Annotated in this window: 54 protein-coding genes (2 of these 54 only partly in view); 22 read left to right on the forward strand and 32 right to left on the reverse strand. The window is 63.5% G+C overall.

The window, feature by feature from the left end:
• The 4 genes in view from BraRD5C2_RS13130 to BraRD5C2_RS13145 are tightly spaced (at most 5 nt apart) and all read right to left on the reverse strand, a layout consistent with a single transcriptional unit that may run on beyond the window.
• On the reverse strand, positions 1-730 hold the 5' portion of the coding sequence (locus BraRD5C2_RS13130; RefSeq protein ID WP_050405241.1) for an ABC transporter permease. It extends 119 nt beyond the left edge of the window; only the first 730 of its 849 coding nucleotides appear in the window; the start codon lies at positions 728-730; its stop codon lies beyond the left edge, outside the window.
• Complete coding sequence (locus tag BraRD5C2_RS13135) at positions 727-1,542, reverse strand: ABC transporter ATP-binding protein (RefSeq protein ID WP_223968941.1); 816 nt, start codon at positions 1,540-1,542, stop codon at positions 727-729. Before BraRD5C2_RS13135 ends, BraRD5C2_RS13130 begins: the two co-directional genes overlap by 4 nt.
• Positions 1,539-2,516: a YVTN family beta-propeller repeat protein gene (locus BraRD5C2_RS13140; protein ID WP_223968943.1), complete on the reverse strand. Its 978-nt coding sequence runs from the start codon at positions 2,514-2,516 to the stop codon at positions 1,539-1,541. The genes BraRD5C2_RS13135 and BraRD5C2_RS13140 overlap by 4 nt, the downstream gene beginning before the upstream one ends.
• 5 nt (positions 2,517-2,521) lie before the next feature.
• On the reverse strand, positions 2,522-3,703 hold the full coding sequence (locus BraRD5C2_RS13145) for an ABC transporter substrate-binding protein (RefSeq protein WP_223968945.1): 1,182 nt from the start codon (positions 3,701-3,703) through the stop codon (positions 2,522-2,524).
• Positions 3,704-3,878: 175 nt separating this feature from the next.
• Here BraRD5C2_RS13145 and BraRD5C2_RS13150 point away from each other — a divergent pair, with 175 nt between their 5' ends.
• Positions 3,879-4,355: a DUF3280 domain-containing protein gene (locus BraRD5C2_RS13150; RefSeq protein ID WP_223969291.1), complete on the forward strand. Its 477-nt coding sequence runs from the start codon at positions 3,879-3,881 to the stop codon at positions 4,353-4,355.
• A gap of 151 nt (positions 4,356-4,506) precedes the next feature.
• On the opposite strand, the gene fghA is transcribed toward BraRD5C2_RS13150, so the two are convergent.
• Positions 4,507-5,352 carry an S-formylglutathione hydrolase gene (fghA, locus tag BraRD5C2_RS13155; RefSeq protein ID WP_223968947.1) on the reverse strand — a complete coding sequence of 282 codons (846 nt, stop codon included), beginning with the start codon at positions 5,350-5,352 and terminating at the stop codon, positions 4,507-4,509.
• Between the two features lie 24 nt (positions 5,353-5,376).
• Positions 5,377-5,997: a response regulator transcription factor gene (locus BraRD5C2_RS13160; protein ID WP_223968949.1), complete on the reverse strand. Its 621-nt coding sequence runs from the start codon at positions 5,995-5,997 to the stop codon at positions 5,377-5,379.
• A gap of 181 nt (positions 5,998-6,178) precedes the next feature.
• Between BraRD5C2_RS13160 and BraRD5C2_RS13165 the strand changes: the two genes are divergently transcribed.
• Entirely contained in the window at positions 6,179-7,543 is a 1,365-nt protein-coding gene (locus BraRD5C2_RS13165; protein ID WP_223968951.1) for a histidine kinase, read from the forward strand.
• Here the strand turns inward: BraRD5C2_RS13165 and BraRD5C2_RS13170 are convergent.
• Both BraRD5C2_RS13170 and BraRD5C2_RS13175 read right to left on the reverse strand, forming a co-directional pair.
• Complete coding sequence (locus BraRD5C2_RS13170) at positions 7,540-7,956, reverse strand: YkvA family protein (RefSeq protein ID WP_223968953.1); 417 nt, start codon at positions 7,954-7,956, stop codon at positions 7,540-7,542. The genes BraRD5C2_RS13165 and BraRD5C2_RS13170 overlap by 4 nt on opposite strands.
• 30 nt (positions 7,957-7,986) lie before the next feature.
• Positions 7,987-8,961 carry a helix-turn-helix domain-containing protein gene (locus tag BraRD5C2_RS13175; protein ID WP_223968955.1) on the reverse strand — a complete coding sequence of 325 codons (975 nt, stop codon included), beginning with the start codon at positions 8,959-8,961 and terminating at the stop codon, positions 7,987-7,989.
• 420 nt (positions 8,962-9,381) lie between these two features.
• On the opposite strand from BraRD5C2_RS13175, the gene xoxF5 reads away from it, so the two are divergent.
• From xoxF5 to BraRD5C2_RS13200, 5 genes are all read left to right on the forward strand, one after another.
• The gene (gene xoxF5, locus BraRD5C2_RS13180) at positions 9,382-11,187 is read left to right on the forward strand and encodes a lanthanide-dependent methanol dehydrogenase XoxF5 (RefSeq protein WP_223968957.1); all 1,806 of its coding nucleotides are present in this window, start codon (positions 9,382-9,384) and stop codon (positions 11,185-11,187) included.
• A gap of 123 nt (positions 11,188-11,310) precedes the next feature.
• Entirely contained in the window at positions 11,311-11,787 is a 477-nt protein-coding gene (locus BraRD5C2_RS13185) for a c-type cytochrome, methanol metabolism-related (protein WP_223969294.1), read from the forward strand.
• A 50-nt stretch (positions 11,788-11,837) separates the two neighbouring features.
• Positions 11,838-12,947: an S-(hydroxymethyl)glutathione dehydrogenase/class III alcohol dehydrogenase gene (locus tag BraRD5C2_RS13190; protein WP_223968959.1), complete on the forward strand. Its 1,110-nt coding sequence runs from the start codon at positions 11,838-11,840 to the stop codon at positions 12,945-12,947.
• A gap of 33 nt (positions 12,948-12,980) precedes the next feature.
• Positions 12,981-13,544, forward strand: a complete 564-nt coding sequence (gene gfa, locus BraRD5C2_RS13195) for an S-(hydroxymethyl)glutathione synthase (RefSeq protein WP_223968961.1) — start codon at positions 12,981-12,983, stop codon at positions 13,542-13,544.
• Between the two features lie 154 nt (positions 13,545-13,698).
• A complete protein-coding gene (locus BraRD5C2_RS13200) occupies positions 13,699-14,652 on the forward strand; it encodes a hypothetical protein (RefSeq protein ID WP_223968963.1) in 954 nt (317 codons plus the stop codon).
• Between the two features lie 9 nt (positions 14,653-14,661).
• Here BraRD5C2_RS13200 and BraRD5C2_RS13205 read toward each other — a convergent pair whose 3' ends face one another.
• Positions 14,662-15,093 (reverse strand): hypothetical protein, encoded by a 432-nt coding sequence (locus BraRD5C2_RS13205; RefSeq protein WP_223968965.1) that lies wholly within the window; start codon positions 15,091-15,093, stop codon positions 14,662-14,664.
• A 306-nt stretch (positions 15,094-15,399) separates the two neighbouring features.
• On the opposite strand from BraRD5C2_RS13205, the gene BraRD5C2_RS13210 reads away from it, so the two are divergent.
• Positions 15,400-16,542 carry an epoxide hydrolase family protein gene (locus BraRD5C2_RS13210; protein WP_223968967.1) on the forward strand — a complete coding sequence of 381 codons (1,143 nt, stop codon included), beginning with the start codon at positions 15,400-15,402 and terminating at the stop codon, positions 16,540-16,542.
• Positions 16,543-16,591: 49 nt separating this feature from the next.
• Positions 16,592-18,310 carry a metallophosphoesterase family protein gene (locus BraRD5C2_RS13215; protein WP_223968968.1) on the forward strand — a complete coding sequence of 573 codons (1,719 nt, stop codon included), beginning with the start codon at positions 16,592-16,594 and terminating at the stop codon, positions 18,308-18,310.
• Here BraRD5C2_RS13215 and BraRD5C2_RS13220 read toward each other — a convergent pair.
• From BraRD5C2_RS13220 to BraRD5C2_RS39390, 3 genes are all read right to left on the reverse strand, one after another.
• Positions 18,307-19,341 carry an AI-2E family transporter gene (locus tag BraRD5C2_RS13220; RefSeq protein ID WP_223968970.1) on the reverse strand — a complete coding sequence of 345 codons (1,035 nt, stop codon included), beginning with the start codon at positions 19,339-19,341 and terminating at the stop codon, positions 18,307-18,309. The two genes, BraRD5C2_RS13215 and BraRD5C2_RS13220, sit on opposite strands and share 4 nt — an antisense overlap.
• Positions 19,342-19,378: 37 nt before the next feature.
• Positions 19,379-19,843 (reverse strand): GNAT family N-acetyltransferase, encoded by a 465-nt coding sequence (locus BraRD5C2_RS13225; RefSeq protein WP_223968972.1) that lies wholly within the window; start codon positions 19,841-19,843, stop codon positions 19,379-19,381.
• Positions 19,844-20,095: 252 nt separating this feature from the next.
• On the reverse strand, positions 20,096-20,224 hold the full coding sequence (locus BraRD5C2_RS39390; RefSeq protein WP_263009975.1) for a hypothetical protein: 129 nt from the start codon (positions 20,222-20,224) through the stop codon (positions 20,096-20,098).
• A gap of 97 nt (positions 20,225-20,321) precedes the next feature.
• On the opposite strand from BraRD5C2_RS39390, the gene BraRD5C2_RS13230 reads away from it, so the two are divergent.
• Positions 20,322-20,954 (forward strand): invasion associated locus B family protein, encoded by a 633-nt coding sequence (locus tag BraRD5C2_RS13230; protein ID WP_223968974.1) that lies wholly within the window; start codon positions 20,322-20,324, stop codon positions 20,952-20,954.
• On the opposite strand, the gene BraRD5C2_RS13235 is transcribed toward BraRD5C2_RS13230, so the two are convergent.
• From BraRD5C2_RS13235 to BraRD5C2_RS13265, 7 genes are all read right to left on the reverse strand, one after another.
• The gene (locus BraRD5C2_RS13235; protein WP_223968976.1) at positions 20,939-21,952 is read right to left on the reverse strand and encodes an ABC transporter ATP-binding protein; all 1,014 of its coding nucleotides are present in this window, start codon (positions 21,950-21,952) and stop codon (positions 20,939-20,941) included. The genes BraRD5C2_RS13230 and BraRD5C2_RS13235 overlap by 16 nt on opposite strands.
• Positions 21,945-22,925, reverse strand: coding sequence for an ABC transporter ATP-binding protein (locus tag BraRD5C2_RS13240; protein WP_223968978.1), 981 nt, complete (start codon positions 22,923-22,925; stop codon positions 21,945-21,947). The genes BraRD5C2_RS13235 and BraRD5C2_RS13240 overlap by 8 nt, the downstream gene beginning before the upstream one ends.
• The gene (locus BraRD5C2_RS13245) at positions 22,922-23,743 is read right to left on the reverse strand and encodes an ABC transporter permease (protein WP_223968980.1); all 822 of its coding nucleotides are present in this window, start codon (positions 23,741-23,743) and stop codon (positions 22,922-22,924) included. The genes BraRD5C2_RS13240 and BraRD5C2_RS13245 overlap by 4 nt, the downstream gene beginning before the upstream one ends.
• Before the next feature lie 67 nt (positions 23,744-23,810).
• A complete protein-coding gene (locus BraRD5C2_RS13250; protein ID WP_223968982.1) occupies positions 23,811-24,746 on the reverse strand; it encodes an ABC transporter permease in 936 nt (311 codons plus the stop codon).
• Positions 24,747-24,806: 60 nt separating this feature from the next.
• Positions 24,807-26,396 (reverse strand): ABC transporter substrate-binding protein, encoded by a 1,590-nt coding sequence (locus BraRD5C2_RS13255; protein ID WP_223968984.1) that lies wholly within the window; start codon positions 26,394-26,396, stop codon positions 24,807-24,809.
• A 412-nt stretch (positions 26,397-26,808) separates the two neighbouring features.
• Complete coding sequence (locus BraRD5C2_RS13260) at positions 26,809-27,747, reverse strand: GAF domain-containing protein (RefSeq protein ID WP_223968985.1); 939 nt, start codon at positions 27,745-27,747, stop codon at positions 26,809-26,811.
• Positions 27,748-27,859: 112 nt separating this feature from the next.
• Complete coding sequence (locus BraRD5C2_RS13265) at positions 27,860-28,654, reverse strand: class II aldolase/adducin family protein (protein WP_223968987.1); 795 nt, start codon at positions 28,652-28,654, stop codon at positions 27,860-27,862.
• A gap of 170 nt (positions 28,655-28,824) precedes the next feature.
• Here BraRD5C2_RS13265 and BraRD5C2_RS13270 point away from each other — a divergent pair, with 170 nt between their 5' ends.
• A complete protein-coding gene (locus BraRD5C2_RS13270; protein WP_223968989.1) occupies positions 28,825-30,339 on the forward strand; it encodes a M81 family metallopeptidase in 1,515 nt (504 codons plus the stop codon).
• Positions 30,336-31,346 carry a glutathione S-transferase N-terminal domain-containing protein gene (locus tag BraRD5C2_RS13275; protein WP_223968991.1) on the forward strand — a complete coding sequence of 337 codons (1,011 nt, stop codon included), beginning with the start codon at positions 30,336-30,338 and terminating at the stop codon, positions 31,344-31,346. Before BraRD5C2_RS13270 ends, BraRD5C2_RS13275 begins: the two co-directional genes overlap by 4 nt.
• A gap of 39 nt (positions 31,347-31,385) precedes the next feature.
• Here BraRD5C2_RS13275 and BraRD5C2_RS13280 read toward each other — a convergent pair whose 3' ends face one another.
• From BraRD5C2_RS13280 to BraRD5C2_RS13300, 5 genes are all read right to left on the reverse strand, one after another.
• Entirely contained in the window at positions 31,386-32,015 is a 630-nt protein-coding gene (locus tag BraRD5C2_RS13280; RefSeq protein WP_223969296.1) for a 2-hydroxychromene-2-carboxylate isomerase, read from the reverse strand.
• Between the two features lie 502 nt (positions 32,016-32,517).
• Entirely contained in the window at positions 32,518-34,440 is a 1,923-nt protein-coding gene (locus BraRD5C2_RS13285) for a flavin-containing monooxygenase (RefSeq protein WP_223968992.1), read from the reverse strand.
• Between the two features lie 9 nt (positions 34,441-34,449).
• On the reverse strand, positions 34,450-35,223 hold the full coding sequence (locus BraRD5C2_RS13290) for an SDR family NAD(P)-dependent oxidoreductase (protein WP_223968994.1): 774 nt from the start codon (positions 35,221-35,223) through the stop codon (positions 34,450-34,452).
• Positions 35,220-35,864: a TetR/AcrR family transcriptional regulator gene (locus BraRD5C2_RS13295; protein ID WP_223968996.1), complete on the reverse strand. Its 645-nt coding sequence runs from the start codon at positions 35,862-35,864 to the stop codon at positions 35,220-35,222. Before BraRD5C2_RS13295 ends, BraRD5C2_RS13290 begins: the two co-directional genes overlap by 4 nt.
• Positions 35,861-37,357 carry an AMP-binding protein gene (locus BraRD5C2_RS13300; protein WP_223968997.1) on the reverse strand — a complete coding sequence of 499 codons (1,497 nt, stop codon included), beginning with the start codon at positions 37,355-37,357 and terminating at the stop codon, positions 35,861-35,863. Before BraRD5C2_RS13300 ends, BraRD5C2_RS13295 begins: the two co-directional genes overlap by 4 nt.
• 170 nt (positions 37,358-37,527) lie before the next feature.
• Here BraRD5C2_RS13300 and BraRD5C2_RS13305 point away from each other — a divergent pair, with 170 nt between their 5' ends.
• From BraRD5C2_RS13305 to BraRD5C2_RS13345, 9 genes are all read left to right on the forward strand, one after another.
• Positions 37,528-38,787 (forward strand): ABC transporter substrate-binding protein, encoded by a 1,260-nt coding sequence (locus tag BraRD5C2_RS13305; protein ID WP_223968999.1) that lies wholly within the window; start codon positions 37,528-37,530, stop codon positions 38,785-38,787.
• Positions 38,788-38,884: 97 nt separating this feature from the next.
• The gene (locus BraRD5C2_RS13310; protein ID WP_308444420.1) at positions 38,885-39,787 is read left to right on the forward strand and encodes a branched-chain amino acid ABC transporter permease; all 903 of its coding nucleotides are present in this window, start codon (positions 38,885-38,887) and stop codon (positions 39,785-39,787) included.
• Complete coding sequence (locus BraRD5C2_RS13315; RefSeq protein WP_223969002.1) at positions 39,784-40,803, forward strand: branched-chain amino acid ABC transporter permease; 1,020 nt, start codon at positions 39,784-39,786, stop codon at positions 40,801-40,803. Before BraRD5C2_RS13310 ends, BraRD5C2_RS13315 begins: the two co-directional genes overlap by 4 nt.
• A 2-nt stretch (positions 40,804-40,805) precedes the next feature.
• On the forward strand, positions 40,806-41,564 hold the full coding sequence (locus tag BraRD5C2_RS13320) for an ABC transporter ATP-binding protein (RefSeq protein WP_223969004.1): 759 nt from the start codon (positions 40,806-40,808) through the stop codon (positions 41,562-41,564).
• Positions 41,561-42,277 (forward strand): ABC transporter ATP-binding protein, encoded by a 717-nt coding sequence (locus BraRD5C2_RS13325; protein ID WP_223969005.1) that lies wholly within the window; start codon positions 41,561-41,563, stop codon positions 42,275-42,277. The genes BraRD5C2_RS13320 and BraRD5C2_RS13325 overlap by 4 nt, the downstream gene beginning before the upstream one ends.
• Positions 42,278-42,304: 27 nt before the next feature.
• Entirely contained in the window at positions 42,305-43,525 is a 1,221-nt protein-coding gene (locus tag BraRD5C2_RS13330) for a CaiB/BaiF CoA transferase family protein (RefSeq protein ID WP_223969007.1), read from the forward strand.
• Positions 43,522-44,298, forward strand: coding sequence for an enoyl-CoA hydratase/isomerase family protein (locus BraRD5C2_RS13335; protein WP_223969009.1), 777 nt, complete (start codon positions 43,522-43,524; stop codon positions 44,296-44,298). The genes BraRD5C2_RS13330 and BraRD5C2_RS13335 overlap by 4 nt, the downstream gene beginning before the upstream one ends.
• Complete coding sequence (locus BraRD5C2_RS13340; protein ID WP_018272840.1) at positions 44,299-44,754, forward strand: MaoC family dehydratase; 456 nt, start codon at positions 44,299-44,301, stop codon at positions 44,752-44,754.
• Positions 44,755-44,757: 3 nt separating this feature from the next.
• Positions 44,758-45,612 (forward strand): HpcH/HpaI aldolase/citrate lyase family protein, encoded by an 855-nt coding sequence (locus tag BraRD5C2_RS13345; protein ID WP_223969011.1) that lies wholly within the window; start codon positions 44,758-44,760, stop codon positions 45,610-45,612.
• On the opposite strand, the gene BraRD5C2_RS13350 is transcribed toward BraRD5C2_RS13345, so the two are convergent.
• The 8 genes from BraRD5C2_RS13350 to BraRD5C2_RS13385 form a co-directional block, all read right to left on the reverse strand.
• Positions 45,613-46,848 (reverse strand): CaiB/BaiF CoA transferase family protein, encoded by a 1,236-nt coding sequence (locus BraRD5C2_RS13350; RefSeq protein WP_223969013.1) that lies wholly within the window; start codon positions 46,846-46,848, stop codon positions 45,613-45,615.
• Positions 46,845-47,888 (reverse strand): TRAP transporter substrate-binding protein, encoded by a 1,044-nt coding sequence (locus BraRD5C2_RS13355; RefSeq protein ID WP_223969014.1) that lies wholly within the window; start codon positions 47,886-47,888, stop codon positions 46,845-46,847. Before BraRD5C2_RS13355 ends, BraRD5C2_RS13350 begins: the two co-directional genes overlap by 4 nt.
• Positions 47,889-47,928: 40 nt before the next feature.
• The gene (locus tag BraRD5C2_RS13360) at positions 47,929-49,218 is read right to left on the reverse strand and encodes a TRAP transporter large permease (RefSeq protein ID WP_223969016.1); all 1,290 of its coding nucleotides are present in this window, start codon (positions 49,216-49,218) and stop codon (positions 47,929-47,931) included.
• A complete protein-coding gene (locus BraRD5C2_RS13365; protein WP_223969018.1) occupies positions 49,215-49,775 on the reverse strand; it encodes a TRAP transporter small permease in 561 nt (186 codons plus the stop codon). The genes BraRD5C2_RS13360 and BraRD5C2_RS13365 overlap by 4 nt, the downstream gene beginning before the upstream one ends.
• Positions 49,776-49,792: 17 nt before the next feature.
• Positions 49,793-50,824: a TRAP transporter substrate-binding protein gene (locus tag BraRD5C2_RS13370; protein ID WP_223969019.1), complete on the reverse strand. Its 1,032-nt coding sequence runs from the start codon at positions 50,822-50,824 to the stop codon at positions 49,793-49,795.
• 394 nt (positions 50,825-51,218) lie between these two features.
• Positions 51,219-52,811, reverse strand: coding sequence for an ATP-binding protein (locus BraRD5C2_RS13375; RefSeq protein ID WP_223969021.1), 1,593 nt, complete (start codon positions 52,809-52,811; stop codon positions 51,219-51,221).
• The gene (locus tag BraRD5C2_RS13380; RefSeq protein ID WP_223969023.1) at positions 52,808-53,512 is read right to left on the reverse strand and encodes a response regulator transcription factor; all 705 of its coding nucleotides are present in this window, start codon (positions 53,510-53,512) and stop codon (positions 52,808-52,810) included. The genes BraRD5C2_RS13375 and BraRD5C2_RS13380 overlap by 4 nt, the downstream gene beginning before the upstream one ends.
• A 28-nt stretch (positions 53,513-53,540) precedes the next feature.
• A complete protein-coding gene (locus BraRD5C2_RS13385) occupies positions 53,541-54,974 on the reverse strand; it encodes a DUF4153 domain-containing protein (protein ID WP_308444421.1) in 1,434 nt (477 codons plus the stop codon).
• 296 nt (positions 54,975-55,270) lie between these two features.
• Here BraRD5C2_RS13385 and BraRD5C2_RS13390 point away from each other — a divergent pair, with 296 nt between their 5' ends.
• Positions 55,271-56,394: the 5' portion of a glycoside hydrolase family 3 N-terminal domain-containing protein gene (locus BraRD5C2_RS13390; RefSeq protein ID WP_223969298.1), read on the forward strand. The gene runs 181 nt beyond the window's last position; only the first 1,124 of its 1,305 coding nucleotides appear in the window; it begins with the start codon at positions 55,271-55,273; the stop codon falls past the right edge of the window.

A 56,394-nucleotide genomic window follows, 5' to 3' on the forward strand; every position in this document is an offset into this window, starting at 1 on the left:
TCATCTTGCCGTACAGCGCAAACCGAATCAGCTCCACTGCATGCGTGAACGGATTGCACTGGCAAACATAGTACAGCATCGGGCTGCCTTCCTGCACACGCCAGAGCGGGTAGAGGGCCGACGATGCAAAGAACATCGGGAAGATCACAAAGTTCATCACGCCGGCAAAATTCTCCAGCTGCTTGATGCTGGCCGAGATGAGCATGCCCAGTGCGCCGAGCATCAGGCCCGACAGCACCAGCGCCGGAAGCACCGTAAGGTAGCCGATGGTCGGCGGCGTGATGTCCCAGAACCATGCGATCAGCAGGAAGGCGTAAACCTGGAGCAGCGATACGGCCGTGCCGGCGAGCAGCTTGCAGAACAGGAGATAGCCGCGCGGCAGCGGGCTGACGAGTAGGGTGCGCATGTTGCCCATCTCGCGGTCATAGACCATCGACAGCGAGGATTGCATGCCGTTGAAGAGCTGGATCATCGCCATCAGGCCGGGCGCGATGTAGACCTCGTAGAGAATGTAGGTCTCATAGGGCGGGATGATCGAGATACCGAGCACCTGACGGAAGCCGGCCGCAAAGATGAACAGCCAGACCAGCGGCCGGACCAGCGCCGAGACGAAGCGCTCGCGCTGATGCAGGAAGCGCAGCGCCTCGCGCCACACGATGCCGTTCAGGCAGACGATGTATTCCGACACCGAGAAGCCGCTTCGCTCAGGCGTAACCGTCGTGCTGCTCATGTTGGCGGTTTTCCGGTGAGCGTTGCCGTTCCGGTCAGGCGCATGAACGCGGTGTTGACGTCCTGGGCGCCTGCGTCCGCGATCACGCGCGACATCGGCCCGTGCGCCAGCATCCGGCCCTGATGCAGCACGACGAGGTCGTCGCCCGGCATGATCTCGTCGAACAGATGCGTCGCCCAGAGCACGCCGATGCCCTGTTCGGTGACAAGCTGGCGGACATGGTCGAGAATGTCGGCGCGCGCCTTGACGTCGAGCCCGACGGTGGCCTCGTCGAGCAGCAAGAGCCGCGGACGGTGCAGCAGCGCGCGGGCGATCTCGAGCCGCCGCATCTGGCCGCCCGAGAGATCGCGCACCTTGCTCGTGGCGCGGTCGGCGAGCCCGATGCGGCCAAGCACCTCGGCGCTGCGCAGCCGCGCCTCGCGCCGCGAGATGCCGTGCAACGCGGCGTGATACAGCAGGTTCTGCGTCAGCGAGAGATCGAGATCGAGCGTGCGTGGCTGGAACACGACGCCCATCAGCCGCAGCGCTTCACCCGGCGTCCGGCTGATGTCGTGACCGAAGATCTTGATTTGGCCGTTCTGGATCCCGAACAGCCGCGTCACCAGCGAGAACAACGTGCTTTTGCCGGCGCCATTGAGGCCCAGCAATGCGGTGAAGCTCGCAGGCTGAACCGTGAAGTTGACGTCGATCAGCGCGCGCCGCGGGCCGTAGCTGTGGCTGACATTGCCGATCGACAGCGCCGGCTGCACGGCCGCTACAGGGCCTGCATCCGGCGAGGACTGGCTCGCGATATGGGCGTCGGTTGCGGTCATGGCTGCGCGATCGTGATCCCCCAAGGCAGTTCGCCGACCTGAATGGTCTTGATCACCTTCTGGGCCGCGACGTCGATCACCGAGACGTCGTTCGAGACCCCGTTGGTGACCATCAGATATTTTTCGTCCGGGGTGAAATCCATGTGCCAGACCCGCTGGCCGACCAGGAGATATTTGAGGACCTTGTGGGTCGCGCCGTCGACCACCGCGACGCGGTTGGCGGGGCCGAGTGCGACGAACGCGGTCTTGCCGTCCTTGGTCATACCGATGCCGACCGGCTGGATCGCCTCGTTGCGCAGGCCCGGAATTTCGAAGGTGATCTTGCCGGTCACCTCGCGCTTGACCGGATCGATGATCGACACCGTGCCGCCGATCTCGGAGGAAACCCATAATTCGGAGCCGTCGCGCTTGAACTGGGCGAAGCGCGGCCGCGAATCGACCAGCACATTGGCGACAATCTGGCGCGTCGTCGTGTCGATGAAATGCGCCATGTTGGTGGTTTCGGAGGTGTTGATCAGGATCTTGCCGTCCGGGCTGATCGTCATGCCCTCCGGCTCGACGCCGACCTGGATGTCGCCGAGCCGGGCGCGCTTCTCGAGATCGATCACGGTGACCGTGTTGTCGTTCTCGTTGGCGACATACATGGTCTTGCCGGCGGCATCCTGGGTGAACAATTCCGGGTCGGGGCCGGAGGGCAGGGTGTCGACGATCTCCTGGGTCTTGGTATCGATCACCTGGATCGTGTCGTCATCGCCGACCGCGACCATCACGAACTTGCCGTCGCGCGAGAACTCGATGCCGCGCGGCCGCTGGCCGACCTTGATGGTCTTTGTCACCGTCCAGCTGTCAGTGTCGATCACCGTAACCGTGTTGCCTTTCTCGTTGGAGACGTAGGCAACGAAGGCGGACGCCGGTGTTGCGGCAAGCCAAACCAGCATCCCGGTCAACAGACAGCGGCGCCACATGCGTTTCATCTCCCTCACTGCAGCTTGCACTTCGTTTCAGGCCGGTCAACACCGAGCGTGTCGAGCTCGGAGACCTGATGCAGGAAACCTTCCTGCGGCGAGACCGAAACGACCATACGACCATCGGCCAGCAGGATCGGCTGGCGGAGCTGCAGATTCCAGTCTCGCAGGGTCAATCGCGTGCCCTTGAAGGCGGCGATCGAGAAATCCTTGCCCTTGAGGAAGGCGATGACCTTCCTGGGATCGCCCGAATTGGTGCGGGACGTGGCTTCCCCGATCGTGCGGGCTGCCGTCCAGGCCTGCATGTCGAGCGCCGTCATGCGGCGCATGTTCAGCTTGACGAAGCGGTTCTGGATCTGGACCGCGCCCCATTGGTCATGCGCGGCGTCCCAGCTGGTCGGCACCAGGCCCGCCGAGCCCGCCACGGGGCGCGGGTCCCAGGTCCGGTAGGGCAGATAGTTCGCGAACACCTCGCTCTCGTCGGCGGCGACCAGCACGTCGTAAGCCGGTGCCTGCTGCGTGAACACCGGCATCTGGCGCTGGATCAGCGTCACGCCGGAGTCGGTGCGCCGCGCGCCGCCGGTGTCCTCGAATGTCCGCTCCTGAACGATCTTGGCGCCGAACCGCGTGGCCGCACGGCGCAGCGCGTCGGCGTAGAGTTTGTCCTGATCATGCGAGCCGGTCACCAGCAGCCAGCGCTTCCATTGCTTCCACACCAGGTACTGGCCCAGCGCGTCCGCCAGCATCGAGCGGGTCGGTGCGATGTGGATCACGTTGGCGCGGCAGTCCTGCTCGCGCAGCCGATCGTCGATCGCGCCGGCATTCAACAGCATGGTGCCGCGGTCGCGCAGCGCGTCGGCGACTTTGAGCAGGGCGTCCGCGGGCAGGTCGGTGATGATATAGTCGTTGCGGCCGGCGAGATCGGTCGCGACCTTGGCGACATCGTCGCTGTCCTTGACCTTGATCTCGTCGAGCGTGAAGCGCTGGTTGAGGAATTTTCCGGTCGTATTGTTGTCTTCGATCGCAAGGCGTGCGCCGGCGATGCCGTCATTGTCGGCCGGTTGCTGGATCAGCGAGAGCGTCGATTTGATGCCGGCGTGGCCGAGATAGCCGATATGGATTTCGACGGGATCAGCCGCCAGCGCTCCGGTCACCACCATGCTGAGCGCGATCGTGCCGATCAGCCATCGGAACATAATTCCTCCCGTAGTCATCCTTCACTCGGCCGGCATTGTCGAGCCATGCGTTGACATGCAAGATGCCGGAATTGGCCTGGCTTGCAACCCCGCTTTTTGTCGTTGCGTGGTACCAAATTGCGATTGGTTCACAATCATGAGATCAGCGTTCGTCTTCGTCATATCATTGCTGCTGATGTCTGCGGCGGCACGCGCCGAACCGCCCAAGCTCGCGGTATTCGACCTCGAGATGATCGACACCAGTCTTCAAGGGGAGGTGAACGGGCCGCGGGCCGATGAGCAGGCGCGGCTGCTCCGCACCGGCGAACAGGTGCGCAGAGAGCTTGCAGAGTCCGGCAAGTTCCACGTGATCGATATCGCGCCCGTCAATGCTGCGGCGCACGGCAGCAATCTTCAGGCCTGCGGCGGATGCGACGTGAAACTGGCCGGCGAGCTGGGCGCCGATCTTGCGATGACCGGTGTGGTGCAGAAGGTCTCCAACCTGATCCTCAACATCAATCTCTATCTGCGCGACGTCCATTCCGGGCAATTGGTGGCAGCAGCAAGCGCCGACATGCGCGGCAATACCGACGAATCCTGGTCGCGCGCCACCGATTACCTCGTGCGCAACCGCCTGCTCGCACCGAACTACGGCGCGCCGCAGGCGCGATGAGCGACGGGTGCTCGGACGATTTCGGAATATTAGAAGAATAACCCTGAGTTGCCTGACGTGTCAACTCGTCTGGTTGAACGCCGCCGCCGGCTACTTTGCATGGGGTTGTTTTCGATATTTTGGCATCGCGCCGCCTTGGCCGGGGAAAGCATCACGCCTTCAGCCGCGCGGCGTGCCAGCGCAGGTGATCGGCCATGAAGGTCGAGATGAAGTAATAGCTGTGGTCGTAGCCCGGCTGACGACGCAACGTGAGCGGAATATTGGCCTTCTCGCAGGCGGCCTTCAGGAGCTCGGGGCGCAGCTGTTCGGTGAGAAAACCGTCGGCATCGCCATAGTCGACCAGCAGATCGGAGAAGCGGGCGCCGTCCTCGATCAACGCGACTGCATCGTGCTTGCGCCACGCCTGCTTGTTACTGCCGAGATAGCCGCCCAGCGCCTTGTTGCCCCACGGTACCTGCGACGGCGCCACGATCGGCGCGAACGCGCTTGCCGCGCGATAGCGATCGGGATAGCGCAGCGCCACCGTCAGTGCGCCATGGCCGCCCATGGAATGACCGAGGATCGATTGCCGCTTCGTGTCGACCGGGAATTGCTCGGCGATCAACTTGGGCAATTCCTCGGTGACGTAGCTCCACATCCGGTAATTGGTCGCGAACGGCGGCTCCGTCGCATCGACATAGAAGCCTGCGCCGAGGCCAAAATCATAGGCATTGGCGGGATCGCCGGGGACACTTTCGCCGCGCGGGCTTGTGTCGGGCGCGACGAAGATCAGGCCGAGCTCGGCGCATGCCTGGCGGAATTCACCCTTCTCGGTGACGTTGGCGTGCGTGCAGGTCAGGCCCGACAGATAGGTGACGACGGGCAATTTGGAGCCGGTCGCATGATCGGGGACGAACACCGAGAAGGTCATGTCGGTCTTGGTTTCGCGGCTTGGGTGCCGGTAAACGCCTTGCGTGCCGCCATGCGACTTGTTCCGGGAAACCGTCTGCATTGTCATATTCCCCTGTGTTGGAGCGCGACGTCAGGCGACGCCGCTCTCGATCGCCAGCCGCACCAGCTCTGCCGAGGTGCGCACGCCAAGCTTCTGGCGCATGATCGATGACGTGTTCGCGACCGTCTTGTATGACGAATGCACCAGCCAGGCGATCTCCGACAGGCTCTTGCCGGAACTGAGCAGCCGCAGGATCTCCATCTCGCGCGAAGTGAGCTTGGAAAGTGGATTTTGCGCAAAGCCCGGCCGCGCAAAGGCGACGTTGCGTGCGATCGCCGGCGGCAGGTAGACGCCGCCATTGCCGACCTCGCGTACCGCCTCCACCAGATCGTTGGGATCGCCGGTCTTCGAGACGTAGCCCTTGGCGCCGATGTCGATGGCGCGGGCGGCGAACACCGGGTCGTCGTTCATGCTGAACATGATGAGGCGCGCGGATGCATCGCGGCTCAAGATACGGCGGGCCAGCTCGAAGCCGGAGACGGTCGGCAGGTTGATGTCGATCACGCAGAGATCGGGCTTCTCCGCGACGAACGCCCGTTCGCCGCTTTCGGCATCCGCAGCTTCCAGCAGGACGATCTCGGGATCGTCGGCGAACACGGTGCGACAACCGGAGGCAACGATGGGATGATCATCAACGATCAGAATGCGCATGGCGTTGTTCCGGCGACCTGCTTCGGTTCACTCTTCGTCACATCGATTTGCACGAAGAACACCTCGGTTCCGACCGGTTGTGCACCTCGCACGAGATTGCGATAGGGTGCGATTAGATAGCCGGGCAAATTTGGCTGTCAACGATCCTCTCGGAGGAGGGATCGCGGTCGGGGGCAACGTCATGTGGCAAAAGCTATCCTTGCGCGCACGGATCAACCTGCTGCTGGCGCTGATACTGGCGCTTGGGTTGGGCATCAATATTGCGCGGCTCGTGCTGGAAGCGGGGCCGCGCGTCCAGGCCGAGGACCAGAGCGTGATCCGGCTGGCGCGCGAGTTTGTTACGACGATGGTGGCCGGTCTCGACGAGGCGCCGGATCCGGATGCCCGGCTCGACCAGATCGTTCAAGATCTGAGCCGGCTGCGTCACGTCAGCATCACGCGGCAGGACGACGCGACCGCAAGGTCTCCCCAGCACCCGGAGGAGGCAGGCGATCCGCGCGCCCCTCCGGAGTGGTTCGTCGCGCTGGTGCATCCCGAGCAAACCTCGGTGCGGGTGCCGATCTCGGTTCACGGCAAGCCGCAATCGCTTGTCATTACCTCGCATCCCGACGACGAAATGGCCGAGATCTGGGACGGCATCGTCACCCAGCTCGAGATCGGCTCCGCGATCGCGGTGGCGCTGCTGCTGGTCACCATGCTGGTGGTCGGCCGCGCACTTGCTCCGCTGGAAGCGCTGTCGCAGGCCATGACCGGTATCGAGGCCGGGGATTACGATGCACGCGTCGAGCCTGGTGGATCGCCTGAATTGGCTGCAATCTGTGCCAAACTGAACCATTTGGCGGCGACCCTTGGCGAGGCCGTCGACAGCAAGCGGCAGCTGGCCGAACGTGCGGTCTCGCTGCAGGATTCCGAACGCAAGGAGATCGCGCGCGAATTGCACGACGAGTTCGGGCCCTATCTGTTCGCGTTGCGTGCGCATGCGGGCGCGCTGACGCGGCTGTCGGAGGTCGAAAAGCCCGATCCAGCTGCACTTCGCAAGCACGGCAGCGCCATCCTCGAGCAGGTCAACGCGCTTCAGCAGTTCACTCGCCGCATCCTGGAGCGATTGCGACCGGTGGGTTTGGCGGAGCTTGGGCTTGCGGAAGCACTTGGCGCGCTGGTGCGGCTGTGGGGCGAGACCCACCCGGAGGTGGAGATCGAGAGCAGCATATCACCTGATCTCGGCGACACCGGCGAGACGGCCGATCTGACGATCTATCGTATCGTCCAGGAAGCACTCACCAATGTGTTCCGCCACGCCGGCGCAACGGCGGTCGATATCACGATCGCGCCCGCGGAGCGGCCAACCGGCCTGCGCGGCAGCCGCGGCTGCGCGCTGGTGCGCGTCCGCGACAACGGCCGCGGCCTGCTCAGGGATCACCGGCTCGGCCGCGGTTTGACCGGCATGCAGGAGCGAATCCTCGCGCTCGGAGGCACGCTCAAGATCAATTCCAGCGATGACGGCGTGACGGTCGAGGCGCTGGTGCCGAAGGCCGTGCAGGCTTAGCGCGCGGCTCGCGGCCAGTATGCGAAGACGGCCCATGCCAGCGCGAGTGCGCCGGCGATCCAGAGCACGATGATCGCGATCATTCCCGCTCGACTGGTCGGGCGCTGCAAGACGGCGCTGGCTTTGGCGCGGCATTCGGCCATCACCTCATCCGGAACGAGCGAGATCGCAAGCCAGATGCCGAGCGGCAGCAGGATCAGATCGTCGAGATAGCCAATGACCGGGATGAAATCCGGAATCAGGTCGACGGGGGAGAGCGCATAGGCCGCGATGGCGATGGCGAGGGCCTTTGCGTACCACGGTACGCGCGGATCACGCGACGCGAGATACAGCGCAACGCTGTCTCGTTTGAGGTTGCGCGCCCAAAGCTTGATTGAGGAAAGTCTGATTGAGGGTAGCTTGATGGACGGCATGGCGTGGCGCCTGCACGCCAGGCGGAAGCGCTATTCCAGCACCACATCGACCGGCATGCCGCCGTGCAGACCCTTGTGCACGGAGGAGGGTGCGATGCCAAAATACTTCCGGAATACGCGGCTGAAATGCGACGAGCTGGAGAAGCCCCAGGAGAACGCGACGTCCGTGATGGTCTTGCCGTTCTGCGATTCCAGCTCCTGCCGGCAATTCTGCAGCCGGGCCTTCCAGATGTAGTCGCTGACCGTCATGCCGCGATCGCTGAACAGCATGTGCAGATAGCGCTTCGAGCAGCCGAGCGCCGCAGAAATGCGGTCGATGCAGAGATCGGGATCGCGCAGATGCTCGCGGATGAAGCCTTGGGCCCGCACATAGGTCGCCTCGGCGCTCCCGCGGTCGAACATCGCACCGGTCTCGCGCAGCGGCAGCAGCAGTAGGTCGATCAGCGCATCGGCTACGCCGACGGCGTTGACCGGGGTCAGCGTCGGCGCCTCGCCGAACGCGGCATGCACGAAATCATAGGCGATGCGGCCGGTGCCGTTGCGTGCCGAGAGCTTGCATGGCGCCATCTTGGAGAGCTGGAAGCCGCGCTCCTTGAGCAGGTCCTTCGGAACGATGACAACCTCGTGGCGCGTCAGGGACGGGCTGATGATCGTATGCGGACACGACACGTCGTAGGCGAAGCAGTCGCCCGGCATGATGTCGAAGTGCAGACCGTCCTGCTCGAAATGCGAGACGCCGTGGGTCTGGAAGACGATCTTGATGTAGGGGTGCTCGCTCAGCCTGATGCGCGAAACGGTATGGGCGATGCGGTGCTGGCTTGCTTCGATCTGGCACAGCTTCAATCGCGATACGGTCGTGAAATTGATCCGGCCCTCGAGCGAGGATCCTTCCAGCGCATCGACGTCGAACTGACCGCAGAGGTCAGTGAGCGCATCCGACCAGCGCTGGATCTGCCGCTTGGGCGTCAATCCGTTCGTGCTGAGTGAATGGACTGTGTCGGTCATCTTTCCAGCCACCGATTCGATCCCCAACGTGACTGCCCATCGCGCCTACTTCTGGTCCGGGATGATGCGCCTTCTCCCTGATTCTGAACAGTTTAGGAGGCGGCGGGATTTCTTCCCGATCAAAGCCGGGCGATCCTCCGACTTAGTTCTGGGCGCGTCAAGCGCAACCTTGGGCCGGTTCTATCCGACACTGGAACAGCACTGAAGACGTTTGATGCCCTGCAACATGAAGCAGCCCTTACCGCCAATTCGCGGCCCAACGGCAAAAATCTGACAATGCTTCGCTTCTGAGCAAACGGCGCTTCGCTGCTGGGCAAGTCAGCGGGATTCGATCGGACTACCACTGGGGTACCAAAATGGAAGAAGTGGGGCCGTTTCGGCGGAAACCCTTGAGCTCTTGAACCTGGGAGGAAATCCACGATGCGCAAGTTGCTTTACGCGACCAGCCTTGGGGCAATGGCGGTGTTCGCCGCCGGAGCTGCCAACGCCAATGACGAACTCCACAAGATGGCGCAGAACCCGAAAGACTGGGTGATGCCGACCGGCGACTACACCAATCAGCGCTATTCAAAGCTGAATCAGATCAACGCCCAGAACGTCGGAAAGTTGCAGGTAGCGTGGACGTTTTCGACCGGCGTGCTGCGCGGTCACGAAGGCGGCCCGCTGATCATCGGCAACATGATGTACGTGCATACGCCGTTCCCGAACAAGGTCTACGCTATTGACCTTTCCAAGGACAACCAGATCGTCTGGAAGTACGAGCCCAAGCAGGATCCGAACGTCATTCCGGTGATGTGCTGCGACACGGTTAATCGCGGCGTCGCCTATGGTGACGGCAAGATCATCCTGCATCAGGCCGACACCACACTGGTCGCACTCGATGCGAAGACCGGCAAGGTGGAGTGGAGCGTCAAGAACGGCGATCCGAGCAAGGGATCGACCGGTACGTCGGCGCCGATGGTCGTCAAGGACAAGGTCCTGGTCGGCATCTCCGGCGGCGAGTTCGGCGTTCAGGCCCACATGACGGCCTACGACCTCAAGACCGGCAAGCTGGTCTGGCGCGGATTCTCGGAAGGTCCGGATGACCAGATCCTGGTCGACGACAAGACCACCGAGCTCGGCAAGCCGGTCGGCAAGGACTCGAGCCTGAAGACGTGGCAAGGCGATCAGTGGAAGATCGGCGGCGGCGCGACCTGGGGCTGGATCTCCTACGATCCCGAACTCAACCTCGTCTACTACGGATCGGGCAACCCCTCGACCTGGAATCCGAAGCAGCGTCCCGGCGACAACAAATGGTCGATGACGATCTGGGCGCGTAACCCGGATACCGGCGTTGCCAAGTGGGTCTATCAGATGACGCCCCATGACGAATGGGACTATGACGGCGTCAACGAGATGATCCTCTCGGATCAGTCGATCGACGGCAAGGCACGCAAGCTGCTGACGCACTTCGATCGTAACGGCCTCGGCTACACGCTCGATCGCGTCACCGGCGAACTGCTGGTCGCCGAGAAGTATGATCCGAAGGTGAACTGGACCTCCGGCGTCGACATGAAGAAGGACTCGCCGACCTATGGTCGTCCGAAGGTTCTTGACACAGCGTCGACCGACAAGGCCGGCGAAGACCACAACGTCAAGGGCATCTGCCCGGCGGCGCTGGGCTCGAAGGACGAGCAGCCGGCGGCCTACTCGCCGGACACGCAGCTGTTCTACGTGCCGACCAACCACGTCTGCATGGACTACGAGCCGTTCAAGGTGAGCTACACCGCAGGTCAGCCCTATGTCGGCGCGACGCTGTCGATGTATCCGCCTCCCGGTGAGACCAACATGGGTAACTTCATCGCCTGGGACGGCAAGACCGGCAAGATCGTGTGGTCGAACAAGGAGCAGTTCTCGGTCTGGTCGGGTGCACTCGCGACCGCCGGCGGCGTGGTGTTCTACGGCACGCTGGAAGGCTACCTGAAGGCAGTCGACGCCAAGACGGGCAAGGAGCTCTACAAGTTCAAGACTCCGTCTGGCATCATCGGCAACGTCACCACCTATGAGAACGGCGGCAAGCAGTACATCGCCGTGCTGTCGGGTGTTGGCGGTTGGGCAGGCATCGGCCTCGCGGCCGGTCTGACTGATCCGACGGCCGGTCTCGGTGCAGTCGGCGGTTATGCCGCGCTGAGCAACTACACCGCGCTCGGCGGAACGCTCACCGTGTTCTCGCTGCCGCAGCAGTGAGCTGAGCAAGCTCGTTCCGGCGCATGGGGTGATCTCCATGCGCCGGTCCGTCTTCAATCTGCACGCGAGGATATGCTTTTGCGTAAGATCTGGTTTGTGACTGCCGCGATCTTCGTCGTGGCAATGGGAGGAGTTGCCTCCGCTGAGGACGTGGGTGATCCGACCGCCGTCAAGTCCGAGGACGGCAAGTGGCTCGACAAGGATGGCAACCCGACATTCAAGGTGACGTCCGACGGTACGGTGGACTGGTACACCTACTCCGGCTACCGCCGCTATCATTCGGAGTGCCATGTCTGCCACGGACCCGACGGCATGGGCTCGACTTACGCGCCGGCGTTGAAGGATTCGCTGAAGACCATGAGCTATGCCGACTTCATGGGCGTGGTCGCGAGCGGGCGCAAGAACGTGTCGACGGCGCAGGAAAACGTCATGCCGGCATTCGGCGATAATCCGAACGTTGCCTGCTACATGGACGACCTCTATGTGTACCTGCGCGCCCGCGCCAATGATGCGGTTGGGCGTGTTCGGCCGGCCAAGCACGAAGACAAGTCGGAAGCCTATGGAAAGGCCGAAGACGCCTGCATGGGCAACAAGAATTGAGCGTGACCGGCGCGAATGACAAACCTGTTTGATGTTTTGTGGAGACCAAGATGAAGACCCGCGCCGCAGTCGCATTCGAAGCCAAGAAGCCGCTTGAGATCGTCGAGCTCGACCTGGAAGGCCCCAAGGCCGGCGAGGTCCTTGTCGAGATCAAGGCGACGGGCATCTGTCACACCGATGCCTATACGCTCGACGGCTTCGACAGCGAAGGCATCTTCCCCTCGGTCCTCGGGCACGAAGGTGCCGGCATCGTTCGCGAGGTCGGCGCCGGCGTGACGTCGGTGAAGCCTGGCGATCACGTGATCCCGCTCTACACGCCCGAATGCCGCCAGTGCAAAAGCTGCCTGAGCCAGAAGACCAATCTCTGCACCGCGATCCGCGCGACACAAGGCAAGGGCGTGATGCCCGACGGCACCTCGCGTTTCAGCTACAAGGGCAAGACGGTCTTCCACTATATGGGCTGCTCGACCTTCTCGAACTTCACCGTGCTGCCCGAGATCGCGGTGGCGAAGATTCGCGAGGACGCGCCGTTCGACAAGAGCTGCTACATCGGCTGCGGCGTCACCACCGGCGTCGGTGCCGTCGTCAACACCGCCAAGGTGACGCCGGGCTCCAACGTCGTGGTGTTCGGCCTCGGCGGCATCGGCCTCAACGTGATCCAGGGCGCCAGGATGGTCGGCGCCGACAAGATCATCGGCGTCGATATCAACGATTCCAAGGACAATTGGGGCCGCCAGTTCGGCATGACGCATTTCGTCAACCCGACCAAGGTGAGCGGCGATATCGTCCAGCACCTGGTGGGCCTGACCGACGGCGGCGCCGACTACACCTTCGACTGCACCGGCAATACCAACGTGATGCGTCAGGCGCTGGAAGCCTGCCACCGCGGCTGGGGTGTGTCGGTCGTGATCGGCGTCGCGGAATCCGGCAAGGAGATCGCAACCCGGCCGTTCCAGCTCGTCACCGGACGCGTCTGGAAGGGCACCGCGTTCGGCGGTGCGCGCGGCCGCACTGACGTGCCGAAGATCGTCGACTGGTACATGAATGGAAAGATCCAGATCGATCCGATGATCACCCACGTTCTGAGGCTCGACGAGATCAACAAGGGCTTCGATCTGATGCACGAGGGCAAATCGATCCGTTCGGTCGTCGTGTTCTAAAATCAAAACAGCAAGCACTAGGAGGATAGGTCAATGACTGTTCATATCCACCCGTCAATCGACAACGGCGTCAAGCAAGGCACCGGCAGCTTTGCCGGCGGCACGCTTGTCTGCAAATGCGCGGACAAGAAGGTCAAGGTCGGGGTCAAGGGCGACGTCGCCCACAACCACGCCTGCGGCTGCACCAAATGCTGGAAGCCTTCGGGCGCCACATTCTCGGTGGTTGCGGTGGTGCCGCGCGAGAACGTCACCGTGCTGGAGAACGGCGACAAGCTGAAGATCGTGGATGCGGCTGCCGTGATTCAGCGCCATGCCTGCACCGGATGCGGCACGCATATGTACGGCCGGATCGAGAACAAGGGCCATCCGTTCTATGGCCTCGACTTCATCCACCCCGAGCTGTTCCAGGAGTCCGGCTCAGCGGCTCCGGGATTTGCCGCCTTCGTGTCGTCGGTGATCGAGTCCGGCGTCAAGCCGGCCGATATGGCGGGGATCAGGTCGCGGCTGAAGGAGCTTGGGCTCGAGCCCTATGACTGCCTGTCGCCGCCGCTGATGGACGCGATCGCCACCCACGTGGCGAAATCCAAAGCAGCCTGACCAACAAGGCAGTCTGACCAAGGCGGCCTGACAAGGGCGGCGCGACCGGGCGGCCTTGACGAGATCCTGCGTCGGCAGAGGGCCTGCCGGCGACGGATATGCTGGTAGTACCCGTGACCTTGAACCTTGCATGCCCTGCGGGCGACCACAGGGCATGCATTTTATTTTCCGCGTTGCCCTCGTCGTATCCCCGATCCTGGTCCTTTCGCCGGCCCGCGCTGCGTCGCCGGAGGACCGCTACATCGCCGCGCGCGACGCCGCGGTCGCAAAATTCGCCAAGCAGGAGAAGGACGGCAAGATCGACGAGGCCGTCGACAAGGCAGAGGTGGCCGCGCGCGACGAGTTGAAGGGGCAGCTGACGGCGATCCTGTCCCAACCCGCCCGGCCGGGCTTTGCGCCCGCCCAGCTCAATCTCGACACTCTCTATAAGGGCGATATGGGATTCGGCATGCTGGACGGCCTGCGCTTCGATGCGGACAAGGGCAGGGACGGCGGCAAGATCGGCGAAAAGCGGGCTGACGGCAGCTTCGTCGAGCCGAAAGCCCATATCATCGTCACCTCCGAAGTCCTGTTCACGCGCTGGCTGCACGAGCACAAGACGTGGTGGGACAAGGGCAGCAAGAACGTGCCGCAGCAGATCGAACCGGCCCTGAAGTTCGAGGGCCTCTACACGCAGGCGATTTCGACCGACGCTGCGGTGATCAACTTCAACGAGCTGCCGGTCACCAAGCCGGCGTCGGCCACCCTGACTTACGGTTTCCTGGCTGGCCGCACGCAGGACACAACCCCCGAGGCCGCCGACGAGGTATTTGTCGCCGCGCTCGCCAACGGCAAGTTCTACATCGCTTACGGCGAGATCGAGCCCGCCGTGAAGGTGCCGGCCTGTACGGCGATCCGGACCGACTATAACAAGAAGGCCACCGAGGCGGCCGAGACGCTCGAGCGCAAGCAGATCACCCGGAAGGCCTATGACAAGCTCGGCGACCTGCGCCGCCAGGGCGAAGACGCATTCAAGCGCTGCTTCGTTCAGCACGCTCCGGAGCAGCCGGCATTCGCCGAAGCCACCAAGCAGGCCCAGGCGCTGCTGGAGACGGCGATCGGCAGGTAGGTCCGCACGCTATTCCCACTCTCCAAACAGCAGACACATCCACACCACCTGCAGGATCGGCCAGACCGCGAATGCGCTGCATAACAGGCCATTGCCGAGCGGTGCGCTGCGTCGACGCACCCTCACGAGGGAGGTGATTCCGAATGGAAGCAGCAGAAGAAATGTCGGTGCGAAAATCGCGCCGTATAAAATGACAAGCTCCGCGTGAGCGGCAAGGCCTTCCTGCGTGAAGGATTGCAGCAGGAAAAAGTATATGCCGAGGAGAACAGGGGCAAACAGGGCCGACGACGCTGCCGGCGAGACCCCTGACGAATCGACGCCGGGCCTGTTCACCCAAGCCCTGATGATGATCCATCCCGACATGAACATGACGACAAGCGGCACGCCCAGCTTCAACAGCACGTCCTCGGCGCTCATGATGCTCGTCAGGTAGAGTGCCACATCAAGCTCCCTGCGTTGCGACATGAGTGCTTCGATCGTTCGCGATTCATGTCGGTTCGATCGATCGCAGCTCCTGTCTTAACAACGTGGCAGCGCCGATGATGGATTTTGTCGTGCAGAATTCGCGGTTTGTCGTGCAGGGTTTGTGCAGACCGACAGGGTAGCCGCAGCCGTGCTCTTGCCGATGTCTGGCACGCAGGCCCGGTATCGCTGCAATCGATGGCTCGCGAATGGCACGGCGCGGGTTTGATTGGCGACCCGCGCGCGCCTATCTTCTCGGAAAGCTCTGCATCCCGGGGAGACGCCATGAATACCGCCATCAGCCCGTTCCGCATCGCCGTCAGCGACGGTGTCCTTGAGGATCTCCGCAGCCGGCTGCGTCGGACCCGTTGGCCGGAGGCCGAGCTGGTCGACGACTGGAGCCAGGGCGCGCCGCTGAAATGGATCAAGGAGGTCTGCCAGTATTGGGCCGAGACCTATGATTGGCGGCAGCGCGAGGCCCAGCTCAATCGCTTCAGCCAGTTCACGACCGAAATCGACGGGCTCGACATCCACTTCATCCATGCCCGCTCGAGGCATCCCGAGGCGCGGCCATTGATCATCACCCATGGCTGGCCGGGGTCGGTGGTCGAATTCCACAAGGTGATCGAACCGCTGACCGATCCGACGGCATACGGCGGCAGCGCGGCCGATGCCTTCCATGTGGTGTGTCCGTCCTTGCCGGGCTTCGGCTTCTCGGCCAAGCCGGCCGCAACGGGCTGGGGCGTCGATCGCATCGCCACGACCTGGGCCGTCCTGATGCAGCGGCTAGGCTACACTAGGTATTTCGCGCAAGGCGGCGACTGGGGTTCCGCGGTCACCACCGCGATCGGCGGGCAGGATGCGGCGCATTGCGCCGGTATTCATATCACGCTTGCAATGTCGACCCGGCCCAATGTCGAAGGGCAGCCGACGCCGGAGGAAACGCGGGCACTCAACGGCATCAAATACTATGCCGACTGGGATTCTGGCTATTCCAAGCAGCAATCCACCCGGCCGCAGACGCTTGGTTACGCCCTGACGGATTCGCCGAGCGGGCAGGCGGCCTGGATCCTGGAGAAGTTCTGGGCCTGGACCGACTGCGACGGGCATCCGGAAAACATCCTCAGCCGTGACGAACTGCTCGACAACGTCATGCTGTACTGGGTGACCGAGACGGCCGCATCGTCGGCGCGGCTCTATTGGGAAAGTTTTGGGCCCGGCAAGCGAACCCCGCACAAGGTGAGCGTGCCGACCGGCGTTGCGGTATTTCCCAAGGAGATCGTTACGCCGGTCCGCAAATGGATGGAGACGAATTTCACCAATATCCAGCACTGGCGCGAGATGCCGGAGGGTGGACATTTCTCGGCGTTCGAGCAGCCCGAGCTGTTCGTTGGCGAAGTGCGCGAGTTTTTCGGGAAGCTGCGCTAGCCGTGTAGAATAGGTAGAGCCAAGCGAAACCCAACGGAGGGACGTCGGCGTGCTGCTGGACCCCCGCGACGGCGACTTTGAGGACAATGCCGCCAGCCCCGAGCAGCGGTCGTTGTTCGCGATCGTGGGCAGCCTTCTCGTCGAGATAAGCCCGGCGAAACTGCTATTTGCCTGGACAATTTCGATCCTGCTTCCGGGCGTGCTGCTCGGCCTTGCGCCGCTGGTCGCGTCCGCCTGGATTTCGAGCCTTTCGCAACATGTTCTTGGACTGTCCGAAGTGGGCGCCGTGCTGGCGCTGGTTGCGATCGCGGCGTTAGGATGGCTCGGCGGGCGACCGCTGGTTCAAATCGTGGAAACCAGCTTTTGGTCGCTCAACGCGCTCGCGGTCCAACCGAGCTACGCGTTCGCGCGCGAGGCGCTGGGCCATCTGGCGGAGCTGCTCTGGCGCACCGGCGCAACTCCTGCCTCTCGCATGAGGCTGCGCCGTGGCTGCTCTGTCGGTGCTGGCATACTGCTCGCTGCAGGTGCGGCATTGGTCGCGGCCCTGGCTTGGCCTGCTTCGCAATGGACTGCGACCATCAACGATCTGGTTCTGATCCATCGTCTTGTGATGCCGACGTTCGCTAACGCTGTGGTGCTGGTGTCCTGCTATCTTGCGGTCGCATCACTGGCCTGGAGCGTGGCCGACGCCAGCATGGACCAACCGGCTGATCTTGCCGCGTTCGACGCGACGCCACCCGGAGGCCGCTTCTGGCGCCTTGCACATCTGTCCGATCTCCACGTGGTCGGCGAGCGATACGGCTTCCGCATCGAAAGCGGGACGGCTGGTCCGCAGGGAAACGAACGCTTCAATCGCGTGCTGGCGAGGCTTGCGGAAATTCACGCTGTTGATCCGCTCGACCACGTGCTGATCAGCGGCGACATGACGGATGCCGGCCGGCCCGGCGAATGGGCTGAATTTCTTGATGCATTGGCAGGTCATCCCGAACTTGCCGCACGCGTCGTCATGCTTCCGGGAAATCATGACGTTAACGTCGTGGACCGCGCCAATCCCGCGCGCCTCGACCTGCCGTTCAGCCCAAGCAAGCGGCTACGGCAGATGCGTACCCTGTCGGCGATCGCGGCTGTCCAGGGCGATCGCGTCCGCGTCATCGACGGTTCCGGAAAACCATCGGTGACGCTGAACCAGGCGCTGGCGCCGTATCATGATCGGATAACGCAATTTGCGCAGCACGGCGGCGTGCGCCGCGCAGCTGCGCTCCGCGGCTTGTTCGATGATCAGTTTCCAATGATCCTGCCGCCGGACCAGGACGGCGGCCTAGGGATCGCCATTCTCAACTCCAATGCCGACACTCACTTCTCCTTCACCAACGCGCTCGGATTGGTTTCGGAAGCGCAAACGCGGCGATTGGAGGCTGCGATCCGTCATTTTCCGACGGCGTACTGGACCATCGCGCTACATCATCACTTGATGGAATATCCCATGCCGGTGAAGACCTTCGCCGAGCGCATCGGGACGGCCTTGATCAACGGCAGCTGGTTTGTGCGCAGGGTGCAAAAGTTTTCCGATCGTTCGGTCGTGATGCACGGTCACCGTCATATCGATTGGATCGGTACATGTGGTGCGTCGAAGATCGTCTCGGCCCCGTCGCCGGTGATGGGCGCCGACGATGCAGTCACCTATTTTTACATCCACAGAATGACGGTCGGACCGGACGGGAATCTCTGCCTCGCGGAGCCCGAGCGGGTGCAAATTGCCAAAAGCTAGGATGTTCCCGGCTTATCTTCATGCGATCCGCCGAACAGATCGGCGATCCAAGCGGCCGATGGGCTCTCGGCGCAGAAGGTCAGAATAGCGAGCGTGATCGGCACGCCGATGAAAGTCCCGAACAGGCCCCAAAGCGAGCTCCAGAAGAAGATCGCAAACAGCACCAGGAACGGCGAGATCGACAACGTCGAGCCGGCGACCCGCGGTTCGATGTAGCTGCCGACCACGAACTGGATGACGTTGAGGCAGGCGAAGACACCAAACACCGCGGGCCAACTCTCGAACTGCGTCATGGCCAGCAGGGTGGGGAACAGGGTCGCGATGAAAGGGCCGATGAAAGGAATATAGTTAAGGACAAATGCGATCACGCCCCATTCGAATGCGAAAGGCAGTCCGGTCACGGCAGCGAACAGGCCGACCAAGAGACCCGTGACCGCGCTCATCTGCGTCCGCACCAGCATATATTTCCGGAACTTGGCGGCCGTCGCCTCGCTGCCCTTGAGCAGCACGCGCGCAGCCGTGCGGTTCTCCAGCCGCCGGATTCGTCGACCCGCGTCTTCGACCTCGAGAAGCCCGAGCACAACATAGACCAGCGCGATGAGCCAGAAGCTCAACGTGGTGTTGATGCGGCCCGTGACGAATTGCGTGGTGCGCAGCAGCCAGCCGACATTGAAATGCTCCGCCCAAAGGCCGGCGAAGGAGACGCCATGGCCATCCAGCCAGATCACCGCGGCGTCGTAGAAGGCCTGATACCGCGCCGCATCCGCAATCAGGTAGCGCCCGACGCGGCCGAATCCCCACGCCGCCAGTGAGGCAAACGCGGCGCAGGTCGCGGTCGTCACAACGACCGTGATGGCGAGCGCGAGGAGTTTCGGCAGCCACAACTGAAGCCGTTCCTGAATGGGCCAGACGATCGCAATGATGAACAGGGCGGCCGCGAGCGGAGCGAGCACACTGCGCGCCTGAGCTACCGCCGCAGTGACCAGCACCGCGGCGATGATGCCGGTCGTGATCTTCAACCCGCTAGCCATCCTTGGGTTATCCGACCTCCGTGACCTTGCGGGGCAGCTACAGCAATCCCCGATAAATCCCCGGCGCAGAGCCTTCGATGGCCACCGCGCCGACGGCCTTCGAATAGAATTCTGCCGGCCCGACGCCGCCGATGATGGCGTAGCCGAAGCCCTGGTGTTTCATGTCCTCGAGACAGGCGAACAGCAGTGCTTTGCCGATGCCGCCCTGCTGCGCCTTCGGTGCGACGCCGGTCGGGCCGAAGAAGTTGCGGCAGGCCGCGTCGTGGCAGGCGAATCCCACGATCTTCTTTTGCTGGATCGCGATGAAGCAGGAGACGGGTTGGCGGCTGAACGCGACCTCGGTTTCGCTGGCCCACGCCTCGCTGAACGTTTCCCGCACCCAGGCCACCACCTTGTGCTTTTCGGGCGCGAGCGCACGGCGCATGACAATTCCGGCCTTGAGCAACCGATCATAGGCGGGCCGGGAATCGGGCAGGGCATAGAGCTTGACGAGCATGTCCATCCCGCGACCTTAGTTGAAAACGCGGCCCTCGGGCAAATCACAGGAGGAAGGGTAGAGGCGCGTTAGCTCCGTAGCGCGTGGTTAATCCACCCATGACACGGGTCGGCCTCGTCATTCCGGGGCGTGCGAAGCACGAGCCCGGAAATCCATCGCGCCGCGGGCCTTGTGGATGAATGGATGCCGGGTTTCTCGCATCGCGAGCCCCGAAATGACGGAGTTGTGCGGTGGCTGGCGGGGATACCGCTGTCGGCTCTACCATTTCCGCTGTTGCTTGTTCGAGGTCTTGTTCGAGATCCTGGCTTCGCGCGCAACGGCCCAGAAATACCCGCCGCAGAATGCAATAATCGCAACAATCACGGCGGCGGCGATAGTCTCTTGCATGTCGGCGGCTCCCCAAGTACACGTATCTCACATACGTGGGAATTATGCCCACGAAATGGCAAGTCGGTTTCGAGACGTAAAGAGGCGGAGCGAAGGCATGGTGAGAGTCAGCGCAACAGACAGACGTCTTCGGGCGATCGCAGCTCTCATCGTCATGGCCGGCATCGGTTCGGCGCAGGCCGCTCGAACCTCTGATAAATCGGATGTCAGCGGGGGCACGGTCTCTATTCCGATCGACACAAGGAGCCAGACGTCCGCGATGGAGGGCGTGGTGCGCGCCGTCCAGCTTCCCAAGGGCGCTTCCGCGGTCAGCGAGACCTACGGAGACTGGATCGTCAAATGCCTGCTCGATGGCGGTGCTAAGCTCTGCACCCTGGGTCAGACACAGACCTCCAAGGAGACCAATCAGCAGATCTTCGCCATCGAACTGATTCCGAGGGACGGAAAGGCCGAAGGCAACATCTTGATGCCGTTCGGGCTGAAGTTCGACGCCGGGGCCGTCCTCAAGCTCGACGGGAAGGATCTGGAGCAGACCCGATTCTCCACCTGCACGGCGCAAGGCTGTTTGCTTCCCGTGTCCTTTCCCGCTGTCGTGACCGACACCATCAGCAAGGCCAAGACGCTCACCGTTGCCGTGCAGAACATCAACAACGGGCAGGCTGTCGTTTTCAATGTCCCGCTCAACGGCTTCGCCGCTGCGCTGGAACGCACCATTCAGCTTGGAGGCTGACCGGCAATCTCGTCAGCGCGCCAGCACCGGACCGCGTGCCCGTCGGCGCGCGTTTGAAGCGAAGGCCCGGGCTCGCGCTGGCACACCGCTTCGGCGTAGCGGCAGCGTGGACTGAATGCACATCCGTCCGGCGGATTGAGCGGATTGGGAAGCTCGCCCCTTGTCGTCGCGAGCGGTGCGCGGCGTAGTAGATCGGGAATGGCGGCGATCAGGGTTTGCGTATACGGGTGCGCCGGCCGTTCGAATATCTCGCGCCAACCGCCCGTCTCGACAATGCGGCCGAGATACATCACCGCGACCCTGTCGCTCATGTGCTCGACCACGCCGAGGTCGTGGCTGATCATGATGTAGGAGAGGCCGAGAGTCTCCTTCAACTCCAGCAGCAGATTGATGATCTGGGCACGGATCGAGACATCGAGCGCCGAGACCGGCTCGTCGCAGATGACGATCTTGGGATTGAGGATCAGCGCACGGGCGATGCCGATGCGCTGGCGCTGACCGCCCGAGAATTCATGCGGGTAGCGGCCGGCCTGCTCGGGCCGCAGGCCGACATGTTTGAGCATCGCCGCGACGCGTCCGTCGATTTCGCTCTTGGCCGTCACGCCATGCAGGCGCAGCGGGTCTTCGAGCGTGCGGCGAACGGTCTGGCGTGGATTGAGCGAAGCGTAGGGATCCTGAAACACCATCTGGGCGGTGCGGGCCAGCAGCTTTCGATCGACCGATCGCTGGCCGGTCACGACGTGCCCGTCGAGCACGATCCTGCCGCGTGTCGGCGTCAGCAGCCCAAGCAGCGAAAGTGCGACGGTCGACTTGCCGCAGCCGGATTCGCCGACGAGGCCGAGGCACTCACCGCGCTTCAGTTCGAGATCGATACCGTCGACCGCGCGCAGCAGCCGCTGGCCGCCGCCCAGCAAGCCGCCGCCAAGCGGAAAATGAACAGCGAGATCCTCCACGCTGAGGATGACATCGTCGCCGGGCCTCGCCGCGGGTTCATGCATGGTGGTGGCACCTGACGAGGCCGCCTGCACCGAGCCATGTCGTCTCCGGCGCGGTGGTCCGGCAGATCTCGGTCGCCTGCGCGCAACGCGGATTGAAGCGGCAACCGCCTGGAAAGTCAGCGATCGCGGGGACGACGCCGGCGATCTCGCGGAGCCGCGACCGGCCGAGTGCTGCGCGACTGCCAAGTCGCGGCAGCGAGTCGACGAGGCCTTGCGTGTAGGGATGCGCGCAGGCGCGGAAGATGTCGTCCGAGCCGCGTTCCTCGACAATGCGGCCGGCATACATGACGCCGACGCGGCGGCAGACGTTGGCGACCAGGCCCAGATCGTGGCTGATCATCAGGATCGCCGTGCCTCGCTCGGCGCACAGATTGCGCATCAGCTCGATGATCTCCGCCTGCACCGTCACGTCGAGCGCGGTGGTCGGCTCGTCGGCGATCAGAAGATCCGGATCGCATGCCAACGCGATGGCGATCATCACGCGTTGGCGCATGCCGCCCGAAAGCTGGTGCGGGTAGTCCTTCACCCGCCGCTCCGGTGCCGGGACGCGCACGTTCGCCAGCGCCTCAACCGCCAGCCGGTTTGCCTCGCGCCAGCTCTTGCCCTTGTGCAGCACGAACATCTCTGCGATCTGCCGGCCGACCGGCGAGACCGGATTGAGCGCCGTCATCGGCTCCTGAAAGATCATGGCGATGCGGTTGCCACGCAGCGCCCGCTGCTCGGCCGCGGAAAGCCCCTGAATCTCGCGGCCTTCGAAACGGATAGTGCCGGCGGCGACCGAGAGCGGCCGGCGCAGCAGGCCGATCAAGGCGAGAGCCGTAATGCTTTTGCCGCAGCCGGACTCGCCGACAAGGCCGAATGTCTCGCCGCGATCGATGCGGAATGAAACGCCCTCGACCGCCGCAACATGCTTGGCGCCGTCGTCGAGATCGATGCGCAGATCCTCAACTTCGATCAGCGGAGGAGCCGTCATGCGCGCCGGCTCCGCGATTGCGGATCGAGCACGTCACGCAAGCCATCGCCAAGCAGGTTGAGGCCGAGCACCGTCAGGAAGATGGCGAGGCCCGGGAACACCGACAGCCACGGCGCCGTGGTGATCTGGTCGCGCGCCTCCGACAGCATGCTGCCCCAGCTCGGATAGGGTGGACGGATGCCGAGGCCGAGGAACGAAAGCGAGGCCTCTGCCAGTACCGCACCGCCCATGCCGAGCGTGCCGATGACAATGATGGGGCCGACCATGTTCGGGAGCAGCTGCGTGATCATGATGCGCAAATCTCCATAGCCGAGCACGCGCGCAGCCTGCACATAGCCCTGGCTCTTGAGCGACAGCGTCGAGGCGCGTGCGATCCGGCAGGTGAAGGACCAATTGGTCAATCCAAGCGCGATCAGCAAGCTCGTCAGGCCGGGCCCAAGCACCGCCATGATGGCCAGTGCAAAGATCAGCGAGGGGATGGCGAGCATCAGATTGGTCAGCCCGTTGACGACATCGTCCCACCAGCCGCCCCAATAGCCCGCGGTCAGGCCCAGCGTCACGCCGATCACACTATTGACGAGTTGCGAGACGATGCCGACCGTCAGCGAGATGCGCGCGCCGTGCACGACACGGGAATAGATATCGCGACCCTGCGCATCGGTACCGAACCACCAGATCCAGCTCGGCGGTTCTTCCGCATTCATGAGGTTGGCGCCCATCACCGGATCTGTATGTGCGAGCCAGGGCGCGAACAGGCCGACGAAGATCGCAAGCGCGAACAGCAACCCGCCGATGATGGCGCTGGTTCCAAGCTTCATCGCGACCGCTCCGCCGTAACAGTTTGCACGGTCGAGCGTGCGCCGGCGTGGTGAGACTGGCGGCCGTTCATGCGTATCTGATCCTGGGATCGATCACGCCGTAGAGCAGATCAACCAGTGTATTGACGGTGAGGAAGAACAGCACCACCACGAGAATGGTGCCCTGGACGGCTGGAATGTCGCGCTGCAGGACGCTGTCGACCAGCAGCGAGCCGATGCCCGGCCAGGAAAACAGTTTCTCGACGACGACGGCTTGGCCCATCACGACGCCGAATTGCAGGCCGATCGCCGTGAGAATTATGACGAGGGCATTGCGCATCACGTGCCACGTCACGACCCGGGTCTCGCTCATGCCCTTCGAGCGCGCCGTCCGGACAAAATCCGCGGTCATGATCTCGAGCATCGCTGCCCGCGTCGTCCGCGCCAGCAGCGCCATCGGCGAGACACCGAGGGTCACGGCAGGCAGGAGCAGATATTTGAGACTGCCATCGCCATAGCCAAAGCTCGGCAGCCAGCCGAGCTTCAATGCAAACAGATACATCAACAGCAGCCCGAGCCAGAATTTGGCCATCGAGAGGCCGGACACCGCCAGGACCATCGAGAGCGTGTCGACGATGCTGCCTGGCTTCAGTGCGGCGATGAAACCGAGGGGTACGCCGACCGCAATCGCGAACGCGAGCGCTGCGAAGATCAGCTGCAGCGTTGGCAACATCCGTTTGGCAACCATGGTCGTGACCGGCTCGCGGGTCCGGAACGAGGTCCCGAAATCACCCGTCATGAGCTTGCCGATATAGGAGCCGAAGCGCATGTAGACGGGATCGTCGAGGCCGAGCTGCTTTTTCATGCGTTCCACGACCTGCGGGTCTGTCGGACCCCGGCCGTCATCGCCCATGCTCGAGGCGATGCTGCCCGGTACGATGCTGAACAGCACAAAGATCAGCAGCACGACGGCCAGCACGGTCGGAATGGTTTGCAGGACTCGACGGATCGCGAAGGAGAGCATTGGACGTTTTCCTCATCCCCTCCATCATTTCGCATGATGGAGGGAGAGCGATGGCAGCTGTCACTTCGCCGGCGAGGTGTCGTCGACCCAGAGGTCTTCGACGTTTTGATGGGTCAGTTCCGTTGCGTCCAGCTGGATCCCCTTGAGCCAGGGCTGCACCGCCATGACAGCCTTGTTGTAGTTGAAGAACCAGATCGGCGCTTCCTCCTGGAGCAGCGCATTGGCCTTCTGCAGCAGCTGGACGCGCTTTGCGGGGTCGTCGGTCTGTCCGGCTGCATCGATCATCTTGTCGAAGTCCGCGTTCTTGAACGTCGTGTAGTTGCAGGCCGATTGCGGCGTCGCCGAATGGAAGCATTTGAGCGCCGCCTGCGGATCCGGGCCGGTCGCCTGGGAATAGATGAAGGCCTGGAAGTCGCCCTTGCGGATGACCTCCGCCAGGACCGCGGTCTCGACCTGCTTGACCTTCACCTTGATGCCCACCTTGTCCAGCATCGGGATCGCGGCTTCGACGATCGGCAGGCCCCAGCTTTCGTTCTGGCTGGTGGTCCATTCGAATTCAAAGCCGTTAGGATAGCCCGCGTCCGCCAGCAATTGCTTCGCCTTCGCTGGATCGTAAGAGTAGGGCTTCATGGCCTTGTCGTATGCCGGCGAGGTCAAGGGCAGCCAGCTCGTGGCGCGATAGGCCTTGCCCTTGACCAGCTTGTTGATGATCAGATCGGCATCGATCGCGTAGTTGACGGCCTGCCGAACCCGCTTGTCGGAGAACGGCTTGAACGCGGGATTCATCCCCATGTAGCGGGTGAAGACCTCGGCGACCTCGACGATGGTGCCCTTGAGGTTGGGGTCGGCCTGATAGGCGACATACTGTGCGGGCCCAAGCACCGAGGTGTCGATCTCCTTGTTGCGGAAGGCGACATCGCGTGCCGCGGCTTCGCCCATCAGCGATACCACGATCTTGTCGGCATACGGCTTGCCGGGTTTGTAGAAACGGTCCCAGCGTTCTAGCACGATGCGCGATCCCGGCACGTGCTCGACGAATTTGAATGGACCAAGACCGATCGGCTTCTGGAGGAAGCTTTCCTTCCCGCCCTCATCGGCCGGATAGATCGAGGTCAGCGCGGTGAAGAAATAGAAGGCGGGATCGACTTTCTCGGTCAGCTTCATTTCGAGGGTGAAGTCGTCGATCTTCTTCAGGCCGGAGATTTCCTTGGCCTGGCCCTTCTCGACCTCGGCCGCGCCCTCGATCATGCGGACAAAGCGCGCGCCGGGATAGGCCTTGGTGCCGTCCATGATGCGATTGTAGGACCAGATGATGTCGTCGGCCGTCATCTTGCGGCCGTTGTGGAAATAGGCGTCGTCGCGCAGCTTGAAGGTATGAATGAGGCCCCCGCCCGAGACGACAACCTCCTTGGCAAGCTCCGGCACCGGCTTGCCCTCGGTCGAGTCCCAGATATAGAGCGAGCGGTGCAGGGCCTTGGCGTAGATCTCGTCCTGGGCGCGCGGTGTCGTGTGGATGTCCATGCTGGTGAAGCTGGAGCCGTAGGGCGCCGTCATGCGAATGGTCCCGCCCTTGCGCGGTGTCTGGGCCTCCGCCGAGGCGGCGAGTGCGAGCCCGAGGCCAACCGCGATCGCAATCATCTTGAACTTCATGCTTCCCCCAACGGCGCAGGAACATTCCGAACTGCGAGTTGATCATCGGCAGCACGTCCAGCGCAAGGTCCTCACGTGGTGTCGATGGCGACCGGCACCAAATAATTTGTGTCGCCGCGATGCGTGGAGCAGGACCATGGAAGCATTGTGCGTGGTGAGCGCCTGCTCCGACGGGCTGACCTAAAGCCACGGTCAGACAGAATAGGCGGGAGGAGGGCTCTCACCGGGCAGGCGCCGAACCTTGGCTGCAACTTGCGCGAGCACATAAGCAGTTGCGATTGAACGGATTTCGGCTTTCGTCCGGAAATCGCGGAGCCAGGGTTCCGAACCGCATGACAGTCGCAGGGCGGCCTCGCACGCATTCTCGCCGGGACGACGAATGTCGGGGAGCCGGCAATTGCAAATACGACCGTCACAAATACCAGGCCAGCACCGCCTTGAGCCGGGCGTTCTCGCTCACCGGCAGTGCGACCACCTGGTTCATGCCGGAGCTGCGCGCCAGGGTAGCCGCGATCGATTCATCCTGCTTCAGATGCTCGGTGAGTGCGGGCATGCCGGTGGCCCACGCGCCGCCGATAGAGCCTTCGCCGCGGCCGATTGTCTTTGCCGCATAGAGCGTGGCGAGATCGGACTGCTCGCTGCAATCGCCGGAGTGAAACACCAGCGCCGACCGCTGTTCGTTCGGCACCCAGATCTCGAACCGGCGTGCGATCGGCGTCGCCTGGGCCGACAGGAATGTCACCACCCAGGTCTGGTCGCCGGTCGTGTAGGGGATGCCGACGCCGCAATTGATGCCGATCTCGGATGCGTCCTCCCAGCGCAGAAATCCCTTGGAATTGTGCAGATCCTTGATAATCAGCGGCATGCCGGCCTTCCAGGTCCGGCCGGGCAAGCCGAAGCCGCGCGGGAATTTGGTGTGACGCGAGTTGAATTCGAACATGTCGGCGGTGCCGTAGTAGCCGTCGACCAGCGCCATCTCGTGGGATCGATCCGGATCGTTGTGCCAGAGTTCGATCGCACCGACATGCTTCCTGTCGTCACCGCAGAGCAGCACCATCACCGCCATCAGGAATTCGCCGGCGAACACCGGAAGCGCGACGGCGCAGGTCAGGCCGGCCTCGCGCGCCTCGTCGGTTCGCTTGAAATAGGAGTTGGCGAATTCGGTCAGGATGACCGGGTGGCCGCTCGCCCAGGCCTTGCCGGGAAGGCCCTCGTCATAGGCGAACAGCGCGTTCTCGCTGACCGCGTTGAACTCCGCGAACTCGGAGCTGTGCAGGCTGCCGCCGAATTCGAGCCGCGTCCGCGTTGGATCGGGCACCCATAGTTCAACAACGCGAATGAAGGTCTTCATCGCACGCACCTGCCGTCTCGCCGACGTCTAGCATCGGCGATGTCACAGTAAAATGTGCGCTCAAATAGCGGGCAAGCGACGCCCAAAGTTGATGCGAAGGCGCGATTTCGCCTCAGTCTCGATAGGACGGATCGGCGCGATCGAGCTTGCGCAGCAGCGCCGGCCAGGCCAGTTCGCCGTTGCGCGCGGCGCGGCCGGGCTTGGGCAGCATCCGCTCATAGGTGTCTTCGAGGATGTTTTGCGGCGGATAGATCAGCTTGGTGTTGCAGGACAGCGCCATCACCTGGGTCTGGCAGGCGCGCTCGAGGCGGAACAGCACGTTGAAGGCGGCAGGCACGGTGCGGCCGACAACCAGGAGGCCATGGTTGCGCAGGATCATCGCCTCGTTGTCGCCGAGGTCGCGGACCAGCCGTTCGCGCTCGTCGACATTGTCGGCGATGCCCTCGAAGTCGTGATAGGCGATCTGCAGGAAGCGCATCGAGGTCTGCGCCAGCGGCAGCAGGCCGCATTCCATCGCGGACACCGCCATGCCGGCGGGGGTGTGGGTGTGCGCGACGCAGTCCATGTCGTGCTTGGCCATGTGGATGGCGCTGTGAATGACGAAGCCCGCGACGTTGACGTCATAGTCGGTGGCGTTGAGCAGCGTATTGCCCTCGACGTCGACCTTGATCAGGCTGGAGGCATCGATCTCCTCATACAGCATGCCGTAGGCATTGATCAGGAACTGGTCGGTGGTGCCGGGCACGCGGCAGGAGATGTGGTTCGCGATCATCTCGGTCATGCCGTACATCGCCGTGAGGCGATAGCAGGCGGCGAGATCGACGCGAGCTTGCCACTCCTCGGCGCTCACCTGGTCGCGAACGGATTTCACGACCTTGATCGCGGGTGAGCTGACGGGTGGATTCATGGCGTTCTCTCCTTGAGACATCTGCGGGGCCGAGGCCCGATTGTTGGTGTGGACCATAGCAGAATCGGCACGGCAGCAAGCGGCGGCGCGTCTGCTTATTTGCAGGTCTGGCGGGCAAAAACCGAATGCGGCATTGGCGCACCGCGCCTTCGATGTCAGGATGCGGAAAAATGGCCAAGGCGCACAAGATGAGCGAACGCAAGATTCGTATTGCCGTCCTGCATTTCTCCCACGAAACCGTCTCGTTCCTGCCGAACGAGACCACGCTCGACGACTTCATCTATCCGGGCTCGCCGGCCAAGGGCGAGGCGCTGCTGCAGTTCGATCCGAAGAACTACATGGGCGGCTTCGTGCAGGTCGCGCGCGAGTTCTCCGAGGTCGAGCTGGCCGGCATCGAATCCCCGCTCTGGCCGAAGACCTACACCGGATCGGGCTGGATTACCCAGGAAGCCTATCGCACCTTCGTCGGCAAGATGATTGCCGGGCTGAAGGAGGAGGGGCCGTTCGACGGGGTCTATCTGTGCCTGCATGGTGCGATGGCCGTGCGCGACGTGCCGCGGCCGGAGGCCGATCTGGCGCGGCAGGTCCGCGAGGTGGTCGGCCGCTCCGCCTTCATCGCCGCCACCTTCGATCCTCATGGCAATGAGGACGAGGCGTTCCTCGAACAGGCCGACATAGCGTTCGCGGTCAAATATTTCCCGCACTATGACGCGCATCTGCAAGGCGAACGGGCGGCGCGCATGCTGGTGCGGGCGATCCGCGGCGACTACAAGCCGGCGCATAAGACCATCAAGGTTCCCGTGATCTCGCCCACCGTGTTGCAATGGACCGGCGCGCGTCCCTGGATGGATCTCGTGCAGCGCGCGCTGGTGTGGGAGGCCCGCGAGGTCGACGTCTACATCAACATCTTCTTCGGCTTTCCGTTCGCCGATGTTCCCGACATCGGCATGACCGTGCAGGTCCTGACCAACGACAATCCAAAGCTCGCGGAGCAGGTCGCGCGCGATCTCGCCGGTACGATCTGGCGGCTGCGCGAGGCGTTGCTGCAGTCGACGAAACTACACAGCATTGCCGAGGGCGTCGCGTTGGCCAGGCAGGCCGTTGCCGATGGCAACACGCCGGTGGTGCTGGCCGATCACAGCGACCGTTCGGGATCGGCAATCTGGCTGCTGCGCGAGATCATCGCGCAGGACCTCGCCAACACGGTGATCGCCACGATTGCCGATGCCAGGGCGACGGCAAGCCTGAAGGCGGCCGGCGCCAAGGCCGGCGATGCCTTCGACATGGAGATCGGCGGCCGCGCCGACGAATCGGCGGGCGATCCGGTCCGGATTCAGGGCACGATTTCGGCAGCGGGTGACGGATACGGGCAGTTCTGGGTCTGCGTGCGTTTCGGCCGCAACAATGCGCTGATCCTCTCCACCTATCTGGTGCAGGTCATGGAGCCGTTCTCGCTGAAAGCGCTGGTGCCGGACATCGGCAGCTTCGATGTGATGGCGATCAAGTCGCGGGTGCATTTCCGGCGTGGCTTCGACGACAACGGCTTTGCCAAGACGATCCTGCTGGTCGAGCCGGACCAGGCGTTCCTCGGCACCACGCGGCTGGACAAGCTGCCTTACAGGAACGTCGACCTCACACGGTTCTACCCGTACGGCAATCCGGCGTTCCCGGAGGCGTCGTCATGACAGAGGGCCGCTACCGCCTGATCGGATCGACCGCGTCGCCCTATGCGATCAAGTTGCGGGCGCTGCTGCGTTACAGACGGATCCCCCACGACTGGGTGATCATGACCAAGGCGCTGCGCGCGGCGACCGCGCATCTGAAGCCGATGCTGATCCCGGTGCTGCAATATCCCGACGGCAGCTACCGCGGCGAGACCACGACGTTGGCCTATGATCTGGAAGCGCGTCACCAGGGGCGGTCGGTGATCCCGGAGGACAAGGCCACAGCCTTCGTCTGCGATCTCCTCGAGGATCTCGCCGACGAATGGGCGGTGAAGCCGTTGTTTCTCTATCGATGGTGGGATCCGGAAGATCAGGCCTATGTCTCGTGCTGGGCCGGCGAGGAGTGGTCGACGTCGGAGGCCGCGGCCGGCAGCCGCGCGGAGATCGAGGAATTCCGGGAGCGGCAGATTTCGCGCATGGTCATTCTCGGCGCCACCGAGGAGAACCGGCCGCTGCTGGAGGAGAGCTATCGCCGGACGCTTGCGGCGTTCGAGCCGCATGTCGGCATGACGAATTATCTGTTTGGCAGCCGGCCATCGCTGGCGGATTTCGCCTGGTTTGGCCAGCTCAGCGAGATGGCAACCGACCCGACCCCGATGCGGATCATGCGCGAGCGCGCGCCGTTCACCGATCACTGGGTGCGGCGGCTCGATGATGCGTCCGGTGTCGAGGGCACCTGGTATCCGCGCGAGCGGGCGCTCGGCGGGTTTGCCGAAGCGCTGCTGCGGATTGCGGGCGAGCTCTATCTGCCGTTCCTTACCGCCAATGCCGATGCATTCGCGAAAGGCCTCGAGCGGCTTGAGATCACTGTCTGGGGACTGCCTTACGCGCTGGCGCCGTTCAAATACCAGGTCAAGTGCCTGCAGCAGTTGCGCGAGAAATTTGCCGCGCTGGATGCCGGCGATCGCGCGGCGCTGAAGCCGGTGCTCGAACGTACGGGATGCTGGGCGGTCCTGAATGGTGGCTGATCGATCACGGACGGCAACTAGGTTCAATACGGCGTGAGCTCAGGTCCGGTGCCTGCTCCCGAGTGCGGCGGCGACCGATTCCGGATGCCTGATCCGCTCGACCAGCATGTCGATGCGATCGCCGCCCCAGAACAGCTCGCCGTTGAACACCATGCTGGGCACGCCGAACACGCCGAGCGCTTCCGCTTCGTCGATGATGCGGTCGTGTTCCGCACGAGCAGGGCCGCGAACATAGGTTTCGAATGCCTCGGTGGAGCCGCCGATCGCTGCGATCACGCCGGCGATCTCCGACAATTCGTCGATCTCCAGCTCGTGGTTCCAGAACCTCCGGAACACCGTGTCATGATAGGGCCGGAACAGCCCGTGGCGCTGCGCGAACAACATCCCGGCGCTCGAATAGAACGCGTCATAGATCCGGCGCGGGCCTTTCATGGTCAGTCCCTGCGCGTTGGCGAACCGTCGCGCATCCATGTAGGAGTAACGCACCTTGCGCCAGAAGTGCGGCGTGCGCGCCTCGACCGTGCCCATGAATTCGGGAATGCGAAGCGTGTACGGAAGCCACTCCAGCTCGACGCCAAGGGTCTCCTCGAGCTCGAACAGCCGCTTGTTGGCGACATAGGCATAGGGAGACTTGTAGTCGGTGTAGATGCGTACGCGCGGCTTTACGATCATCGTTCCTCACCCTGTCGGGACAATTGTTCCCGATCCCGCGCGATGACGCAATGTGGTGCGACGAAGGGGAGACGGCGCGCAAACGAATGGGCCCCGGTGCATTCAAGCATCGCGGGGCCCTGCTACTTCGTTTTAGCGAAGGATCTCTGGTGTAGACCAGTGGTGTTTCGGGACCTAAAAGCGCTTGGCCTTTGCGCTCTCGTCCTGCGGATATGTTCAGATTGTCGGCGGCGCACGCGGCTAGCAGCTGCTGTTCGCCTCAACGTGCACCGAGACCTTGCCGAGCAAGGTCGCTGGCTTTCGCCGGTGGCGTCATGCTCCTCTCCAAGGGTGGGCCGACGGACCTCTGTCCGCTTATCTGCCTGGCGGCCGATTCCAAAATCGTCCGTCAATTCCTGCGACGCGGGGAGCAGGCGCTCCCGCACCCCAACAGGTGCAGTCGGCGAAATGCTGCGGCAGATATCGCCTGCTGTCAAGTTAACGAGCGGGGTATTTCAGGTCAGCTTTCCTGTCGCGCCTTGGTCTTTCGATACTGCGTGAAGTCCGGATCGTGCGTCATTTTCCAGTAGTCGACGAACCGCCACGGCATTGCCGAGAACACGCGCCCGCTTCTGTTGCGGTAGTAGGTTGTCATGCCCGGATGCGTCCAGATCAACTGCTCATGTTCGGCATCGACGTTGCGGATGTATTCGTCATGCGCGTCGGGATGCACATCGATCGCAGCGATATCGTTCTCGATCATCTCGACGAGGCAGGCGGAGATGTAGCGGCTCTGGCATTCCGACTGGAAGATCACGCTGCCACCATGCGCAGGCCCCGAGTTGGGGCCGAGCATCAGAAACAGATTGGGAAAGTCAGGCACGGTGAGGCCGAGATAGGCGGTTGGATTGTCGTCGCGCCAGGCCTGCTTGAGGTTCTTGCCGTCGCGCCCGGTGATGTTGAGACGCGCCGCCATCTCCGACACCTTGAAGCCGGTCGAGATCACGATGACGTCGTGCGGCCGCGATGTGCCGTCGGCTGTGACGATTCCACCAGCCGCGAAATGATCGATCTTGTCGGTGACCAGCTCGACATTCGGACGGGTCAGCGTCTTGAACCAGTTGTTGTCGAGCAGGATGCGCTTGCCGTAGGGCGGATAGGTCGGCATGCACTTCTCGATCAGATCAGGGCGATCCTTCAGCTCGGAGAGGATGAATTCGGCGAGCTCCTGGCGGTGCCGGTCGTTGCCCTTGTTGACGGCGCGGTCCGGATGCGGCCAGGCCGGATCCTTGCGCAGGAACGGCAGCAGCCCGTCGCCGTAACGCCAGGACATATTGAAGCGATACCACTGCACATAGAACGGCAGATGCGCCAGCAGCCACTGTGCGCCCTCGGTGATCGGATCGGAATAACCTTTCACCGGCCGCGCCCACTGCGCGGTGCGCTGGTAGACCGTGACCGAGGCGACGCGGTCGGCGATCGACGGCACCAGCTGCATCGCGGTCGCACCGGTGCCGATCACGGCGACATGCTTGCCGTCGAGCTCGATGTCGTCGGACCACCGCGCCGAATGAACCTTCAGGCCGGTGAAATCCCCGTCGCCCTTGAAAGAGGCAGGCGAGGGATCGTTGAGTTGTCCGATCGCGCTGACCAGCGCGGTGGACTCGAAGGTCTCTTCGCCGTTCGCGGTCTTCAGCGTCGAGATCCAGCGGCGCTTGGCTTCATCCCAGCGCGAAGCGGCGAGCTCAGTGCTGAGGCGGACATGCCTGCGGATGTCGTATTCGCGCACGACCTTGAGCAGATAATCGAGCAATTCCGGGCGCTGCGCGAAGTAGCGGGTCCACGGGTTGCGGGCGCCGAACGAGAAGGAATAGGAGTGGTTCGGCGTATCGACGCCGCAGCCGGGATAGCGGTTGACGTACCAGGTGCCGCCGATCTCGTCCTGCTTCTCGACGATGGTGTAGGGAATGCCGAGCCGCCCGAGCGAAACCCCGAGCGCGATCGCGCAGACCCCGGCGCCGACGATCAGCACATGCTGCTGCGCGAGCCTCGCCTCGGAGGGGCGCTCGCGCCAGCGCGCGTCGCGGGGAACGAATCCCATCTCTTCCCGCATCAGCGGCGCATATTCCGGCGCGACGTGCTCGCCGAGCGTTGCGCGCATCATCCGCAGCATCAGCTCGTCGTCGGGATCGGTGATGACGGGCGTAGGCGTTCCGTTCGCGAACAGGTTCAGCACGGCGGCGCGGATCTCGTCCTGGATCTCCTTTGGGACGCCAGCGTCCGGATCGGGGATCAGGCGGACGTCGCGCTTCGGCTTGTACGGCGGCTCGAGCCACTTCTCGTCGCCGGTCATGTGCACCAGCACCATCAGCAGCACGCGGATGTCGCCCTCGGCGATGGCGGAGGACAGATCGAGGTGTTGGCGCGAAAGCTCGATATTCATGTGCTGTCCTCAGCTGGCCGGTGCGTCGGGCAGACCGCCATAGGCGGCCCAGGTGGTGCCCACGATGTAGCCGGCATCGACCGGCAGGTTGATGCCGGTCACGCCGCTGCTCTGCGGCGAGAGCAGCCAGGCGATCGCCTGCGCCACCTCCATCGGCTCGACCAGCCGGTTCATCGCTGTCGGGCGGGCCAGCAGATCCTTGTTCAGGGCGCCCGACGCGATACCCGCCTCGAGCGCCACTGTGCGGGTGAAGCCGGGCGACACCGCGTTGACGCGTACGCCGGAACGTCCCCATTCGGCGGCGAGCGTCTGCGTGATCTGGATGACGCCGGCCTTCGCCGCGGTATAGGCGTGGATCGGACCCGACGTCATGCCGGCCACCGAGGCGACATTGACGATCGCGCCATGCCGTCGCTTCGCCATGCCGATGCCGACGCTGCGCGCGACCAGAAAGGTGCCGCGCAGGTCGATATTGACCTCGCGGTCCCATTGCTCCATCCGCACCCGCTCGATCGTGTGCATCTTGCCGAACACGCCGGCTGCATTGACGAGGCCGGTGATCGGGCCGTGCGCCTTCTCGATATCCGCGATACCGGTGACGACGGCGCTTTCGCTCGCGACGTCGAATGGCGCCGGCCAAAGGATGGCGGCTGTTCCGACCAGGGGCTCAGGCGCGATGTCGACGATGACGACGCGATGGCCCTGATCGGAGAGCAGCGTTGCGGTCGCAGCGCCGATGCCGCGGCTGCCGCCGGTGACGAGGATGGTGCCGTCGGCGCTCATGACTTTCTTCCCTTGTCGCTCGTGGTGAAAAGGCCGCGCGTGACCAGCTTCTGATAGGCCGTGATGACGTAGTCGGGCACGGCGGTGACGCCTTGCTCGGAGTAGGAATAGCGGCGGCTGAGATAACCGCGAGCACCCATCAGGACCTGGACGATGGCCTCGAATTCCTCGTCGCTGAAAGTGTTGGTCGCCCCCGCAGCCCGCGCGCGCTGCAGGATCCTGACATAGGCATTCGAGATGTTGTCGAAGTGCTTCTGATAGCCGATCGGCGCGAAGAACTCGGCCTCGTTGAGGATGCGGAGAAACTCGGGGACCTCGCGGATGAAATCGAAGAAGGCGCTGAAGCGCTCGACCTCCTGCCGGGCTTCGTTGGCGGTGCTGGTGCGCGCATGGATGAAGCGGACCATGTCGAGGCCGATTTTCGGCAGCAGCTGATCGAGCAGCTCCTGGCGGTTCTCGAAGTGATTGTAGAACGTGCCCTGCGCCACGCCGGCAGCTTCCGTAATGCGCGCAACCGAGGCTTCGGCGTAGCCGTATTTGCCGACGACCTTGGTCGCGGCGTCAAAAATCTTCTGCTTGGTCCAGGCGTTGCGCTCGACCCGGTTGAGTTTTGTCACTTTGGCGGATGTCGCTTGCGTCATGCGGTGGCCTCGAGTTCGGCGCGGAGCACGCGTTTGAGCACCTTGCCGGATGGATTGCGCGGCAGGCTGTCGCGGATGATCAACTGCCGCGGCACCTTGAAGCCTGCGAGCCGTGTCCGGCAGAATTCGGTGAGCTCAGGCAGGTCGAGCTTGGCGTCGTCCGCCAGCACCACGATGGCGACCGGCTTCTCGCCCCAGCGGTCGTCGGGCAGACCGATCACCGCGACTTCGCGCACCCCGGGGATTTCATAGATGACGCGCTCGACCTCGGAGGAGGCGATGTTCTCGCCGCCGGAGATGATCATGTCCTTCTTGCGATCGGTCAGATAGAGGAAACCGTCGTCGTCGAGATAGCCGACGTCGCCGGTGCGGAACCAGTCGCCGAAGAAGGCGGATGCGGTCTTCTCCGGATCTTTCCAGTAGCCCTGCGTGACCTTCGGGCCGCGCAGGCAGATCTCGCCATTCTGGCCGGCGGGCAGGCGCTTGCCGGCATCGTCGCGGATCTCGATCTCGACATGGGCGATGGCGCGGCCGGTCGAGCCGATCTTCTCGATCTCGCGGCCCGCATCCATGAACGTATCGCCGCCGCAGCTTTCGGTCAGGCCGTAAGCATCGATGTAGCGCGCGTTCTTGAAGTAGTGGGAGAAGGCGCGGATGCGGAGCTCCGGCGTCTTCTCGCCGCCGCCGATCGCCCATTGCAAGCTGGAGACGTCGTAACGCTCGCGGTTTGGGCAGGTGAGGAGGGCCGCGGTCATGACCGGGGCAAACCACGCGGCGTTCAGCTTCTCGCGCTCGATCGCGGCCAGCGCCGGTTCGGGCTCGAAGGTGCGGTGAATGCACAGCATGCCGCCGTGCCAGAGCACCGCGATGCCGGGCAGGTCGAGCGCGCCGACATGATAGAGCGGGCCGACGACGAGCAGCCGCGTGTCGGCGCTCAGTCCAAGCACCAGGGTCTGGTCGGAGGATTTCCAGTAGATGTTCTCGTAGGTGAGCATCACCCCCTTGGGGCGATCCGTCGTGCCCGAGGTGTACATCAGCCGCATCAGGTCGCGCGGCTGGCGCACATTGATCGGCGCCGGCGCGATGTCGGGCGCAAGGTTGGTGACGCTCGACTGCGCGACTTCACCCAGCAACACCACCGGCGCGCCACCGGCTGCGACCGCTGCAAATTCCTCGTCGGCGACGAGCAGCCGTGCGTCGGAATTGCGGACGATGTAGCCGACCTCATCGGCCGAGAGGCGATAATTGATCGGCAGGAATACCGCGCCGATATGGCTGGTGGCGAACACCAGTTCGAGAAAGGCCGTGCTGTTCTTCATCAGGACGGCGACGACGTCGCCCGGAGCGATCCCGCGTGCTGCGAGCCAGCTGCCGACCTGCCGGATCCGCAGATCAAAATCTGCGTAGGAGACATCTTCGCCGCGATATTTCAGCGCACAGCGGTCCGGAGTCCGCCTGGCATGAAATGCGATGAAGCTGGAAAGATTGATCATTTGCCGTCCGTCGGGCCGATTCCGGCGCCGCTTTCTCCATAGATGAATTGTGAGTCGTAATTCATCTTTGGCTTGACGTCACCCCCCTTGCTCTGAAAACATCGTGGCCATGGAGACGGAACGATCTCCGCAAGGGATTTTGGGAACGCGAACCCGACAGGGAGGGGAATATGACGAGGACCCGGAAACCGGGCATCAGCCGGCGCTCGACGCTTGCGCTGATGGGCGCCGGTGCGGCGACCTTTGCTGCGCCATGGGTGGCGCGTGCACAGGCCAAGACCATCAAGATCGGCATGCCGACCATTCTGTCGGGTCGCGTCGCGCAACTCGGCACGTCCTCGCGCAATGCGGTGATGCTGGAAGTCGAGAAGGTCAATGCCGCCGGCGGCCTTGCCGGGCGGCAGATCGAGATGGTGATCCGCGACTCCAAGGGACAGCCGCAGGAAGCCGCGCGGATCGCGCGCGAGCTCGTCAACACCGACGGCTGCGAGATGCTGCTTGACGGCGAGGCATCGTCGGGATCGTTCGCGGTTCACGAGGTGGCGCGCGACCTCGGTGTGCTCTGCATCCATACCTGTTCGGAAGCGTCGTCGCTGACCGCCGATCCCAAGCAGCACATTCCGAACGCGTTCCGTTGCGTGCGGCAGGGCATTCATGACTCGATCGTCGGCGCCGGCTACGCGGCCGGGATCGCCAAGGCCAAGGGCCTGAAGAAATGGGCGACCTGTTCGCCCGACTACGCCTATGGCCGCGACACCACCGGCGAGTTCGTGCTGTACCTGAAGAAATTCGCGCCCGATGTCGAGATCATCAGCGAGTCCTGGCCAAAACTGTTCCAGCCCGATTATACCGAGGTGGTGACCAAGATCCTCCAAGCGAAGCCGCAGGCGCTCTATTCCTGCCTGTGGGGCGGCGATCTCACCTCCTATATCGACCAGGCCAACATCTACGCGATGTTCACCCAGATGGAGGTGTTCGCGGTCAACATGGCCGACTACACCGCGCTCACGGTGGTGAAGAACCTACCCAAGGGCATCCACTCGGGCGACCGCTACATCAAGACATTCCCGCCGACGCCGGAGAATGCAGCTTGGGGCGATGCCTACAAGGCGAAGTACAACGAGTATCCGACCAACTGGTCCTGGCAGAACGCGACGGCGGTCATGTTCCTCAACGAGGCGGTCAAAAAGGCGAACTCGACCGACGGCAAGAAGGTCGCGGAAGCTCTCACCGGGCTCACCATCAAGTGTCCGTTCGGTGCCGACGGCACCGTCACCATGCGCGCCGACGACCACACGCTGGTCGGCTACGCGATCGGCTGGGGTACCACGATCCCGCAGGAGCCCTACGTGCCTGATGTGAAGGCCGGGGACTGGAAGACCATCTTCGAGCTCGAAGCCGAGTGGAAGAAGAGCAAGGGCTACACCTGATCCGCATGCGGCGCGGAGGCAGCGACCGGCTGCCTCCGCCTTCCGTCTGAAGTTTGTTGCGCGCCGGCGTTGCGGCCCGCCGTAATGGATGATTTTCGTGGACCTCGACGCGCTTGCCAGTTGCCTCGCCAGTCCTGCATGCCTGGTGACGCAGACCACCAGCGGCCTGATCATCGGCATGCTGCTGTTTCTCGTCGCCGTCGGGCTGACGCTGATCTTCGGCGTGCTCAAGGTGGTCAATTTCAGCCACGGCGCCTTCTACATGTTCGGCGCCTATTTCGCGATGACGGCCTACCAGCTCTCTGGCAGCTTTGCGCTGGCGATCCTGAGCGGCGCCGTCGGCACCGCGCTGCTCGGCCTGATCTTCGAGCGCGCGTTCATGAGCCGGGTCTACGGCCGCGACGTGCTGATGCAGCTTCTGGTGTGCTACGCCTTCGTGCTGATCTTCGACGACGTTGTTCGCATGATCTGGGGACCTGAATTCAAGTCGATGGGCATGCCGGCCGCGTTCCAGGTGCCGCCGCTGTTCATCGCCGGCGGCGTGGTGCCGCCTTATTATCTGCTGCTGATCGGGGTCGCGCTCGTGGCCGCAGTGGTTCTCGGGCTGGGGTTGGCACGCTCCCGGATCGGCAAGGTGATCCGGGCGGCTGCGCATAATCCCGGGATGGTGTCGGCGCTCGGCATCAACACCGGGCTGATCTATGGCGGCGTGTTCGCGCTCGGCGGCATGCTGGCGGGACTGGCGGGAGCGCTTGCCGCGCCGGTGCGCTCGTTGACGCCGGGCATGGGTTTCTCGGTGCTGATCGAGTCCTTCATCGTCACCGTGATCGGCGGCATGGGCTCGATCCTGGGGGCTCTGATCGGCGCCCTCCTGATCGGCCTGATCCGCTCGTTCGGATCGCTCGGCTTCCCGCTGTTCACCGAGGGGCTGATGTATCTCTTCATGGTGATCGTGCTGGTGTCGCGTCCGACCGGCCTGTTCGGCAAGGAGGTCGCATGACCGAGTTGCAGGCAGGCCAAGGCGCGCAGCCGCTCGAAGTGCCCCGGATCGACGCCAGGCCGCAGCGCTATCGCGACCTGCTGATCGCGCTCGCGGCGTTTTCCGTGCTCGCGCTTCTCCCGATGGTCTTCGGCAGCAAGCAGCTGCTCGACTTCGTGATCCGCTGCGCGGCCTACGGCCTGTTCGCGACGTCGCTCAACCTTCTGGTCGGCTACACCGGGCTGATCTCGTTCGGGCACGGCATGTTCTTCGGCCTCGGCGCCTATGGTTTCGGCCTGATGATGCAGAAGACCGGCGTGCCGATCCCGGTGGCTTTTGTCGCTACGCTGGCGATAACCTTCGTCGTTGCCGTCGTCATCGGCGCGATCTGTGTGCGGCTGAAGGAGATCTATTTCGCCTTCGTCACGCTGGCGTTCCAGATGCTGATCCACTCGACCATCCTGTCGTGGCAGTCGCTGACCGGCGGCGACCAGGGTTTGCGCGGCGGCATTCCGCGGCCGCCGTTCCTCGGCATCGACCTCTCGAACCATCTGCATCTCTACATCACGAGCTGCGCGCTGCTGGTGATCGGGCTGCTGCTGATGCGCCAGATCGCGCAGTCGCCGTTCGGGTACACGCTGCGCATGATCCGCGACAACGCCACGCGGGCGAGCTTCATCGGCATCGACGTCTGGCGCGCCAAGCTTGTGATCTTCGTGCTGGCGGCGCTGTTTGCGGCGACCGGCGGCATCATCATGGCGCTGTTCGTCTCCGGCGCCTATCCCGAATTCGCCTATTGGACGATCTCGGGCGAGGGCATTTTCATCAACATGCTCGGCGGCGTGACGACCTTCCTCGGGCCGATGGTCGGCACGGTGCTGCTGCTGATCCTCAACGACACCGTCACGCGGCTGACCGAGTATCACGGCATCGTACTCGGCATCGTGATCCTGTTCTTTGCCATCGGCCTGCGAAAGGGCCTGATGGACTTCGTCGTCGAATGGTTCGCGCAGCGTCGCGGCGAGGGGCGCGGTTAGCCATGCTGGAGATTCGCGCCCTCTCGAAATCCTTTGGCGGCGTCAAGGCGACCGACAACGTCTCGCTCGATTTCGCCGACGGCTCGCTCACCGCCGTGATCGGCCCCAACGGCGCCGGCAAGAGCACCTTCTTCAACCTGATCACGGGCGCGTTGCGGCCGGACGCCGGGCAGATCCTGCTCAATGGCGTCGACATGGCGGGCAAGACGCCGCCGGAGATCGTGCGCCACGGCATCGGCCGCGCCTTCCAGGTCGCGAGCATCTTCCCGTCGCTGACGGTCGAGGAGACGATGCTGGCGGCGGTCGGTGCCGATCAGCGCCGCGCCAGCGTGATGCATCACCGCTTTCCATTGGCCGAGACGCGCGACCGCGCCGAGCATGCGATGGAGCTGCTCGGCCTTGCCGGCAAGCGCAACAGGACCGCGGCGACGCTGTCGCATGGCGACCAGAAGCTGCTCGATATTGCGCTCGCGCTGGTGCTCGATCCCAAGGTGCTGCTGCTCGATGAGCCGACCGCGGGCATGGGCACCGAGGAGCGCTGGCGCATGATCGACAAGGTGCGCGAGCTCTGGGAGAAGCAGAAGATCACGGTCGTGTTCATCGAGCACGACATGGATATCGTGTTCAAGATCGCGCCTCAGATCGTCGTGCTGTGCTACGGCCGGATCCTGGCAACCGGGACGCCGGATGCGATCCGCAGCAATGAAGCCGTGATCGAGGCCTATCTCGGCAGCGACGACCACGCGGGAGCGGTCGCATGAGCGCTCAACCGGTGGTGCAGGTCGAGGACCTCGACGTCTACTACGGCACGAGCCAGATCCTGTTCGGCGTCGGTCTGTCCGTGCGGAAGGGTGAGACCATGGCGCTGCTGGGCCGCAATGGCGCCGGCAAGTCGACCACCATGAAGGCCATCATGGGATTGGCGCCGGCGCGCCGCGGCAAGGTCACCTTGCGCGGTCAGCTAGTATCCGGGATGAGGCCGCATCACATCGCGCGGGCCGGGCTCGGCTTCGTGCCGGAGGACCGCCAGATCTTTCCCGAGCACACGGTCGAGGACAACCTCGTTATCGGCCAGAAGAAGGGACCGGACGGCGAGGACGAGTGGTCGATCCGCCGCGTCTACGACGTGTTCCCGCTGCTGGAGCCGCTGCGGCATCGGATCGCGGGCAGGCTCTCCGGCGGCGAGCAGCAGATGCTGGCGATCGCCCGCACGCTGATGGGCAATCCGGTGCTGCTGCTGCTGGACGAGCCGAGCGAGGGGCTGGCGCCGATCATCGTGCAGCGCATCGGCGAACTGCTGCGGCAGCTCCGCGGCACCGGTGCCACAGTATTGATCGCCGAGCAGAACATGCATTTTTGCCTTGGCCTTGCGAGCCACGCGACGGTTATCGACAAGGGACAGATCGTCTACACATCCTCCATCGATGAGCTGAAGGCCAACGACAACATCCGGCAGCGTTACCTGGCGCTGTAGGGCTCTTCGACTGTCATGGGAGGACAAATGGCGGGCAAGTTGACGCCGACGCACGAAGCGCCGTATCGCGGGTTGAAAGTGCTGGATTTCGGGCAGGGAATCGCCTCGCCCTATTGTGCGATGCTGCTTGGGGTCTATGGCGCCGACGTCATCAAGGTCGAGCCGCCCGAGGGCGACTGGTCGCGCTATCTCGGTACGACCTACGGCAATCACACGACCCTGTCGGCGGTCTACAACCGCGGCAAGCGCAGCCTGTGCCTTGACATGAAGCACAAGGATGGCATCGCGATCGCGCAGCTTCTGGCGCGCGAGGCCGACGTGCTGATTGAAGGATTTCGCCCCGGTGTCGCGGAGCGGCTCGGGCTCGGCTATGAGAGCCTATCGCGCGACAATCCGGGCCTGATCTATCTGTCGGTCAGCGGCTTTGGGCAGAGCGGGCCATACTCGAAGCGCCCCGGCTCGGACTCGGTCGCGCAGGCATTTTCAGGGTTGGTCTCGGTCAATGTGGGCGCCGATGGTGTGCCGCATCGGGTCGGCACCACGATCTCCGATGTCGTCACCGGCGTCTACGCGTTTCAGGCGATTGCGACGACGCTGTTCGCGCGTGCGACCGTCGGCACCGGTCGCTGGATCGACGTCAATCTCTGCCAGTCAACGTCGGCGCTGCTTGGGCACAAGGTCGCGGAGTTCATCCTCGAGGGCGGTGCCCCGCGCGCGCTCAATGCGCCGGCCGGCACCTACCAGACGCGGGACGGCTGGATGATGGTCACGCTGGTGAACGAGCCGCAATACAAGCGCCTGTGCGCTGCGATCGCCCGCGAGGATCTCGCAAGTGATCCGCGCTTCGCCGACTTCGCCAGGCGTGCGGACGCGGCCGACACGCTGATCCCGCAGCTGCGCGAGGTGTTCCTGGCGCAGGCGACGGATACCTGGCTGACGCGGCTGCACGCCGCCGATATCATCGCGGAGCGGATCCTCAATCCCGGCGAATGGCTGCGCAATCCGCATGTCGAGGCGATCAGCGCGTCGGTCCGCCATGATACGCCGGGCGTCGGCGCGGTCTATTCGCCGCGGACGCCGGGGATCGCGAGCCTGTCCGAAGATCATCTTTGTCCCGCGCCGGACGTTGGGCAGGACAGCCGCGCGGTGCTGACGGAGGCTGGTTTTGGTTCCGCCGAGATCGACGGCTTGCTGCTGTCGGGCGCGGTGCGGCAGGCCAAAGCGATGACAGGAGGCAAGATATCATGAGCACGGACCTCGTTCGCTACTTGGTCAGCGACCAGATTGCAGAGATTGTGCTGGATCGCGGGCCAGTCAATGCGCTCAGCATCCCCTTGATCGACGCGCTGCTGGCGGCGCTGGCGAAAGCGCGCGATGATGATGCGGTGCGCGCTGTCATCATCAGCAGCGCCCACAAGGTGTTTTGCGCCGGCCTCGATCTCGACATCGTCAGAGGCAAGCCCGCGATCGAGACCAAGGCATTCCTCGAGCGGCTGTATTTCGCGCTGAACGATACGCAGTATCGCATGGGCAAGCCAACCATCGCTGCAATCGATGGCGCGGTGCGCGCCGGCGGCATGACGATCGCGATCTCCTGCGACATGATTGTCGCGGGTGACAGTTCGACCTTCGGCTATCCCGAGATCGATGTCGGCCTGATCCCGGCGATCCATTTTGTGCAGTTGCCCCGGCTGGTGGGGAAACACCAAGCGTTCGGTCCGCTGTTCCTCGGCGAGCCGTTCGACGCCGCAACTGCCTATCGCATGGGGTTGCTCAGCGAAGTGGTGCCGAAGGGCACTGCGCTGCAGCGGGCCCGCGAGATCGCACGGAAGCTGGCGGCGAAATCGCCGATCGTGATGAAGATCGGCCGCGATGCCTTCATGCGCGCGGTCGATGCCGATTTCCGCCGCTCGGTGGAGAACACGGCGGAAAGCTTCGTGGTGGTCGCCTCGACGGAAGACTGCCAGGAAGGACTGAATGCGTTCGTTGAGAAGCGAACGCCCAACTACAAGGGGCGGTAGATGGCTGGATTGTATTTCGAAGAGTTCGAGGTCGGGCAGGAATTCCATCACGAGTTCAGCCGGACCGTGACGGAGATGGACAACACCATGTTCAGCCTCCTGACCATGAACCCGCAGCCGTTGCACATCGACGCGCATTTCTCGGAGAAGACCGAGTTCGGCCAGCGGCTGTTCAACAGCCTCTACACGCTCGGCATCATGATCGGTATGAGCGTGTACGACACGACCTTGGGAACCACGGTCGGAAATCTCGGCATGACCGACGTCAAGTTTCCGAAGCCGGTGTTCCATGGCGATACCTTGAAAGCGCATACCAGGATCATCGGCAAGCGCGCCAGCAAGTCGCGGCCGACCCAAGGCATCGTCGAGTTCGAGCACACCATGACCAATCAGCGCGGCGAGGTGGTGGCAAGCTGCCGCCGCACCGGCCTGATGCACTGCAAGCCGAAGGCATAGACGATGCGATCGTTTCTGTTCGTTCCCGGCGATAGCACCCGGAAATATGAGAGCGCGAAGAAGACCGCAGCCGATGCCCTGATCCTCGATCTCGAGGATTCCATCGCGCCGGAGCAGAAGGTCGTTGCGCGTGGCATCACGCGCGAGATGCTCGATGCGCGCAATCTGGACCAGAAGCTCTATATCCGTGTCAACGCGCTCGACACCGATCTGACGCTCGGCGACCTCGCAGCGGTGATGCCCGGGAGGCCCGATGGCATCGTGCTGCCGAAGTGTGCCGGCGCCGCCGACGTCAACAAGCTCGCGCTCTATCTCGATGCATTTGAGGCCACCTCAGGTATCGCGCAGGGCACCACGCGGATTGTCACGGTGGCGACCGAGACGGCGCGAGCGGTGCTGAAAATCTTCGACTTCGAGAACATGAGCCCGCGGCTCTGGGGCATGATGTGGGGCGCGGAGGACCTTGCGGCCTCACTTGGCGCAACCCGCAACCGCACCGACGGCCGCTATCATTCGCCCTTCATTCTCGCCCGCGATCTCTGCCTGATTGGCGCGGCCGCCGCCGGCGTGGTTGCGATCGATACCATCGCGACCGACATCAACGATCTCGATGCGCTGCAAGCGGAAGCGATCGCCGCGCGGCAGGACGGCTTCCTAGCCAAGGCCGTGATCCATCCCAAGCATGTCGATGTCGTCAACGCGGCCTTCATGCCGACCGACGAGGAGATCGCCTGGTCGGAGCGGGTAATTGCTGCGTTCGCCGACAATCCATCTGGCGTCGCCAAGATGGACGGCAAGATGCTGGACAAGCCGCACCTGCGGGCCGCCGAGAAGATTCTGGCGTCGCGCAGGAAATAGTCAGTCGGGTTCGATCAGCGCGCCCTCCTCGAGGAGGGCGGCAATCTCTGCATCCGCTAGTCCAGCCTCGCGCAGGATCTCCCGGCCATGCTCGCCGAGGTTCGGGGGATAGGTCCGGATCGATGGCGGGGTCTTGCTCCAGGTGGCGGCCGGGCCGGCCAGGCACAGCGTGCCTTCGGTCGGATGATCCAGTGATTGGATCAGCCCAACGGCTTGCAGATGCGGATCGTCGATCAGGCTGTCCAGATCGTGCAGCGGCGCGTGCGGAATGTCGGCCTCTTCGAAGAAGCGTATCCATTCGGCGGTGCTGCGGGTTCTCATCATCTGCGAGAACCAGTCGTAGACGAAGTCGTAGTTCCGCGTTCGCGCCGAAATGCTGTTCAGCCGCGGGTCGCGGTCGGCCTCATTGGTCAGCCCGATCTTGGCGAAGAACGCGTTCCACTGCTTGTCGGAATAGACCAGCGCGCAGATGTAACCGTCGCTGGTCTGGTAGGGGCGGCGGTCGGGCGACAGCAGCCGGGAGTAGCCGGGCGGTCCGATCGGCGGCTCGAAGCTGCGGCCGGCCATGTGATCGCCGAGCACGAACTGCGCCATGGTCTCGAACATCGGGATCTCGATCGCCTGGCCTTCGCCGGTGCGCTCGCGGTGGAACAACGCCGCGAGGATGGCGTGGACGGCGTTGAGGCCGACGATGCGGTCGGCCATGGTCGCCGGAGAGTAGCGCGGCTCGCCGGTGATCCTGCCGGTCAGTGCGGGCAGCGCAGTCAATCCCTGGATCAGGTCGTCATAGGCGGGACGGCCGGCATAGGGCCCGGTCTCGCCGAAGCCGTGAAGGCTGGCATAGACCAGCCGAGGGTTGGTGGCGAGGAGATCGTCGGCGCCGAGCTTCAGCCGCGCCATCGCCGCAGGACGGACGTTGTGGACGAACACGTCGGCGTCCGCGGCAAGCCGCAGCAGTGCCGCGTGACCGCCGGCCTTCTTCAGGTCGAGCACGATCGAGCGCTTGTTGCGATTGCCCTGCAGATACATCGCGCCCATCGCGGGATGGCGCATCGGGGCGGCGTGGCGCATGACGTCGCCATCAGGGCTCTCGACCTTGATCACGTCGGCGCCGTAGTCGCCAAGCATCATGGTCGCGTAAGGGCCCATCATCACGCTGGTGAGGTCGACGATCCTGACGCCAGCGAGCGGGCCCGCCGGCGCGGATGGTTTGTCTCTCGTCGGTGCCTTGCTCAATGGGTGGCGGCCAGTGCTTCGGTGAAGGCCTTGAAGACGTCGGTGCCCGGCTTGCCGCGCTTGTCGACGTCCTTCACCCAATCCTGCGCCACCGACTTGAAGGCGGTGTCGAACACCTTCTTGTCGTCGGCACTAAAATTGATGACCTTCATGCCCTGTGACTTGATCTTGTCGGCCGCGGCCTTCTCGCCGTCTTCGAACCGCTTGCAGGCCTCGCGTGTGGTCTGCTCGCCGGCCTCGACCAGCGCCTTGCGCACATTCTCGGGCAGCGACTTGAATTTCAGCTCGCCGATCGAATAGGTGAAGATAGCGGTGCCGAAGTTCAGCCCCTCAGTACCCGACTTCAGGATCTTGCCGAAGTCGTAGGATGCCGAGCTCTGGTAGGACAAGATTAGCCCGTCGAGCGTGCCGCGGGTCAGCGATTCATAGATCTCGGGCGCGGCCATCCGCACCGGCACGCCGCCGCTCGAGCGCATCATCAGGTCCATCGCGCCGCCGGTGGTGCGGATCTTCAGGCCTTCGAGGTCCTTTGCCGTCTTCACGTCGCGGCTGGTCGCAAGCTGGACCTGGTAGGCCGGCAGCGCGAGCGTCACCAACGGCCGAAGCTGGTTCGGCGCGAATTCCTTGGTCTCCAGGATGCCGCCATTGTGCGAGACCTTGTAGAATGCGAGCGAGCCCTGGCATTCGTTGTCGAAGATGCCGGGCAATTCGGCAACCGCCGTCAGCGGAAACTTGTCCGACGAATAGGACGGCACGATGTAGGAGACGTCGGCAACGCCGAGCGCGGTGAGCTGGGCCATGTCCTTGGCCTTACCGAGCTGCTCCGCCGGAAAATGCTGGAACGTGACCTGGCCGTTGGTCAGCTTGGTGACGAGCTCCGAAAACGGCTTGCCGACCAGCTCATGAATCACGTGGCCGGAGGGCAGGCTATCGGCAAGGCGCAGGGTGATCTTCTCCTGGGCAAGGCCCGGTGATGCGGAAGCCGCCAGAAAGGCAGTGGCGACACCTGCGCCGGCGAGGAAGCGGGAATACAAACTCATCATGGTCTCCCAGAAATGGCCGTCTCGACCGACGGCTTCTTCAATGTTGCATATGGTTCGGCAGCCAGAGGATGATCTCCGGAAATGCCACGAAAATGGCGATAGCGATCAGATGCGCGATGAAATGCGGGAATGTGCCGTGGAACACTTCACCCACGGGGCGATGCGCGTAACGTGCCACGATGAAACAATTCAGTCCGATCGGCGGCGTGATCATACCGACCTCGGCGGTCACGATCTTGATGACGCCGAACCAGATCGGATCGAAACCGAGCGACTTGATCAGCGGCAGTACGATCGGAACCGTCAGCACCAGGATCGCGATCTGGTCCATGAACGAACCGAGCACGATGTAGCCGCACAGAATCAGCGTGATGATGATCCAGCGCGAGACGTCGAGCGCGCCGACCCAACCGACGATGTTCTGCGTCACCTGCGTGAGCGTGAAGAAATAGCCGAAGATGTGCGCGCACATGATGATCAGGACGATCATGCAGGTGCCCTGGGCGGCATGCCGTAACGTCGTGTAGAGTGAGGTCAGGTTGATCTTGCGCTTCCAACAGGCAAGACAGAAGGCGCCGAACGCACCGAACGCCGAGGCTTCGGTCGGCGTCGCGATCCCGAGATAGATCGTGCCAGTCACGATCGAGAACAGGACCACCATCGGGCTGACCTGCCAGAGCAGGCTGAACCGCTCCGACCATGTCACGGCCGAAATCGTCGGTGCGCGCGAGGGATCGAGCAGCACCAGGATATAGATCGTCGACATGATGATGAAGGTGACGAAGATCGCTGGGATGATGCCGCTGATCAGCAGCTTTCCGATGTTCACCTCGGCAAGCAGGCCGAAGATGACGAGCGCCACCGAGGTCGGCAGCAGCATCGCGAGCGTTCCCGAGATCGCGACGACGCCGGCGGCCATCTTGGGCTCGTAGCCCTGGCGGATCATCGCAGGCAGGCTGGTCGAGGAGAGCGTCGCGGCGGAGGCCGTGCTGGTGCCGCAGATCGAGCCGAAGCCTGCGCCGGCCAACGCAGTCGCCATGCCGAGACCGCCGGGGATGCGTCCAACCCAGGCTGCCGCGGTCTTGAACAGGTCATCGGCGACGCCGGACAGCAGCACGAGGTCTGCCATCAACAGGAACATCGGGATCGTGATCAACTCGTAGGAGGTGACGGCCGACAGCGGCGTGGTTTGCAGCACGCCGAGCAGGATCGGCAGGCCGCCGGTCAGATAGAGGCCGAGCCCGCCGGAGAATGCCATGGCGAACGCGACCGGTGTTCCGATCGCGAGCAGGAAGAACAGCAGCGCGAGGATGAAGGTCGGGATCATTCGAAACCTCCGGCAGCCTTGTCCGAATGACCGGAGATGGCCGGCAGCGGCAGCAGGTTCTCGCCGGTCAGGAGGCTTGCGGTATTGGCAATGAGATGAACGGCAAGGCGCAGCGCGAGAATTCCCGCACCGACCGGCACGAAGATCGAGGAAGCCCAGGTCGGCCACGGGATCGCACCCGCCATGACGTCGCCCGAGACATAATTGTCGAGCGCGCGCTGATAGCCGAGCCAGGTGATCGGAACGAAGATCGCGAGGCCAACGATATTGGAGATGATGACGCAGAGGCGCTGGATGAGTGCCGAGAAGCGCGGCAGCAGGATATCGACGCTGATATGGCCGTTGACCGCGTAGGTGCCGGAGAGGGAGAGAAAGAATACGCCGGCCATCACGTAGAGCGAGATCAAATCATAGGCCCAGGAGAACGGCCGATTGAAGACGTAGCGCATCACGACATCGGAGAAGACGATGATCATGATCGCAAACATCATCGCCGCGGCGATAGCCGAGGTCACCTTCTCGATGGCGGTCAGGGCCTTCAGGCTTGTCTTGATCACGTTGGGCTCCGTCCGCGTTACTTGGCCGGCACGGCCGCAACGGCGGCGCTGAATTCCTTCAGGGCGTCGCTGCCGTGCTTGCCGCGCGCGTCGAGCCCGTCGGCCCATGCCTTGCCGACGCCCTTCGTCAGGTCCTTCAGCTTTGCGACGACGTCAGGCTGCAGGGTGTCGAAGTGGACGCCTGCGGCTTCCATCGACTTCATGGTCTCGCTGTCCTGCTTCTGCACTTCCTTGCAGGCGGACGGCAGGATCTCCTCGGCGGTGTCGATCATCGCCTTCTGGATCTCGGGCGACAGTTTCTTCCAGGCGTTCTCGCTGATCGAATAGGCGACCACGAAGCTCGCGAAGCCAAAGCCGTCGGTGGAATGTTTCACGAGCTTGTCGGCGCCATAGGCGACGACGCTCTCGAGCGGAAACAGCAGGCCATCCATCGTGCCGCGCGACAGCGACTCATAGGCATCGGGTGCCGCCATGCGCACCGGCACCGCGCCGATCGCGCGCAAGGTGAGGTCCTGCGCGCCGCCGGTCGACCGCAGCTTCAGTCCATTGATATCGGCGACATCCTTCACCGGCTGCTTCACGGTCAGGATACGATAGGGCGGCAGGCTCACCGCGAGCAGCAGGCGTATCCCGTTTGCGGTATAATCCTGCTGTGCAATCACGCCGCTCCGCGCGGCCTTCCAATAGGCGAGCGTGCCCTGGCAGGAATGCTCGAACGCGCCGGGGAGCATCGCGACTTCGGAGACCGGCATCTTGTCCGACACATAGGCGGGCGCGACATAGCCGATGTCGGCAACGCCGGTTTGCGTCAGCTTGAGCATGTCGGCGGCCTTGCCGAGCTGCTGGGCGGGATAGTGCTCGAACGTCACGGCGTTGTTGGTGCGCCTCTGGACTTCGGCCATCCAGGGCTCGAGCACAAGGCGGACGAGATAGTGGCCTTTCGGAAAGGAGTCAGCGACCCGCAGCTTGATCGGCTCCGCTGCTACAGCCAGATTGATCGATGCGATGAGGAAGCCGTAACCGGCCAGCGCCTGTCGAAGCCCGCCCATTTTTCCTGCCCCTGAGTAGCCTTGTTGTTTTGAGCAGCTGCGCACAAACGAATTTGCGCGTCAAGCAGTGCTCGGCTGAGCATGCCTGATCGGACAACCGGAGAGCGCGGGGCGCGGTTGCGAGGGTGGAAGGGATTACGCGAGAGGATTCGATGGGCTTGGTCTTGAGCCTTAAGTGCGCGTCATCTCTAGAAGAGCTCGGTTCCGCCTGCCGCAAGACACTCGCGCTCGATCCGTCGACGACAGAGGGGGCGGCTTACTGAAAGCTGATGCTGAGAAGCACTAGGATATCGACATCAATTTTGTCCACCACGCGGGAAATTCCTCCTGTGTGGTCGGCGGCGCGACCGGCTGCATCGCGCCCGCGATCATCATCGAGCGGCACTGAAGCCGGTCAGACCGCAGGAAACTCCAGCCTGAAAGCGACGTCCTGGCTGGAGGGCAGGAGACGGATCGAGCCGCCATGGGTCGCCATGACGGCTAGCGCGATGGCGAGCCCCATTCCGGTGCCGCCGCTGTCGCGGCGGGTGGTGAAAAAAGCATCGAAGATCTTGTCGCCGTTGGCGTCGGAGATCGCGTCGCCATCGTTGCTCACCGTCACCCTTATGGTCGAGGCTTCGGCGGTCGCTTCGAGCTGCACCGACCTGGCATTGTGACGGAACGCGTTGTCGGCCAGATGCGCCAGCACGATTAGCGCCTTCTCGCCGGACATTCCGATCGAGCGGTTGAGGTCGCCGCTGGCCATGATTGTCCGCTCCGCAAAGCGGCTCTTCAGGTTCGCGATGACGCCGGAGAGCGGGGTCTGCTCGTTCTGCGGCGCGCTCTCTGCGCGGGCCAGCTCGCGCAGCCGCTGGCTCATCACGTCAAGCCGCGCGACGTCGCCAAGGATATTCGAGATGAAACTCCGTTGCTCGGATCTGGTCAGCGTGTCCGACTTGCTTTGAAGCGAATCCTGCAGCAGCTCGGCCGCGCCCCTGATCGATGTCAGCGGTGATTTCAATTCGTGCGTCAGGTGTGCCGAGAAGGTGGCGATGTAGTCGGAACGCCGCGACAGTTGCTGGGCCATGTCGAGGAAGCTGTCGGAGAGCTGGGCCAGCTCGCGGGTGCCATAGTGCTGCAGCGGCTGAAACCCGTTGCGGTCGCCGCGACCGATCCGGACGGCGCGATCGACGAGCTCGCGCATCGGACGCGAGACGGTTCGTGAGAACATCAACCCGATCGCAACCGTTGCCAGCAGCACGGCCAATGTGGCGAGCAGGAACTTACCGCGCTCCTGATAGAGATGATCGAAGATGTTGCTCGGCGTCCGCGACGTGTAGATCACGCCGGCGACGCGGTCGTTGACGATCACAGGCATCGCCGAGAAGACATGGACACCGACGCCACGGCTGATCGAATAGATCGGTGGCGGAGGTTTGTCCGGCATGCGAATACGGAGCGTGGCACTATACTGGCCGCGAAGCGCCGCGGCCACTTCCTCGATATGGGCAAGCGACTGTCCGACTTCCTGGCGTCCGGCGATCACCACGCCTTGCGGATCGAGAATACGGAAACCCGCCAGTGTGACCTTCTGGGTCTCCAGGATGATGGGCATGAGCGCGGTCCCGATCTCGACATAGGCCGGATCCGCCGGCTTCGCCGCCGGCAGCGCATCGGGCCGTCGCCGCAGCAGGTCGTTGCCGGCGAGATCGAGCGCGGGTCGGATCGGCGTCACCTGGTCGTTGGGGTCGGGCAGGGCCTCCTGAGGGACCGAAGCGCCGAGCGGGATGCCATTGCCGAGCCGTGCTTGCACGTCCCGCGCATAGATCGCGGCCAACACGCGGCTCTGCGCGATCAGCTCGGCCTGCGTCTGGTGAATCAGCTGGTTGTCGTAGAGGCGGAAGAAGAACAGCCCCATCAGCGGCAGCGCCGCGACCGAGGCAAGCACCGTGAAGATGACCAGACCAAGCGACGGTCGCCACTTCTGGCGGGCGCGGAACGATGTCATGCTTGCTGCTCGCAGCGACCGAGCTTGAAGCCGACGCCGTGAACGGTTTCGATAACGTTGTCGCAGTTCACGGCCGCAAGCTTAGCCCGGATGTTGCGGATGTGGCTGTCGATGGTGCGGTCGGAGACCTGGATATTGAGCTGGTAGGCCGCGCTCATGATCTGCTCGCGGTTGAACACCGCCGTTGGCCGCGTCAGGAAGGCGCGCAGAATTCCGAACTCGATCGCGGTCAGGCGGAGCGGCACGCCTGCGAATGCTGCCACATGCTGCTCGGGGTCAACAGAGAGATGTCCCCGGGAGAGCACGCCGGTCTCTGTCCTTGGCCCCGCCTTCCGCGGGGCCAGGCGCCGCAGGATAACATTCACTCGCGCGACGAGCTCGCGCGGGCTGAACGGCTTGGTCACATAGTCGTCGCCGCCGATCTCGAGGCCGAGGATCCGATCTATCTCCTCGTCACGGGCGGAGAGGAACAGGATCGGCACGTCGGACGATTTGCGGATCTCGCGGCAGACGTCGAGGCCGTCGAACTCCGGCATGCCGATGTCGAGTACGATCAGGTCCGGCCGCTCGCCGGCAAACCGGGTCAGCGCCTCCTTGCCGTCGCGGGCCTCGGCCACGTTCATGCCGGCTTTCCTGAGGGCGACGCGAATGACCTCGCGGATATGCAGGTCGTCGTCGACGATGAGAATGTGGTGCGTCACGAGTCGTCTCCGAAAACCGGCACTTCGACTATCCCGGCACGTTGCTCTGCTGTCCGTCCAGGAAACGCTGAAGCCGCCAGCCGCGAAAGCTCCAGCTGCGCCATGAGGCCATCTGCCGGCGTTGCTGTTCTACAAGGCTATTGCGGCGAGAGACAAGGACCGGGTTGGCGTAACGCAGTTGGATCGCCTGGTCGATGGCTGGAAGCGCGTTCGGGCCGAGCTGGATCAGGTAGTCCATGTCCAAACTGACGCCGCTGCCCGAGGCCTCGCGGCTGTGACTGACATTATAGTCGGCGATGACGGCGGCGAAATTGATCAGGGAGCAGACATAGAGCGCGATGGTCAGTACCGACAGGTTGGCGCGGACCAGCCATTCATTCGATGCCCGCAGGGCAATGCGCACCAGAATCAGGATCAACCCGATAGCAACGAGCAGCATCCAGACGAATGCCGCGACGCGCCAGTAGGTGAGCAAATAGGTTTGGACATAGAGATCAAGCCGGAGCATCGCGGAGATCACCAGCAGGACATTCTGCCCGACCCAGAGGTAGACGAGCGGTCGGATGACCCGCGATTGTTCGGCCGGGCCGCCCGGCCGCATCGCGACCAGAACGAAGGCCGCGGCCAGGAGCGCCGTGACAATCAGCGGATAGGCGCCACGGTGGGCGTAGGACGCGTAAGTGATGGCGGCGGGAAGCGTCGCGTTGCCCCAGAGATAGACCACGTCGAGAATTGTCTGAATCGCAAACAGCAAGTTGAACAGGATCAGGGAACGCAGAATGGTGCCCGCGCCGAACAAGTCGATGAAATGATCGGGTTCGGCCGGACCCTGCGAGGATCGCGGTCCGTTGGGCGCGACGTTGGCGTAGCGACGCCATTTGACATGGACGAACGGCCAGACCAGCGCCAATGCGAGGGTCCAGAACAGCGTGCGACCGAGGCTGAGGCTGGCGGCGGGATTGCCGGGGTTCAGCTGGCTGATCCATATTTCCAGCACCGGATTGGCTGCGACGAACAGAAGGACAAAAACGGTTCCGAGCAGCAACGGCACGAACCATAGGATGAACCCCCTGGCGAGGCCCGGCAGGTCGAATGCGCTGACCACGTCCCGGAACAATCTGAAAGGGCTGACCAGAAAGAGATCCACCAGCGAGGCAGCTCCCCTGGTCACGCTGTCGAGACAGGGATTGGTCGTGAGCGCAAGCGCGGTGCCGAGCGCAAGAACGGCGAAGGCCAGCGTTGCTGCGTTGACCTCCTCCAGGGCAGGCATCAGCCCGGCCACAACGATCGCGCCGGCGATCGGCAGCCTGTGGTGAGCGACGTGACCGAAGTTGGCGGCCAGTGACACGCCGGCCAGCGCGAAGGCGAAGAGGACCGCCGAGAGCCCGGCATTCTGATCATAGAACAACCAATCGGCCAGCGCGGCGAGCACAAGCGCAGCGGCGGCCTTGGCCGGCGGCAAACCATTGGCGATCGAGTGAACCTCGGTTTCCGGTGACTCTAGGCTTGTCATCATGACCTCTGGATTGAAGGACGTGTGGAGTTCGGCAGTCGCGCTGACGTCATCGGTGGGGGGGCGAACGCGATCCCGGTTGCGGCAGGACGCACCTTGGGTTGGCCGTGTGCAGACGGCGGGAAGGCGATCAGCAGGAGTTCAGGATTGTTATGCAGATTGCGTGCAGAGCGGTCTTATCCGCTCGCTGCGGCGAGTCCGCTCTGATACGGACAATTTGTTCGGTTCGTTCAGCCCCCGTCTCCATGCAACTCATCAAGCGCGTCGGCATTGCCCTGGCCTGGATCGTCGGGCTCGTATTCGTCTTGGCCGGCGTCAACAACAACGATCCCTATCTGGTCCCGCTACGCGGGATCGGCAATCTGTTGCTCGTGATCGCGAGCGTCGCCGTCGTCCTCCTGTTGCTCCGCCGTGCGGGTTGGCGCAGGCGGACGTGGGCAGACGGGCTCCTGGTTATCCTGTGGTGCCTGCCGCCGCTCGCGATGCTTGCCGCGCATGGTGTGTTCGAGGTGCGCAAGCACCGCGTTCTCCGAACTGAGCCGGTTCTCGCGCGGTCGCTCGGGCAGCATTTCGTCATCGGCTATCGGTCGTTCGACGAGGTCGCGCCGCTCGTGGAGAAGGGGTTCGTGGCGGGCATCTATGTCACGCGGCGCAACGTCGCCGGCAGGACGGCTGAGGCGTTGAAGGCGGAGATCGCCACGCTGCAGGCCAGGCGGCGGGCCGCGAGGCTGCCGCCGCTGATGGTCGCGACGGATCAGGAGGGCGGCATCGTTTCGCATCTGGCACCGCCGCTCACGAGGCTGCCCGCACTGGCCTCCCTGGCCGAGCTGGCACCGGATGAGCAAAAAGCCAAAGCCGAGGAGTTCGGGCGCACCCATGGACGCGAGCTGGCGTCACTTGGCATCAACCTGAATTTTGCCCCGGTGCTCGACCTGCGGCCGGTGGCGAAGCACAACCGGCTCGATTTCAATACGCTGATCAATCAGCGCGCGATCTCCGATGACCCGGCCAAGGTGAGCGCGATCGCGGGTGCCTACATTCATGGTCTCGAGTCCGCGGGCGTTAGCGCCACCGTAAAGCACTTTCCGGGACTGGGCCGTGTGCACGCCGACACGCATCATTTCAACGCCGATCTCGATACGCCGGTCGGCGAGCTCGCCGCGACCGACTGGCGCCCGTTCCGCGATGTGCTGTCGTCGACCGGCGCGCACTTGATGGTCGGGCATGTGGCGGTGAGTGCGCTCGACCCCGGACGGCCGGCGTCGCATTCAAAGGCCGTCATCGACGGGCTGATCCGGAAAAGCTGGAACTACCAGGGCATCGTCATAACGGACGATCTAGTGATGGGCGCGATCTACCAGCACGATGT

It is taken from the genome of Bradyrhizobium sp. RD5-C2 (assembly GCF_019972155.1).
GTDB lineage: Bacteria > Pseudomonadota > Alphaproteobacteria > Rhizobiales > Xanthobacteraceae > Bradyrhizobium.

Coding starts and splice junctions, on each gene's coding strand:
- BraRD5C2_RS13135 (WP_223968941.1), bottom strand. CDS start 1,542: ATGACCGCAACCGACGCCCATATCGCGAGCCAGTCCTCGCCGGATGCA.
- BraRD5C2_RS13140 (WP_223968943.1), bottom strand. CDS start 2,516: ATGAAACGCATGTGGCGCCGCTGTCTGTTGACCGGGATGCTGGTTTGG.
- BraRD5C2_RS13145 (WP_223968945.1), bottom strand. CDS start 3,703: ATGTTCCGATGGCTGATCGGCACGATCGCGCTCAGCATGGTGGTGACC.
- BraRD5C2_RS13150 (WP_223969291.1), top strand. CDS start 3,879: ATGTCTGCGGCGGCACGCGCCGAACCGCCCAAGCTCGCGGTATTCGAC.
- fghA (WP_223968947.1), bottom strand. CDS start 5,352: ATGACAATGCAGACGGTTTCCCGGAACAAGTCGCATGGCGGCACGCAA.
- BraRD5C2_RS13160 (WP_223968949.1), bottom strand. CDS start 5,997: ATGCGCATTCTGATCGTTGATGATCATCCCATCGTTGCCTCCGGTTGT.
- BraRD5C2_RS13165 (WP_223968951.1), top strand. CDS start 6,179: ATGTGGCAAAAGCTATCCTTGCGCGCACGGATCAACCTGCTGCTGGCG.
- BraRD5C2_RS13170 (WP_223968953.1), bottom strand. CDS start 7,956: ATGCCGTCCATCAAGCTACCCTCAATCAGACTTTCCTCAATCAAGCTT.
- BraRD5C2_RS13175 (WP_223968955.1), bottom strand. CDS start 8,961: ATGACCGACACAGTCCATTCACTCAGCACGAACGGATTGACGCCCAAG.
- xoxF5 (WP_223968957.1), top strand. CDS start 9,382: ATGCGCAAGTTGCTTTACGCGACCAGCCTTGGGGCAATGGCGGTGTTC.
- BraRD5C2_RS13185 (WP_223969294.1), top strand. CDS start 11,311: ATGGGAGGAGTTGCCTCCGCTGAGGACGTGGGTGATCCGACCGCCGTC.
- BraRD5C2_RS13190 (WP_223968959.1), top strand. CDS start 11,838: ATGAAGACCCGCGCCGCAGTCGCATTCGAAGCCAAGAAGCCGCTTGAG.
- gfa (WP_223968961.1), top strand. CDS start 12,981: ATGACTGTTCATATCCACCCGTCAATCGACAACGGCGTCAAGCAAGGC.
- BraRD5C2_RS13200 (WP_223968963.1), top strand. CDS start 13,699: ATGCATTTTATTTTCCGCGTTGCCCTCGTCGTATCCCCGATCCTGGTC.
- BraRD5C2_RS13210 (WP_223968967.1), top strand. CDS start 15,400: ATGAATACCGCCATCAGCCCGTTCCGCATCGCCGTCAGCGACGGTGTC.
- BraRD5C2_RS13220 (WP_223968970.1), bottom strand. CDS start 19,341: ATGGCTAGCGGGTTGAAGATCACGACCGGCATCATCGCCGCGGTGCTG.
- BraRD5C2_RS13225 (WP_223968972.1), bottom strand. CDS start 19,843: ATGGACATGCTCGTCAAGCTCTATGCCCTGCCCGATTCCCGGCCCGCC.
- BraRD5C2_RS39390 (WP_263009975.1), bottom strand. CDS start 20,224: ATGCAAGAGACTATCGCCGCCGCCGTGATTGTTGCGATTATTGCATTC.
- BraRD5C2_RS13230 (WP_223968974.1), top strand. CDS start 20,322: ATGGTGAGAGTCAGCGCAACAGACAGACGTCTTCGGGCGATCGCAGCT.
- BraRD5C2_RS13235 (WP_223968976.1), bottom strand. CDS start 21,952: ATGCATGAACCCGCGGCGAGGCCCGGCGACGATGTCATCCTCAGCGTG.
- BraRD5C2_RS13240 (WP_223968978.1), bottom strand. CDS start 22,925: ATGACGGCTCCTCCGCTGATCGAAGTTGAGGATCTGCGCATCGATCTC.
- BraRD5C2_RS13245 (WP_223968980.1), bottom strand. CDS start 23,743: ATGAAGCTTGGAACCAGCGCCATCATCGGCGGGTTGCTGTTCGCGCTT.
- BraRD5C2_RS13250 (WP_223968982.1), bottom strand. CDS start 24,746: ATGCTCTCCTTCGCGATCCGTCGAGTCCTGCAAACCATTCCGACCGTG.
- BraRD5C2_RS13255 (WP_223968984.1), bottom strand. CDS start 26,396: ATGAAGTTCAAGATGATTGCGATCGCGGTTGGCCTCGGGCTCGCACTC.
- BraRD5C2_RS13260 (WP_223968985.1), bottom strand. CDS start 27,747: ATGAAGACCTTCATTCGCGTTGTTGAACTATGGGTGCCCGATCCAACG.
- BraRD5C2_RS13265 (WP_223968987.1), bottom strand. CDS start 28,654: ATGAATCCACCCGTCAGCTCACCCGCGATCAAGGTCGTGAAATCCGTT.
- BraRD5C2_RS13270 (WP_223968989.1), top strand. CDS start 28,825: ATGGCCAAGGCGCACAAGATGAGCGAACGCAAGATTCGTATTGCCGTC.
- BraRD5C2_RS13275 (WP_223968991.1), top strand. CDS start 30,336: ATGACAGAGGGCCGCTACCGCCTGATCGGATCGACCGCGTCGCCCTAT.
- BraRD5C2_RS13285 (WP_223968992.1), bottom strand. CDS start 34,440: ATGAATATCGAGCTTTCGCGCCAACACCTCGATCTGTCCTCCGCCATC.
- BraRD5C2_RS13290 (WP_223968994.1), bottom strand. CDS start 35,223: ATGAGCGCCGACGGCACCATCCTCGTCACCGGCGGCAGCCGCGGCATC.
- BraRD5C2_RS13295 (WP_223968996.1), bottom strand. CDS start 35,864: ATGACGCAAGCGACATCCGCCAAAGTGACAAAACTCAACCGGGTCGAG.
- BraRD5C2_RS13300 (WP_223968997.1), bottom strand. CDS start 37,357: ATGATCAATCTTTCCAGCTTCATCGCATTTCATGCCAGGCGGACTCCG.
- BraRD5C2_RS13305 (WP_223968999.1), top strand. CDS start 37,528: ATGACGAGGACCCGGAAACCGGGCATCAGCCGGCGCTCGACGCTTGCG.
- BraRD5C2_RS13315 (WP_223969002.1), top strand. CDS start 39,784: ATGACCGAGTTGCAGGCAGGCCAAGGCGCGCAGCCGCTCGAAGTGCCC.
- BraRD5C2_RS13320 (WP_223969004.1), top strand. CDS start 40,806: ATGCTGGAGATTCGCGCCCTCTCGAAATCCTTTGGCGGCGTCAAGGCG.
- BraRD5C2_RS13325 (WP_223969005.1), top strand. CDS start 41,561: ATGAGCGCTCAACCGGTGGTGCAGGTCGAGGACCTCGACGTCTACTAC.
- BraRD5C2_RS13330 (WP_223969007.1), top strand. CDS start 42,305: ATGGCGGGCAAGTTGACGCCGACGCACGAAGCGCCGTATCGCGGGTTG.
- BraRD5C2_RS13335 (WP_223969009.1), top strand. CDS start 43,522: ATGAGCACGGACCTCGTTCGCTACTTGGTCAGCGACCAGATTGCAGAG.
- BraRD5C2_RS13340 (WP_018272840.1), top strand. CDS start 44,299: ATGGCTGGATTGTATTTCGAAGAGTTCGAGGTCGGGCAGGAATTCCAT.
- BraRD5C2_RS13345 (WP_223969011.1), top strand. CDS start 44,758: ATGCGATCGTTTCTGTTCGTTCCCGGCGATAGCACCCGGAAATATGAG.
- BraRD5C2_RS13355 (WP_223969014.1), bottom strand. CDS start 47,888: ATGAGTTTGTATTCCCGCTTCCTCGCCGGCGCAGGTGTCGCCACTGCC.
- BraRD5C2_RS13360 (WP_223969016.1), bottom strand. CDS start 49,218: ATGATCCCGACCTTCATCCTCGCGCTGCTGTTCTTCCTGCTCGCGATC.
- BraRD5C2_RS13370 (WP_223969019.1), bottom strand. CDS start 50,824: ATGGGCGGGCTTCGACAGGCGCTGGCCGGTTACGGCTTCCTCATCGCA.
- BraRD5C2_RS13375 (WP_223969021.1), bottom strand. CDS start 52,811: ATGACATCGTTCCGCGCCCGCCAGAAGTGGCGACCGTCGCTTGGTCTG.